General features: G+C 64.7%; 43 protein-coding genes, 1 tRNA gene, 1 other RNA gene, 2 pseudogenes and 2 CRISPR repeat arrays (1 of these 49 running past the window's edge). Of the genes and pseudogenes, 19 read left to right on the top strand and 28 right to left on the bottom strand.

From position 1 onward, the window contains the following. Nucleotides 1-1,256 carry the 5' portion of a deoxyguanosinetriphosphate triphosphohydrolase family protein gene (locus ACYVF5_RS13125; RefSeq protein ID WP_460947109.1) on the bottom strand. Its footprint begins 394 nt before the window's first position, so 1,256 of the gene's 1,650 nt are visible here — the first part of the coding sequence; its start codon is at nt 1,254-1,256; its stop codon lies off the left edge, out of view. 112 nt (nt 1,257-1,368) lie between these two features. Here ACYVF5_RS13125 and ACYVF5_RS13120 point away from each other — a divergent pair, with 112 nt between their 5' ends. After that, entirely contained in the window at nt 1,369-1,791 is a 423-nt protein-coding gene (locus ACYVF5_RS13120; RefSeq protein WP_460947107.1) for a nitroreductase/quinone reductase family protein, read from the top strand. Between the two features lie 154 nt (nt 1,792-1,945). Here ACYVF5_RS13120 and ACYVF5_RS13115 read toward each other — a convergent pair whose 3' ends face one another. Further along, nucleotides 1,946-3,100, bottom strand: coding sequence for a N(5)-(carboxyethyl)ornithine synthase (locus ACYVF5_RS13115; protein ID WP_460947105.1), 1,155 nt, complete (start codon nt 3,098-3,100; stop codon nt 1,946-1,948). A gap of 209 nt (nt 3,101-3,309) precedes the next feature. Between ACYVF5_RS13115 and ACYVF5_RS13110 the strand changes: the two genes are divergently transcribed. Both ACYVF5_RS13110 and ACYVF5_RS13105 read left to right on the top strand, forming a co-directional pair. After that, nucleotides 3,310-4,062 (top strand): alpha/beta fold hydrolase, encoded by a 753-nt coding sequence (locus tag ACYVF5_RS13110; RefSeq protein WP_460947104.1) that lies wholly within the window; start codon nt 3,310-3,312, stop codon nt 4,060-4,062. 110 nt (nt 4,063-4,172) lie between these two features. Next, nucleotides 4,173-4,931 carry an endonuclease/exonuclease/phosphatase family protein gene (locus ACYVF5_RS13105; protein ID WP_460947102.1) on the top strand — a complete coding sequence of 253 codons (759 nt, stop codon included), beginning with the start codon at nt 4,173-4,175 and terminating at the stop codon, nt 4,929-4,931. A 73-nt stretch (nt 4,932-5,004) separates the two neighbouring features. Here ACYVF5_RS13105 and ACYVF5_RS13100 read toward each other — a convergent pair whose 3' ends face one another. From ACYVF5_RS13100 to ACYVF5_RS13065, 8 genes and pseudogenes are all read right to left on the bottom strand, one after another. Further along, nucleotides 5,005-5,910, bottom strand: a complete 906-nt coding sequence (locus ACYVF5_RS13100; RefSeq protein WP_460947100.1) for a MerR family transcriptional regulator — start codon at nt 5,908-5,910, stop codon at nt 5,005-5,007. Between the two features lie 137 nt (nt 5,911-6,047). Further along, on the bottom strand, nt 6,048-7,613 hold the full coding sequence (locus ACYVF5_RS13095; RefSeq protein WP_460947099.1) for a transporter: 1,566 nt from the start codon (nt 7,611-7,613) through the stop codon (nt 6,048-6,050). Then, nucleotides 7,595-8,491, bottom strand: a complete 897-nt coding sequence (locus tag ACYVF5_RS13090; protein WP_460947097.1) for an ABC transporter ATP-binding protein — start codon at nt 8,489-8,491, stop codon at nt 7,595-7,597. Before ACYVF5_RS13090 ends, ACYVF5_RS13095 begins: the two co-directional genes overlap by 19 nt. Nucleotides 8,492-8,722: 231 nt before the next feature. Then, nucleotides 8,723-8,911, bottom strand: a pseudogene (locus tag ACYVF5_RS13085) (hypothetical protein); the annotation flags it as partial. A gap of 69 nt (nt 8,912-8,980) precedes the next feature. Then, nucleotides 8,981-10,453, bottom strand: a complete 1,473-nt coding sequence (locus tag ACYVF5_RS13080) for a DHA2 family efflux MFS transporter permease subunit (RefSeq protein WP_460947155.1) — start codon at nt 10,451-10,453, stop codon at nt 8,981-8,983. 226 nt (nt 10,454-10,679) lie between these two features. Further along, entirely contained in the window at nt 10,680-11,666 is a 987-nt protein-coding gene (locus tag ACYVF5_RS13075) for a hypothetical protein (RefSeq protein ID WP_460947095.1), read from the bottom strand. Nucleotides 11,667-11,671: 5 nt separating this feature from the next. Beyond that, complete coding sequence (locus ACYVF5_RS13070; RefSeq protein ID WP_460947093.1) at nt 11,672-12,352, bottom strand: arsenate reductase/protein-tyrosine-phosphatase family protein; 681 nt, start codon at nt 12,350-12,352, stop codon at nt 11,672-11,674. Nucleotides 12,353-12,356: 4 nt separating this feature from the next. Then, the gene (locus tag ACYVF5_RS13065; RefSeq protein WP_460947153.1) at nt 12,357-13,751 is read right to left on the bottom strand and encodes a tyrosine-protein kinase domain-containing protein; all 1,395 of its coding nucleotides are present in this window, start codon (nt 13,749-13,751) and stop codon (nt 12,357-12,359) included. A gap of 142 nt (nt 13,752-13,893) precedes the next feature. On the opposite strand from ACYVF5_RS13065, the gene ACYVF5_RS13060 reads away from it, so the two are divergent. Then, on the top strand, nt 13,894-14,643 hold the full coding sequence (locus ACYVF5_RS13060) for a lysostaphin resistance A-like protein (protein WP_460947091.1): 750 nt from the start codon (nt 13,894-13,896) through the stop codon (nt 14,641-14,643). A gap of 112 nt (nt 14,644-14,755) precedes the next feature. Here ACYVF5_RS13060 and ACYVF5_RS13055 read toward each other — a convergent pair whose 3' ends face one another. Continuing rightward, complete coding sequence (locus tag ACYVF5_RS13055) at nt 14,756-15,385, bottom strand: thymidine kinase (protein ID WP_460947090.1); 630 nt, start codon at nt 15,383-15,385, stop codon at nt 14,756-14,758. A 108-nt stretch (nt 15,386-15,493) separates the two neighbouring features. Between ACYVF5_RS13055 and ACYVF5_RS13050 the strand changes: the two genes are divergently transcribed. Together ACYVF5_RS13050 and ACYVF5_RS13045 are read left to right on the top strand one after the other, a co-directional pair. Then, nucleotides 15,494-15,847 carry a hypothetical protein gene (locus ACYVF5_RS13050; RefSeq protein ID WP_460947088.1) on the top strand — a complete coding sequence of 118 codons (354 nt, stop codon included), beginning with the start codon at nt 15,494-15,496 and terminating at the stop codon, nt 15,845-15,847. A gap of 184 nt (nt 15,848-16,031) precedes the next feature. Then, entirely contained in the window at nt 16,032-16,988 is a 957-nt protein-coding gene (locus ACYVF5_RS13045) for a sigma-70 family RNA polymerase sigma factor (RefSeq protein ID WP_460947086.1), read from the top strand. Between the two features lie 230 nt (nt 16,989-17,218). Here the strand turns inward: ACYVF5_RS13045 and ACYVF5_RS13040 are convergent, their stop codons facing one another. Next, nucleotides 17,219-18,697: a malate:quinone oxidoreductase gene (locus tag ACYVF5_RS13040; RefSeq protein ID WP_460947084.1), complete on the bottom strand. Its 1,479-nt coding sequence runs from the start codon at nt 18,695-18,697 to the stop codon at nt 17,219-17,221. A gap of 180 nt (nt 18,698-18,877) precedes the next feature. Here ACYVF5_RS13040 and ACYVF5_RS13035 point away from each other — a divergent pair, with 180 nt between their 5' ends. Beyond that, nucleotides 18,878-19,696 carry a response regulator transcription factor gene (locus tag ACYVF5_RS13035; RefSeq protein ID WP_460947082.1) on the top strand — a complete coding sequence of 273 codons (819 nt, stop codon included), beginning with the start codon at nt 18,878-18,880 and terminating at the stop codon, nt 19,694-19,696. A gap of 398 nt (nt 19,697-20,094) precedes the next feature. Here ACYVF5_RS13035 and ACYVF5_RS13030 read toward each other — a convergent pair whose 3' ends face one another. The 4 genes from ACYVF5_RS13030 to ACYVF5_RS13015 form a co-directional block, all read right to left on the bottom strand. Next, on the bottom strand, nt 20,095-21,267 hold the full coding sequence (locus tag ACYVF5_RS13030; RefSeq protein ID WP_460947080.1) for a GGDEF domain-containing protein: 1,173 nt from the start codon (nt 21,265-21,267) through the stop codon (nt 20,095-20,097). Then, complete coding sequence (locus ACYVF5_RS13025) at nt 21,257-23,077, bottom strand: sensor histidine kinase (protein ID WP_460947078.1); 1,821 nt, start codon at nt 23,075-23,077, stop codon at nt 21,257-21,259. Before ACYVF5_RS13025 ends, ACYVF5_RS13030 begins: the two co-directional genes overlap by 11 nt. Before the next feature lie 48 nt (nt 23,078-23,125). After that, the gene (locus ACYVF5_RS13020) at nt 23,126-24,199 is read right to left on the bottom strand and encodes an aspartate-semialdehyde dehydrogenase (RefSeq protein ID WP_460947076.1); all 1,074 of its coding nucleotides are present in this window, start codon (nt 24,197-24,199) and stop codon (nt 23,126-23,128) included. A 92-nt stretch (nt 24,200-24,291) separates the two neighbouring features. After that, the gene (locus ACYVF5_RS13015; RefSeq protein WP_460947074.1) at nt 24,292-25,557 is read right to left on the bottom strand and encodes an aspartate kinase; all 1,266 of its coding nucleotides are present in this window, start codon (nt 25,555-25,557) and stop codon (nt 24,292-24,294) included. A 144-nt stretch (nt 25,558-25,701) separates the two neighbouring features. Between ACYVF5_RS13015 and ACYVF5_RS13010 the strand changes: the two genes are divergently transcribed. Next, the gene (locus tag ACYVF5_RS13010; RefSeq protein WP_460947072.1) at nt 25,702-26,079 is read left to right on the top strand and encodes a hypothetical protein; all 378 of its coding nucleotides are present in this window, start codon (nt 25,702-25,704) and stop codon (nt 26,077-26,079) included. A 94-nt stretch (nt 26,080-26,173) separates the two neighbouring features. Here ACYVF5_RS13010 and recR read toward each other — a convergent pair whose 3' ends face one another. The 6 genes from recR to ACYVF5_RS12980 all read right to left on the bottom strand — a co-directional run bounded on the left by recR (nt 26,174) and on the right by ACYVF5_RS12980 (nt 36,283). After that, the gene (gene recR, locus ACYVF5_RS13005) at nt 26,174-26,770 is read right to left on the bottom strand and encodes a recombination mediator RecR (protein ID WP_460947070.1); all 597 of its coding nucleotides are present in this window, start codon (nt 26,768-26,770) and stop codon (nt 26,174-26,176) included. A gap of 14 nt (nt 26,771-26,784) precedes the next feature. Then, entirely contained in the window at nt 26,785-29,367 is a 2,583-nt protein-coding gene (locus tag ACYVF5_RS13000; RefSeq protein WP_460947068.1) for a DNA polymerase III subunit gamma and tau, read from the bottom strand. A gap of 483 nt (nt 29,368-29,850) precedes the next feature. Then, a complete protein-coding gene (locus tag ACYVF5_RS12995; protein WP_460947066.1) occupies nt 29,851-31,296 on the bottom strand; it encodes a phytoene desaturase family protein in 1,446 nt (481 codons plus the stop codon). A gap of 5 nt (nt 31,297-31,301) precedes the next feature. Further along, complete coding sequence (locus tag ACYVF5_RS12990) at nt 31,302-32,351, bottom strand: HTTM domain-containing protein (protein ID WP_460947064.1); 1,050 nt, start codon at nt 32,349-32,351, stop codon at nt 31,302-31,304. 32 nt (nt 32,352-32,383) lie between these two features. Next, nucleotides 32,384-33,145, bottom strand: coding sequence for a DUF5819 family protein (locus tag ACYVF5_RS12985; protein ID WP_460947062.1), 762 nt, complete (start codon nt 33,143-33,145; stop codon nt 32,384-32,386). A 108-nt stretch (nt 33,146-33,253) separates the two neighbouring features. Beyond that, nucleotides 33,254-36,283, bottom strand: coding sequence for a choice-of-anchor G family protein (locus ACYVF5_RS12980; protein WP_460947060.1), 3,030 nt, complete (start codon nt 36,281-36,283; stop codon nt 33,254-33,256). A gap of 925 nt (nt 36,284-37,208) precedes the next feature. Between ACYVF5_RS12980 and ACYVF5_RS12975 the strand changes: the two are divergent. Together ACYVF5_RS12975 and ACYVF5_RS12970 are read left to right on the top strand one after the other, a co-directional pair. Then, nucleotides 37,209-37,331 (top strand): annotated as a pseudogene (locus ACYVF5_RS12975) (hypothetical protein); the annotation flags it as partial. 222 nt (nt 37,332-37,553) lie between these two features. Beyond that, a complete protein-coding gene (locus ACYVF5_RS12970; protein ID WP_460947159.1) occupies nt 37,554-38,021 on the top strand; it encodes a hypothetical protein in 468 nt (155 codons plus the stop codon). 257 nt (nt 38,022-38,278) lie between these two features. Here the strand turns inward: ACYVF5_RS12970 and ACYVF5_RS12965 are convergent, their stop codons facing one another. The 3 genes from ACYVF5_RS12965 to ACYVF5_RS12955 form a co-directional block, all read right to left on the bottom strand. Next, nucleotides 38,279-39,469: an acetate/propionate family kinase gene (locus tag ACYVF5_RS12965; RefSeq protein WP_460947058.1), complete on the bottom strand. Its 1,191-nt coding sequence runs from the start codon at nt 39,467-39,469 to the stop codon at nt 38,279-38,281. Next, nucleotides 39,466-41,571 (bottom strand): phosphate acetyltransferase, encoded by a 2,106-nt coding sequence (pta, locus tag ACYVF5_RS12960; RefSeq protein ID WP_460947056.1) that lies wholly within the window; start codon nt 41,569-41,571, stop codon nt 39,466-39,468. Before pta ends, ACYVF5_RS12965 begins: the two co-directional genes overlap by 4 nt. Nucleotides 41,572-41,799: 228 nt before the next feature. Continuing rightward, complete coding sequence (locus tag ACYVF5_RS12955; protein ID WP_460947054.1) at nt 41,800-44,295, bottom strand: phosphoketolase family protein; 2,496 nt, start codon at nt 44,293-44,295, stop codon at nt 41,800-41,802. A 100-nt stretch (nt 44,296-44,395) separates the two neighbouring features. Beyond that, nucleotides 44,396-45,095: a CRISPR direct-repeat array (repeat unit 29 nt; unit sequence GGGATCATCCCCGCCTGCGCGGGGAACAC). A 137-nt stretch (nt 45,096-45,232) separates the two neighbouring features. Here ACYVF5_RS12955 and cas3 point away from each other — a divergent pair. Continuing rightward, a complete protein-coding gene (gene cas3, locus ACYVF5_RS12950; protein ID WP_460947052.1) occupies nt 45,233-48,118 on the top strand; it encodes a CRISPR-associated helicase Cas3' in 2,886 nt (961 codons plus the stop codon). A 187-nt stretch (nt 48,119-48,305) separates the two neighbouring features. Beyond that, a CRISPR array of direct repeats spans nt 48,306-49,129; the repeat unit is 29 nt; unit sequence GGGATCATCCCCGCCTGCGCGGGGAACAT. Nucleotides 49,130-49,216: 87 nt separating this feature from the next. Here the strand turns inward: cas3 and ACYVF5_RS12945 are convergent. Next, complete coding sequence (locus tag ACYVF5_RS12945; protein WP_460947050.1) at nt 49,217-50,470, bottom strand: type II toxin-antitoxin system HipA family toxin; 1,254 nt, start codon at nt 50,468-50,470, stop codon at nt 49,217-49,219. After that, on the bottom strand, nt 50,467-50,712 hold the full coding sequence (locus ACYVF5_RS12940) for a helix-turn-helix domain-containing protein (protein WP_460947048.1): 246 nt from the start codon (nt 50,710-50,712) through the stop codon (nt 50,467-50,469). The genes ACYVF5_RS12945 and ACYVF5_RS12940 overlap by 4 nt, the downstream gene beginning before the upstream one ends. A 337-nt stretch (nt 50,713-51,049) precedes the next feature. On the opposite strand from ACYVF5_RS12940, the gene casA reads away from it, so the two are divergent. From casA to cas2e, 7 genes are read left to right on the top strand one after another with little or no spacing between them, the layout of a single operon-like run. Next, the gene (gene casA, locus ACYVF5_RS12935; protein ID WP_460947046.1) at nt 51,050-52,678 is read left to right on the top strand and encodes a type I-E CRISPR-associated protein Cse1/CasA; all 1,629 of its coding nucleotides are present in this window, start codon (nt 51,050-51,052) and stop codon (nt 52,676-52,678) included. Beyond that, complete coding sequence (gene casB, locus ACYVF5_RS12930; RefSeq protein ID WP_460947044.1) at nt 52,675-53,325, top strand: type I-E CRISPR-associated protein Cse2/CasB; 651 nt, start codon at nt 52,675-52,677, stop codon at nt 53,323-53,325. The genes casA and casB overlap by 4 nt, the downstream gene beginning before the upstream one ends. Next, on the top strand, nt 53,322-54,440 hold the full coding sequence (cas7e, locus tag ACYVF5_RS12925; RefSeq protein ID WP_460947042.1) for a type I-E CRISPR-associated protein Cas7/Cse4/CasC: 1,119 nt from the start codon (nt 53,322-53,324) through the stop codon (nt 54,438-54,440). Before casB ends, cas7e begins: the two co-directional genes overlap by 4 nt. Beyond that, on the top strand, nt 54,437-55,180 hold the full coding sequence (gene cas5e, locus ACYVF5_RS12920) for a type I-E CRISPR-associated protein Cas5/CasD (protein WP_460947040.1): 744 nt from the start codon (nt 54,437-54,439) through the stop codon (nt 55,178-55,180). Before cas7e ends, cas5e begins: the two co-directional genes overlap by 4 nt. Continuing rightward, nucleotides 55,180-55,830, top strand: a complete 651-nt coding sequence (gene cas6e / locus ACYVF5_RS12915; protein WP_460947038.1) for a type I-E CRISPR-associated protein Cas6/Cse3/CasE — start codon at nt 55,180-55,182, stop codon at nt 55,828-55,830. The genes cas5e and cas6e overlap by 1 nt, the downstream gene beginning before the upstream one ends. Continuing rightward, nucleotides 55,830-56,795 (top strand): type I-E CRISPR-associated endonuclease Cas1e, encoded by a 966-nt coding sequence (gene cas1e / locus ACYVF5_RS12910; RefSeq protein ID WP_460947036.1) that lies wholly within the window; start codon nt 55,830-55,832, stop codon nt 56,793-56,795. The genes cas6e and cas1e overlap by 1 nt, the downstream gene beginning before the upstream one ends. Further along, entirely contained in the window at nt 56,789-57,148 is a 360-nt protein-coding gene (cas2e, locus tag ACYVF5_RS12905; protein WP_460947034.1) for a type I-E CRISPR-associated endoribonuclease Cas2e, read from the top strand. The genes cas1e and cas2e overlap by 7 nt, the downstream gene beginning before the upstream one ends. 157 nt (nt 57,149-57,305) lie before the next feature. On the opposite strand, the gene ffs is transcribed toward cas2e, so the two are convergent. Continuing rightward, nucleotides 57,306-57,402, bottom strand: an RNA gene (gene ffs / locus ACYVF5_RS12900) — signal recognition particle sRNA small type. 110 nt (nt 57,403-57,512) lie between these two features. Between ffs and ACYVF5_RS12895 the strand changes: the two genes are divergently transcribed. Next, a tRNA-Ser gene (locus tag ACYVF5_RS12895) sits at nt 57,513-57,600 on the top strand. Nucleotides 57,601-57,671 lie beyond the last annotated feature (71 nt).

Below are 57,671 nucleotides of genomic sequence, written 5' to 3'. Positions count from 1 at the left end.
TCCTGGGTGAGGCGCACATGCCCGCTGCGCACGTCGGGTTCGGCTTCAACGACGATGGATGCCTTCAACCGGTCGATCCATCGGCGCGTGAACGCCGCCACAGAGCGCTCGGCGGTGACACCACCGTCGAAGGGAACGACGAGCAGACCCTCGACGAGGTCGTCGTTGACACGAGTGACCGCCTGTCTGAACGCGTCTTCGTCGGTGATCCAGGCATCCTTCGCCTTGGTCTCGCGCCAGGCGAGTTCGAGCGAATGCCCCGGGGTGCGCATGGTGCGCTCGAGCTCGGAGCGGTGTACGGCACCGAGCTCCAGCTGTTTGGCCAGCCAGCTCGTGAGCTCGGCCGACACCGTTGTGTGCTGCAGCACCCCGGCGCGATAGAAGTCGTCGAGGTCGTGCACCGAATAGGCGATGTCGTCTGCGACGTCCATCACCGAGCACTCGAGGGTCTGCTGATATGAGGCGATGGCGGGATACGCCGCCCTCGCGAGCGCCATCTCGGGTCCGTCGATGAGGTATGACGAGAACTTCTGAGCACCCGTCTCGCGGTCGATGCCAACGCCGCGGGGCAGTTCGTGCGCCGGGCGCGGCGGGCGAGAACGCCATTCGGTGCGCGTCCACGGGTACTTGAGCACGCCCGCGCGCACACCTGCGGTGAGATTCAGCCCGTGCGACACGGCGTCTGCGGTGTCGAGCGATGTGAGAATGCGGAACGTCTGCGCGTTGCCCTCGAAGCCGTCGACGAGCCCGAGTTTGCAACGCGCGACGCGGTCGAGCACCTCTTCGCCCAGATGTCCGAAGGGCGGGTGGCCGAGGTCGTGCGCGCTCGCGGCCGCCTGCACAACAACAGGGTCGCATCCGCCGAGACGCTCGAGGGTGGTGTCGCCGGATTCGGCCGCGGCTGTGCGCAGCGTCACCGCGATCGAACGCGCGACGGCGGTCACCTTGAGCGAGTGCGTCAGCCGGTTGTGGATGACGGTGCCAGACCCGGCCTGAGGAATCACCTGGGTCACCGCAGACAACCGCGAGAAATAAGGCGAGAAGCGGATGCGCTCCAGGTCGACGCGGAATTCGCTGTCGACGGAGGGCGGTTCCGGCACGAGGCGGTCGCGGGGGCTCGGCGACGTCGCCGGCGTGGGTTCAGGTGGAGTGTCCATCACCTCGATTCGACCACGTTTCGACGCGAATGCCCAGCCGAAGCGGATGCCGAGCGGTTCTGAGCGGTTCGCCGAGAGACTCGCCCACGGTTTCGCCAAGATCCGCCGACGGCGTCGCCGAGAGACTCGCCCACGGTTTCGCGGAGAGAGCCCGGCAAGATTCCGCGATGCACTCGTGGTCGCCGGGCAGCGATGCTCGTACTGTTGAGGGGTGAACGACAGCCTGCTGAGGGTGATCAACCGGCTGCACCGCTGGGTGCTGCGGATCACGCACGGGCGCGTCGGATGGACGGTGGGCCCGATGCGCGTCGTCGAGCTCCACACCATCGGCCGGTTGAGCGGCGAGCGCCGGTCGACTCTGCTCACGTCACCGGTCTATGACCGGGATCGCATTGTGCTCGTGGCCTCGAAAGGCGGGGACGACAGGCATCCGCAGTGGTACCTGAATCTGCTCGAGCACCCCGACGTCGAGATCACGACAGGTTCGCAAACCAGGCGGATGCGGGCTCGGACGGCGTCCGCGCACGAAAAAGCCGAGCTGTGGCCGCGCATCGTCTCGGCCTATCGGGGATATGCGGCATACCAGCGCAGAACGGACCGCGACATCCCCGTGGTGATCTGCGAGCGTGTGTGATCCGGGCGAGGCCCACAGGCGAGGCCCACAGGCGATGCCCCACGCCTCACGCGCTACACCTTTTGTGGTGCGCTACCCGAGATAGGGGCGCGCACCACAAAAGGTGTAGCGCGCGGCGATGAGATGTCGGGGAGGTCGTCGGCACCGCGGTCGTCTACCCGACCACCGCGTGCGGGTACTCCGCTTCGCGGCTCTGGAACGAGAGGATCGCCTCGTTCCGAATGAACCCGTCGCGGATCTCGATGGCGCGATTGATCGTCTCGTCGCCGGCCCACGCGACAGGGCCCTCCATAACCGTTCTTATGAACGGCAGCAGCGCTTCGCTGATCTCCCAGGTCGCCGAGTTCCACAGGTGCGAGGGACTGTGATCGACGGCGTAGTAGCGGATGCCGTCGCCGACCTCGAACATCGGCTCGGCGAACGAGGTGGGACGCGCCCAGCTGAACCCCATGCCCGCGTCGCACGAGACATCCACGATCAGGCTGCCCGGCTGAAACGTCCGCAGGTCGTCGACGGTGAGATAGTTCAGCGGGGCGTCCGGGTCTTGCAGGGTGCAGTTCACAACGATGTCGCTCTCGGCGAGAAATGGCGCGAGCGGCACCCGTCCGTTCTCAGAGATCACGTTGCTGAAGTACGGTGCGGTCTCGTCGTGGTCGAACTGCACGATCCGCACGGAATGGATAGGCGAACCGACCGCCGCCACACTTCTGTTGGTCAGCACCTGAACGTCGTGGATGCCGTGTGAGTTGAGAGCTGTCACAGCGCCCCTCGCCGTGGCGCCGAAGCCGATGACGACGGCACTCAGGCGACGCCCATACACCCCAGTGGAGCCGGTCAGCTCGAGCGCGTGCAGCACGGAGCAGTAGCCGGCGAGCTCGTTGTTCTTGTGAAAGACGTGCAGCCCGAACCCGCCGCCGCTCGTCCAATGATTCATCGCCTCGAACGCGATCAACGTCAGCTTGCGGTCGATAGCCGCCTGGGTCACCTGGCGATCCTGCACGCAGTGCGGCCAGCCCCAGAGCACCTGTCCGTCACGCAGTTCGGCCAGGTCGGCGGGTTGCGGTTTGGGCAACAGAACGATGTCGGCCTGTGCGATGAGCTGCTCACGCGGCAGAACGGCGCGGACGAGAGGTTCGAGCTGTGCGTCCGTGCAGCCGAAGCTCGCACCGTATCCGCTCTCGAGCAGGATGTGCTCGCGAACCTCAGGCTCGATCCGATCGATGTGCGCCGGATGGATGGCCAGGCGACGCTCGTCCGGTTTGCGCGACGTCGACATCACGCCGAGGGTGAGGAGGGAGGTGGCGTTCATAAGAGCTCTCTGTCGGAGGCCCCGGTGGCTCCGTCTCGCTGACCGTACGCCATGTGGCTGAGAGATCGTCGGTGCGCGGGCCTCGCCCGAGAAAAAGGCGGTCTCAAGCCGAGCACGACCCGCCGGTCGAACCGCACGGCGAGCATTCGGCGAGCCACCCGCGATCGACGGATGCCGCGATGACCGCGACATGCGGCTAACCTGTGCAGGTGCCGACATCAGAGTCCATCCATATAACCGACGATCGGATGGTGCGGGTCAGGCATTCCGCGCCGTCGCCAGGCAGACGGGCAGTTGTTCTGCTGCCCGGCATCGGGATGTCGCATCGCTACAACAGACGGCTGTTCAACGCGCTGTCGACGGTTGCCGATGCGTATTCACTCGATCTGCCCGGCTTCGGCACACCGGCTCCGGCTGAGCGGATGTCTGTGCCGGACTTCGCGGCATCCGTCGCAGACGCCCTCGACGCACGTGGTGTCGCCGACGCCGTTGTGGTCGGGCACTCGATGGGAGCCCAGTTCGCCGTGGCCCTCGCAGTCCGCCGGCCAGACCTCGTCTCGCACACTGTTCTCGTCGGCCCTGTGGCGGCCCCTGCCAGACGCACAGCCGTCGAGCAGGGCATCGCCCTCGTGCGCGACAGCCTGCGCGAGCCTCCGAGCGTCGTCTTCACCACCGTGACCGACTACTTTCGCTGTGGCCCGCGCTGGTATCTCACCGAGCTGCCCGTGATGCTGGAATACCCGATCGAAGACGAGATCGCCCGGCTCGGCTCACCGGTGCTCGTGCTCCGCGGCGAGAACGACCCCATAGCCGATCCCGACTGGTGCACCCGGCTCGTCTCGCGGGCGCGGGTGGCCGAACTCGAGCAGGTGCCGAGGCGCCGCCACGTGGTGCAGCAGTCGGCGCCGACCGAAGTGGCCGCGCGCATCCTTCGCTTCGCCGAACACCATACGAGGGTCTGACGCCCGCCACCGCACCAACCGTTTCCTGACGGTCTCAGATCGTTCCCATTCCGTTCAACAGCTGCAGAACTACAATCAGGAATACGACGGCAACCGGCCAGACAGAATCGATGACAGTGTTACGAATCATCAGCTACAACCTGCGCAAGAATCACGCAAGCGGTGAACTCATCGACCTTGCTGAGAGCCTTGACCTCGACGTTCTGTGCCTGCAAGAGTGCGACACCACCGATCTTCCCGCCGAGCTCGGGCCGCTGCACCTCGCCGACTCGACGAAGCGCAATCGGCTCGGACTCGCGATCTACTACCGGCGCTCGCGCTTCACGGCCGTGACGACGAAAGCCTTCGCGCTCAAGAAGTCGCTGCACGATCACCTGCTCGCACCCGCACACGAAAGACTCGTGGGCACGAGACTCACCGAGAGAGAGCTGGGACGCGATCTGATCGTCGCGTCGTTTCACGCGGCGCCGCTCACCGCGCTCAACTCGCTGAGGCGCAAACAGATCAAGACGGCGCACGTCGAGCTCCACGGGCTCGGCGAGGGCCTGCCGATGCTGATGGCCGGCGACTACAACTACCCGTTCTTCAAAGAGAAGCTCAGCACCCGGATCGCGAAGTTCGGCTATGACCTCGCGCTGAGTGACAGCACGACATACACCCGCTACAAGTTCTTCAGGGGCCACTTCGACTTCGCCACGTCTTCTGGCTTCGACATCAAGAACGTCGAGACGCTGCCCCGCGGCAACTCGGACCACAAGCCGATACTCATCACTGCGGAGTTCAGCGCCACGAAGACCGCAGACACACCCGCCCGCCCGCTCAGCGATGCCGAGGCATCCGCCGGGCCGTTCGCCGACAGCGAGGTCTGATCGACGCCCTGGCCGATGCGGGCAGAGGCCGCAGCGGTCGCGGCGTCACGCGCCGTCCCAGGACAGGCCTTGGTTAAGAGGCGGGTGACTCGTGGGCGGCGATTTCTTCGGTCAATTCCATGCAACGCAGGCGGGCCGGTGAGAAGTCGTAGGGCATCCTTCCAGCGGCTTCGAATGCGCTCACGGACGCTTGCCCCCTGCCAGAGCCTTGGCCGGCCTCGTCCTCACCTTCATCGGCGGCCGCCGGGCGCAAAGCCTCCCAGGAGTCGAAGAGCGCTTCGTCGCTCTGCGCCAGGCCGGAATCCTCGATGACGGCGTGCAGCTCCAGTTCGAAGGCGTGCCGTTCGGCAGCCACCCGTGCCACGCGGGGGTCGTCGACAGCGATCGTGTCATCGAGTGCCTCCTCGGCGGCATCAATGCGGTCGGATTCCTCCCGCAGACCCGGGTGGGTGGCCAAGGCGATGAAACGGGTGGCTTGGACTGCCGCGCCGAGCGGGCCGAAGATCCGCTCGGTGACCAGCAGGCTGTCCAGGTCCGCCTGGCGCAGGGAGCCCTCGGGCAGGCTCTCGAGGCGGCTGGTGACGACGTCGGAGAGCAGACCCATCCTGCTGCCTCGGGTGCGCATGCGCTGCACGGCAGTCCGCTGCCGCTGCAGTTCTGCTTCCTGGGCGACGAGGGTTCTCTCCAGCCGTTCCAGGATGCCCACGACATTGCGGGCGCTGTCGGCACCAGCAGGAGCCGTGTCGGCAAAGGCGTCACGGATGTCGTCCAAGGCGATCCCGGCGTCGGCCATCTTGCGGATCCACAGCAGCCGGATCATCTCTTCGTAGCCGTAGCGGCGGCGGTCGTCGCTGCCCCGCTCGGGCTCGGGGAGCAGGCCGATCTCGTGGTAGTGACGGATCGCCCGCGGTGTGGTGCCGACGAACGACGCCGCGTCACCGATCGTGACCTGACGCGGCGGAACAAAGGACGAATACATGAGCGGTGCCTTCCTCAGCGGGGCGGGACGTGAGTCCACCGAACCACATAACGCTGCGGAAGGTGCAACTCCAAGCACGTCGCCCCGCAGGCGTCATGACCCCAGCGGATTAAGAACACAATTCCCGACTCAGGACACTAGGCGCGCAGCTGGGCCAGCAACTCCGGGCCGCGCCTGTCGACGATGCGCCCGCCGATACGCACCCCGAGCACCAGGAACAGCAGTCCGAGAACGATACCAGCGACAAGCGAGAGCCATCCGAGCAGCTGCGCACCCGTGACGAACCCGACGATCGCAAGCACCAGCTCAGGCAGCACAAGCACGGCGACGACTCCCCAGGTTGCGAAGGTAGCGATGGTGGAGGGGAGCGCAGCCCCCGGCTGCGACTTGAACGGGTTGTCCCCCGCCTCCGGAACCGGAAAGATGACGCGCGCAGACGTCACGCTCGCCACGCCGAAACCGGTGAGCATCAGGCCGAGTGAGATTCCGAGCAGCCCGGGCAGCAGATCGAGGGAGCTCGTGAACCAGGTGCTCAGCGCTGCGACGATCACGATCAGCGGAACAGAGAAGGTCGACACGGCGATCACACGCCCGGCACGGTCGCTGACCCCGCTCAGCCCGCTCGAGAGATGCAGGGCGAACGCCGTTCCGTCATATGAGATGTCTGCATAGATGGTTATCGAGAGGATCAACGCCATCACGGGAGCGGCGATGTTCATCACCCCGATCGAGTCGCCCATGTTGGCGTAGAACACCATAAGCACGGCGATGAGGGGAACCGCGATCAACTGCCTGGCATATCGCGGGTCACGGAACCAGTAGGTGAGGGCACGCGCCGCGACGGCGCCGGTCGGCGAGCCGGGGAACACACCGAAGAAACCGAGCTTTCCCTGTGCCTTCGCCTTCGCCGACGAGCGGGCGGGGCTCACGAGCGCGGCGCGCAGTCCAAATCTCCAGACGAGCACGAGCACGCACAGGGTGGCCAGTGCGATCAGAAGCCGCGCGACTGCTTCGAGCCCGTTGCCGAGGGCGACATCGCCCGGCACCGACCACACCGCGCCGAGCGGAGTCCAGGCGAGGCCGTCTGCGAGTTGCGGCAGGGCATCCGCTGCGTCTCTCAGTCCAGAGGTCAGCGCCGAGATGAGCGGGCCGAGCAGCATGATGGGAATCAAGATGATGATTCCGCTCAGCTCACGAAAGCGGCGCATCGCGCCGAGCCCGGCGCTGAGCGAGGTGACGGCGCGCGACGCGATCACACAGGTCAGCACACCGATCACGGCGCTGAGAACCGCGGCGAGAGCGGCGAGCGGATGCCGCCACCATGCGGCTGCTGCGGCCAACGCGATGAGCAGCGTGACGATGCCGGGGATCCCGAGCACACCGCTGACGGTGAGACCGAGCAGAAGCTGGCGGAACGGGATGGGGAACGTTGCGAGCTTGGCGGGCTCGAGGGTCTGGTCGACCCCTGCCGTGGCGAGCGGAATGACGACCCAGCCGAGAATCAGCACCGAACCGGCGAGAATGACGGCGACGCGCGCGAGCTCAGGTGAACCCATGCTGAGGAACACCAGGCCGACGACCGCGAGCCCGATCACGCCGAGCGCATAGAGCCCGCCGATGACCACACCGACGATCTGCCAGGGGCTGCGCCGCAACGTGTTGACGAGAACAAGCAGCCTGAGCTTTACGAGGACTGCAACCATGCCGGCCCCTCTGCGTGGCGGCGACCGCCGACCAGTTCGACGAAACGATCCTCGAGGGTCGAGCCGGCGCGCACGTCGTCTACGGTTCCCGCCGCCAGCACACGCCCTTCCGCGATGACGGCGACGTGGTCGCACATCCGCTGCACCAGGTCCATCGAGTGGCTCGACACGATGACGGTCCCGCCCGAACGCACGTACCCGGCGAGGATGTCGCGGATGTTCGCCGCAGAAACAGGGTCGACCGACTCGAACGGCTCGTCGAGCACCAGCAGCCTCGGCGCGTGCACAAGGGCGCAGGCGAGCGCGATCTTCTTGGTCATACCGGCGGAGTAGTCCACAACGAGTGTGCCCGCTGCGCTCTCGAGGTCGAGCAGTTTGAGCAGGTCACCCACTCGTTCGACCACAACGGAGCGATCGAGGCCGCAGAGCAGGCCGGAATAGGTCACAAGCTGCTCGCCGGTGAGCCTGTCAAAGAGCTTCACACCGTCTGACAGCACCCCGACCAGCCGTTTGGCAGCGACGAGGTTCGTCCAGACGTCGACGCTGTGGACGCTGATCCGCCCCGCGTCTGGACGCAGGAGCCCGGTCGCCATCGACAACGTCGTCGTTTTTCCAGCGCCGTTCGGACCGACGAGTCCATAGAACGAACCGGCGGGGACGTCGAGGTCGATTCCTGCGACGGCCACCCTGGCGCCGAAGTGCTTCACGAGCCCCCTGATCGAGAGGGCGACCTCCCCCGACGCCGCGGCCTGCGCCGGCTGGGCGGCCGCCGGCTGCGACACATTCGTCGACGACGCGCCCGTCGCATCCACGGCCTCGGGAACAGCTGGCCGGCGGATGCCCTCCGGACGGTCTTCGGGAATCTCGGAGTCAGACATGAACAAACCTGTCATTCGAATCGGCACACATACACGAACATGCGCGGCGGTGAAGCAATGGGCACAGAGTGACCTTGGGGCCCTCCGCGCAGACACTCTACCGGCCTCGGCAAGGCCGCCGAGCCCCCCTGAAGACGGATTTTCGCACGCCGCGAGGCCGCGGACATCCGTCGTGCGACGCAGAAGGCCCCTGCCACTGATGAACTGAGCGGCAGGGGCCTTCTGGCAGCGTCAGACCGAACGTCTGCCTGAGATATAACGCAACAGCCAGGCGATGATCGCGACCACGGCGATGATGATACCGATCCAGATCAGCCATTTGGCCGCTTCGATGAAGATTCCGAACGCCAGCAGAATGATACCGACGATGATCAGAACAACGAACAAGGTAGTCATACGAACGCTCCTTCGGTGTGAGACCGCTTTCGCGGCCTTGTCCCGATGAAACGCCGATTCGGCTCTTCTCTCAAGTGCTGTTCGACACCCGGCTCAGTGCGCGGCCGTCTGAGCAGGCATGTCGGCGGGCCTGCGCACGAAGAACGCGGCGACGACGGCGAAGAGCGACAGGACGGCGCCCGCGAGGAACGCAGCGCGCACTCCCCCTGCGACGGCGCTGATCTCGCCGATGTCCTGTGTGACGAGCACCGCCGTCTGGGTCGACATCACCGTCACGAAGAGAGCCGTTCCCACTCCTCCCGCAACCTGCTGCATGGTGCCGACGATGGCGCTGCCGTGCGAATAGAGCGACGGCCGCACCGAGCCGAGCGCCGATGTCATCAACGGTGTGAAGAGCAGAGCAAGGCCGACGCTCAGCACCATGTGCGCGCCCAGCAGCATAAAAAGCGGTGTGGTCTGACTCACCAGTGTCAGCAACCAGAGCACGCCGCTCACAACGATCGAACCGGGCACCACAAGCACAGTCGGACCGAACCGGTCGAACAGACGGCCGACGAACGGCGCGAGAACACCCATCAGAATGCCGCCGGGCAGGAGTGTCAGACCCGTCTGAAGCGCGTCGAATCCGAGCACCTGCTGCATATAGATCGGCAGCACGATGATGGTTCCGAACAGCGCACCCATGCTGATCACCATCATCACCATGGCGATACTGAAGTTGGCCGACTGGAACGTACGCAGGTCGAGCAGTGCGCGGTCCGTTCGCTGCAGCACCAACTGACGCAACACGAAAACGGTGAGGCTGATCGCCCCGATGACGAGGGCGATCCACATGGACGTGGTTGCGGCGGCGGCGGTCTCGGCCGACGCACCCTCTGCACTGTCCTCGCCGATGCGGCTGAGACCGTAGAGCAGCCCGCCGAACCCGAAGGCGGAGAGGATCACAGAGAGAACGTCGATCGGAACCCGTGTGGGCTCAGTCACATTCTCCACACGCCTGATGCCGATGACCAGCATCACGAGGGCGATCGGGAGAACGATCCAGAACATCCACCGCCACGAGAGCAGGTCGAGGATCACACCGGAGATCGTCGGCCCGATGGCGGGAGCCACCGAGATCACTATCGACACGTTGCCCATCATGCGCCCGCGCTGAGAGGGTGGCACGAGGGTCATCAGGGTGGTCATGAGGAGCGGCATCATGATCGCCGTGCCAGAAGCCTGCACGATGCGGCCGGCGAGCAGCATCTCAAAGCCGGGAGCGAGCGCTGCCGTCAGCGTTCCGAGCGAGAACAGCGACATCGCCGCGATGAAGATCGGGCGGGTGTTGAACCGCTGCAGCAGGAACCCGGTGATCGGGATGACCACGGCCATGGTGAGCATAAAAGCGGTTGTGAGCCACTGGGCTGTGCGTGCGTCGATGTGCAGGTCGGCCATCAGCTCCGGCAGTGCGACGCTCATGATGGTCTCGTTGAGGATCACAACGAATGCCGCGGCGATCAGGAGCATGATCACACGACGTGCCTGCGGGCTCGTGCGTTCGTCGGTCTGGGTGTGGTTGTCCATGGGGACGGCGTTTTCGCTCGTCGGCGCTTCGGTTGCGGGCGCGCGTTCTGTCACTGGTACATCCTGTCAGCGTAAGGAGTGATTTTTCGGGGAAGTAGACAGTGTAAACCTCACCGCAGACACGTGTATTCCCTCGCGAGGATGACCCGTTGTGAACAGCGAGTGAACACCCGGCCGGGCCGTCCGGCCTCCCGCAGATGCGGAAGCGGCCCCGAGTATGCGCCCGCTACCAGCTGACTCCGCCATCTGTCGAGACATAACTGCGATCGCCAGACCAGAGCCATACGGTGCCGTCCGTCTGCGAGATGGTCACTGCCTCTGGCGCCGTCTCGTCTGCCAGGCATCCGATCGGAGTGACACCGGCAGCGGTGACCGACTGGATCTCGACACCGGCGCATCCGGCCGATCCGAAGACGGCTGCCGCGATGCCCGCGGCACTGGCTGAGATCGCGAGCGCACCCGGCACCTCCCTGGGCTGCCAGGCGCCGTTGGTGAAGACGAACACCTGGTTGTCGCACAGCACGGCGGACTCGGCAGCAGACACGACCTGGTGCACCGACTCACACGGTGCGGTCACGGGCCCGCCGGGGGTGCGGATCACCGTCGGGTCAGCCGGGTCGAGATAGCTCGCCGACGCGAGGTCTGCCTCGCTCGGCTCCCAGAATCGGCCGCCGGTGAAGCTGCGGAAGCCGCCGACGGCACACGCGTCGCCGGCCGCGCCGACCAGCGAGACGAGCGTGTCGCTCGACGCGTTCAGCTGCAGCAGCTGCCGCACGTCATCGTCTGTCGTGGTGAACGCCTGCCAGGTGGCCCCGCCGTCTGCGGTGGTCTCGATCGTCGCGAGCTCGGCACCGCAGTCTCCGGGCGTCGCGCGCCAGGCGACCGTCTCGTTCGCGGCCGCGAGCATACGGGGCGCAGCGGCGACTGCCGGCACCGGTTGTGCAGGCTCGGTGGCGTCTGAGGTCTCGGCCGGCGTGGCAGCGGGCAGATCGTAGGTCGGCGGAGCACCGGGGTCGACGTGGCTGCGCGTCGACGAGAGCGCGAGTCCGACCAGCACGGCGTCGAGTGCGAGAAACACAACGACGCCGACGATGGCCCAGGTGCGCCAGTTGCGCCGCCGGAGCGCAGAAGACGAGCGCCGGCCGCCTGGGGCCTGCCGGCGAGACCCGCCATAGCGTGATCGCGAACCGGATGCCGTGAGACGTCTGGCCATCGGGGTCATCTCCCCCGGGCGCCGGCGAAGGCAGAGGCGATCGCCTCGACCGCCTCGGCTATCGCGGCACCCGACGCGTCGTAGACCCCCTGAGGGCGGCCGTACGGGTCGATGACATCGTCGTCGTCGGCGTTCTCCGGAGGGAGCGCGAACCCACGCCGCTCCGCGATGAGCGTCACGACGTCTTGTGCGCTCCGGGCGCCGGAACGATCCGCTGGCCCGAGCTCCCGTGCAATGCGGGCGAACTGATTCAGGGTGAACGTGTTCCGAGACGCGCGTGGCACCTCTGCGACCACCACGGCGCGATGCGCCCTTGTCGCGGTCAGCACCAGGTCACTGCCCTCGATCTGCGCCGCTGTGAGCTGACGCGCGCGGTGCGCCGATGGATCGACTCCAAACCCGGTCGAGAGGCCGGCGGCCTGACTCGTCATCGCCTCGCCGACGAGAGCCGCTGTGCCCGCGCTGTGCACCACCGCGTTCACACCGAGCTGAGCCAGCCGTGCGGCGAGCAGCTGCTGGGCAAGAGGCGACCGGCAGACATTGCCCGTGCACACCACGAGGATCGTGAACGGCCCGTTGTCAGATGCCAGCGCGTGAGCATCGGACCCGGGGCTCTCTCTCGTGAACAGCGACCGCAGACCGCTCTCGGCCCCGGCGCCGAGACGCGGTCTCTCGGAGGCGCTCACAGGGTCAGCCCTTCGCTTGTTCTTCGTCGACGCCGTACCCGTATCCGTACGCATACCCGTAGCGGCCGTAACCATAGGCATCCGGGCCCTTCGTCGGCAGCATCGTGAGAACCAGACCCGAGATCGGGGCGCCGACGTTCTCCAGTGCCGTGACAGCACCGCGCAACTGGTTCTTGTGCGTGCGCCCCGCGGCCACGACCAGGATCGCGCCGCCGACGCTCTTCGACAGGATCGCCGCATCCGTCACCGGCAGCAGCGGAGGAGCATCGAAGATCACAGCGTCGAACTCGCGGTTGAAGATCTCGATCAGACCAGACATCGCCGTCGAGCCGAGCAGCTCGCTCGGGTTGGGCGGAACCTTGCCCGCGGGCAGCACAAAGAGCTTCGCGCGACCCCACGGCTGAACGACGTCGACGAGCTCGACGCGCCCGATGAGGGCATCCGTCAGACCGACAGCGCCCTCGAGGCCCATGTAATCGGCCACCTTCGGGCGCCGCAGGTCGGCGTCGACGAGCAGCACACGCGCACCGCTGTCGGCGAGCGAGATGGCGAGGTTCGCCGCTGTGGTGCTCTTGCCTTCCGACTCGACCGACGATGTGACCACGAACGTGCGGGCACGTTCACCCACGTCGAGGAATGACAGGTTGGTGCGCAGCGTGCGAAACGACTCGGCTCGCGGGCTTCGAGGGTCGGCCTGCACGATGAGGGGTCGCTGCTGCGCTTTGGGATCGAACGCGATCCCGCCGATGATCGGAGCGGACGTGATCAGCTCGACGTCTCGCTCGTTCCTGATCCTGTTGTCGAGCGTCTCGCGCAGCACAGCGACGCCGACGCCGAGTGCCAGCCCGACAAGCGCGCCGAGCGCCAGGTTCAGCGCAACACGAGGACTGACGGGCGATGAGGGGACATCGGCGATCTGCACGAGCGTGAGCTTCACGGGGCTCGTCGCCTCATCGGTGTCCGGGGTCTCGATCGTTTCGACGACAGCCGCCAGGCTCTCGGCGACGGCGTTGGCGATCTCAGAGGCCAGGACCGGATCCTTGTCGGACGCACTGATCTCGATGACTGTCGTGTCGAGCGGCGCCGATGCCGTGACCTTCTCTCCGAGCTTCTCTGCCTGCATGTTCAGATCGAGGTCGGCGATCACCGGCAACAGGACGATCGGTGTGGAGACCAGGTCGGAATACGTCTTCACCCGCTGCACGGTGAAGGTGTTGCCCTGCTGGAGTTCGCTGACGGACTGACCGCCCGAGGTCGATACGAAGACCTTCGAGGTCGCGCTGTACTGCGGCGTCTGCAGCAGCGAGAAGGTCGCGGCAGCCCCGACCCCGACCAGCGTGAGCAGCACAATGAGAATCCAGCTCTTGCGCAGGATCCTGATGTAATCGCGTAACTCCAACTCGCCGGCCTCCCCGTAGAACCGTTCAGGCGCGCCAGGTGCGCCCGCACTCATGTTGCCATAGATATCCGTGCGCAGGCCGCCATTCGTCCATGCCGCATTCCGGTGGGCTGCAGGTCGACGACGCCGCTATGTTTGAGGAATGGACGCGGACAGCGGCACGCCCCACACACGCACAGACCCTGCGAGCGCCCACACGGGCCCGAGCGCGGCTCACCGCTGGGGCATCGTCGATGCCGTGTGCTGGCTCGCACTCGCACTCGCCCTGTCGTGGATGCTCGGTTTTCCGGTTGTTCAGCTCGCGATCGGGTCGCCGATCCTCGTGACCGCGCTCAGCTTCGTCGTCGTCTGGGTCGTCCTCGGCGCCGGTGTTCTCGTGGCGACCTTCGCACGCGGCAACCGCTCGCTGGTTCGCGACTTCGGACTGCGCTTCTCGTGGATCGACCTGCTCTGGGGAGCAGGGCTCGGCCTGGTGCTGCGCGCTGTCGCGACGCTGATCGAGATCACGGTCTATGGGGGAACACCGGGTGGCGCCGCCAGTTTCGGAGCAACCCCGCTTCTCTGGGCGATCGTCTTCGCCGCCGCCGGAGCCGTCGTCTCACCCCTGGTCGAAGAGCTGTTCTTCCGCGGCCTCATGCTGCGCGCCGTGTTGAAGAGCTCAACGGGCTCACCCACGAGCGCATCCGTGATCGCCGTCGGGGTCAGCGCGATCGCCTTTGCGCTTGTGCACGCACTTCAGCTGCAGCCGGGCGGCGGCATGATCGTCGTCGGGCTGTCGACCCTCATCGTCGGCGTCGCCCTCGGCGCCCTCGCGCTGTTCACCGGCAGGCTCGGTGGCGCCATCATCGCCCACATCGTGTTCAACGCGACGGCGCTCATCACGATCGGCTAGTGTTCACAACGTCGGAGAACCTCTTATGAGCCGCTGCCGGCATCGGCGTGTCGGGCCTCATCGGTGGACAATCTCCGAAGATGTGCACGTGCGCGGAACGATCGAGCGACGACTAGCCGCTCGAGACGGACCCACCAGAGCCGAGCCGACCCGCTGATTCCTGCAGATAACAGACACCGCAGAGCGACTCGTAACTCACCTCGACGCCGTCGATGGCCACCTGGTCACCGTCGAAGACGAACTCGTCGGCGAACTTACGGCCGTTGAAAATGGCCTTGCGCCCGCATCGGCAGATGGTCTTGAGCTCTTCGAGGCTGTGAGAGACCTCGAGCAGGCGTGCACTGCCTGGAAAAGCGTGGGTGAGAAAGTCTGTGCGGATGCCGTATGCCAGCACAGGGATCCCCTCGAGCAGCGCGATGCGCAACAGGCCGTCCACCTGGGCAGGCTCGAGGAACTGTGCCTCGTCGACGAGCAGGCAGCTCACGTCGACGCCGTGCTCGGCGACGACCGACCGACGGTGCTCCTGGAACAGGCCATAGGCATCGGACCCTGCGGTGATCAGAAGATCGACAGTCCTCGTCATGCCGAGCCGACTCTCGATATCGCGGTCGCCCTTGGTGTCGACGGCGGGCTTTGCGAGCAGCACACGCTGCCCGCGCTCCTCATAGTTGAAGGCCGCCTGCAGCAGCGCGGTGCTCTTGCCCGAGTTCATCGCGCCGAATCGAAAATACAGTTTGGCCATCGGCCCAGTTTAGTTCGCGAGCAACCGTCGGTCCGGCGACTCTAAACGGTGTTCCAGCCCAAATGCAAGGGGGTACCCGTCAGAGGCATCCGCGTGCACGGTAGCAGTATGAAACGCATCTACTATGCAGGCGATTCGCTCCTCACCGGCGACCGCATCGCCGATGCGGTGCTCAGCTATGCAGCAGCACTCGCCAATGTGATGCGCGCAGACACGGTCGACGTGCCTGAGCGCGATGGGTCGGGCGCCGTCACACGCACCCGACTGCTCATCGGGCCGGCCAGCCAGCTCGTTGCCGTTCCCGAAACCGATTCGCGAGACGAGCTGACAGACGACGGCCTCGTCATCGATATCGAGCGCCGAATCGCCAGCCTCGGGCGACCCCGCGTCACTCCGCTCACCGAAGAAGACATCAGAGAACGCGAGCCAGAGGGCGGGCTGCCAGAGGGTTTCGACCCGTGAACGGGCACGTTCCTCTTCAGCTGTACACGAAAGTGAGACTGCTCGTCAAGGCACTTCACACCCTATTTTTCAACGGCTACGTTGAAAACACCACGTCACTCGAATGGGGGTCAACATGTCACTCGCAGAAGCATGGCCGATCGATTCAGGAGCAACGAAAACGCGGGCAGCTCGTGGGGAGTCAGTGGACGCAGTCCGCGACTACCTGCGCACCATCGCAAAACAGGATCTGCTGACGGCAGATGAAGAAGTCGAGCTCGCCAAGGCCATCGAGGTCGGTGTTCTCGCAGAAGAACGACTCTCACAGGGAACACACTCGAAAGCAGACGAGCGGGATCTTCGCACACTCGTCTCACAGGGCGAACGAGCGAAGAGCAGGTTCATCCAGGCGAACCTCAAGCTTGTCGTCAGCATCGCCAAGCGCTACACCGGTCGATCGCTTGTGCTGCTCGACCTCGTGCAGGAGGGGAACCTGGGGCTCATCCACGCGGTCGAGAAGTACGACTTCAAGGCGGGATTCAAGTTCTCGACCTACGCCACCTGGTGGATCAGGCAGTCCATCACCCGTGCTCTCGCAGACGCGGGCCGAATGATCCGCATTCCCGTCCACACGGCAGAGAAGATCAACGTCATCAACCGCACGAAGCGCGAGATGTTCGTCGAGCTCGGTCGCGAGCCGAGCATCGAAGAAGTCTCAGAGGCCGTGTCGCTTCGCCCCGAGCAGGTCAGGCAACTGCTCGATTACGACAGCCAGCCGGTTTCACTGCACACACCCGTCGGGGTCGAGGACGGCAGCGAGCTCGGCGACCTCATCGAAGACGATGACACTCCGGACCCGAGTGAGATCATCGATGTCACGTTGCGGAATGAAGACGTGCAGATGGCTCTCAAGACCCTCTCGGCCCGCGAGGCGCACATCGTGCGGCATCGTTACGGACTCGACGGCAACGAGCCCATGACGCTCGACCGCGTCGGGGCGATGCTCGGCATCTCTCAAGAGCGCGTACGCCAGCTCGAGAAGCGCGCCCTGCGCAAGTTGCGTATGTGCAAACTCGAGCACTACGCCACCTATAAGGCGGTTGCTGCAATCGCAGAAGCCGACGCTCCTGCAGCCCAGGAGCGACCGGCGGCCATCGCCTGACCGAGCGCGAACACAATGCGGCCCATGCCACCCGGCATGGGCCGCATTGTGTGGGGACGCCCGGGTGCGAAGGCCTTGCGTCTCTGGTCACATCTGTCTCCGGCTCACATACTGGTTCGCAATCCCAGAGCATCCGAAACCTGGAGACGTGCGGTTGTGTGTCGCCCGCGGGCGCCGCACGAACCCGCGACTCACGCGTGGTCACAACCGGTCAACGGCTGCAGCACTCGCTACCGCTCGATGGCCAGTTTCTGTGACGTCACCGTGAGCACGTCCTCTGCGCGTTCGCGCTGACCGTTGAGAGTGGTTCCATAGGTCGGAACCATCTGCCTGATCTTCGGCTCCCATTCAGCGATCCGCTGGGGAAAGCAGCGCTTCAGCACGTCGAGCATGATCGGCACAGCCGTGGATGCGCCTGGCGATGCCCCGAGCAGACCGGCTATCGAACCGTCCGCTGCCGAGATCACCTCTGTGCCGAACTGCAGCACACCGCCCTTCTTCTCGTCTTTTTTCATAACCTGGGCACGTTGCCCGGCGGTGATGAGGTACCAGTCCTCCGGTTTCGCCGTCGGCATGAACTCCTGAAGCGCACGGAACTTCTTCGACCGGCTCGCAAGCACTTCTCTGACGAGATAGCCGATGAGCCCTGGATTGTCTTTGGCGACGGCGAGCATCGGCACGATGTTTCCCGGACGAACCTGGGCGACGATGTCCCAGATCTTGCCGTTCTTGAGGAACTTGGGACTGAATCCGGCATAGGGGCCGAAGAGCAGACTGGCCTCGCCGTCGACGACCCGTGTGTCCAGGTGCGGCACCGACATCGGCGGAGCGCCCACCTTGGCCTGGCTGTAGACCTTTGCGTGGTGCGCTTCGACCACCTTCGGGTTGTCCGTGCGCAGGAACTGCCCCGAGATCGGGAACACTCCGTATCCCTTGATCTCGGGGATCCCCGATTTCTGCAACAGCTTCAGCGCCCAGCCGCCCGCGCCCACGAACACGAATCGCGCCCGTGACTCGCCCGGGGTTCCGCCCACCAGACGACGGTAACGGATGCTCCAGGTTCCGTCACGCAGCTTCTTGAGTCCTCTGACCTCGTGATTGAGATGAAGCGACGCACCGGCATCCGTCGCGGCGGTGAAGAGCTGATGGGTGAGCGAGCCGAAATCGACGTCTGTGCCCGCCGTGATGCGGGTCGCCGCGAAGGGTTCGCCCGCGCGGCGGCGGCGCATCAGGAGCGGGGCCCAGGTGTTGATGACCCGGGAGTCCTCACTGTATTCGATCGTCTCGAACAGCGGCTGCTTGCGGAGCACCTCGTAGCGCTCACGCAGATAGGCGACGTCTTTCTCACCGGTTACAAAAGTCATGTGCGGCGCCGGGTTGATGAAGCTCTGCGGCTCACCGAGAATGCCCTGATCGACGAGGTACGACCAGTACTGCCGGCTCAGCTGGTACTGCTCGTTGATCTGGATGGCCTTCGACGGATCGAGTGATCCGTCTTTCGCCGGCGGCATGTAATTGAGCTCGCACAGCGCTGCATGTCCGGTTCCGGCGTTGTTCCAGGGATTGGAACTCTCTTCGGCCACATCGCCGAGCCGTTCATAGATCTCGATTCTCCAATCCGGCTGAAGCTGTGTGATCAACGAGGCAAGGGTGGCGCTCATGATGCCGCCGCCGATGAGGGCGACGTCCACCGGCTGAGAAGAGGTCATTCCTCCATGTTAAGGCGCGTCTCGTCCTTGAGGATGCTCCGTGCATCTCCCGTTGTGGGGGCACGGCCGAATGCGCCTGCCGTCGTGTGTGCAGAAGGGTGTGGCCTGTTGTGGCCACTACCCTGAAGAAAAGGGCAGCAATCGGGGGTTTCACATGACGAACAATCGGGGGGTTTCCATATGACGGTGGGGAATGAACGTCGCGTCGCTGTCATCATCGAAGACGACAGCGACATCAGGAACCTGCTCGAGACCGTGCTCACCCAGGCCGGTTTCGACACGGTCCCGGTCAGCAACGGCATGGACGGTGTCGCCGCCGTCAGCGAGCACAATCCCGTGGTCACCACTCTCGATGTGAGCATGCCGGGCATCGACGGGTTCGAGACGGCCAAGCGCATCCGCGCTTTCAGTCAGACCTACATCGTGATGCTCACCGCGCGCGACGAAGAGATCGACACTCTGCAGGGGCTGGATGCCGGCGCGGACGACTACGTGACGAAACCGTTTCGTCCGCGCGAGCTTCGCGCCAGGATCGAGGCGATGTTGCGCCGACCGCGCGTCCTTCCGCCCGATGTGGCGCTCTCGGCCGCTGGCGCCGGGCATCCTGCTTCACCGCCCGAACCCGCGGTCGCCACGGTCGCCACGGTGTCGCCTGCGACGGGAGACGAGCTCGAGTGGGTCGAGCACAACGGGTTGCGGATCAACATGGACATGCGCATGGCCGAGCTCGAAGGCGCCGAGCTCGTGCTCACGCGAAGCGAGTTCGAGCTGCTCGCGGCCCTCGTGGAATCGGGCCGACGTGTGCACAGCAAGGCAGAGCTCGCACTGCTGCTTCGCGGTGAGAGTTACGCGACAGGCCCGTATGTGAGCGAGTCGGACAAACGCGCGGTCGAGGTGCACATGGGCAACCTTCGGCGCAAGCTCGGCGACAGCATCAGTTCACCGCGTTGGATCGAGACGGTGCGCGGCGTTGGATACCGGTTGGCCGCTCGGGCCTGACCCCGGTCACGGATGCTCTGCGCCCTGTCGGTCGTGTTCTTCTCGCCTCACGGGCGTGTTGCCCGCTTGTCCCTCGAGAGTCGAGCGGCAGCGGGCAGCACGTCCGTAAGGCTGACAACCGCCACCACGGGAGCGGCATTCGTGCGGGGGACACTCATGCCGGTTCTCCCGTTCGGTGTGCGGTTGAAACCGGGTCGCGCGTTCGGGTCACGCGACTCGGGGCTGTGTGGGAGTTGCGGTGGTCTGCAGCTGCGGGACGTCGAGGGGGTAAGACCCCGACGTACCGGCTGCTGAGAACTACTCTGCCCCGAGCGAAGCAGCATTGCCGCGAGTATGCCGCAGTGTCACCTCAAGAATTGATCAAGATTCGCGTACGGCCCGCCGGCATCCGGAGTCGCCTATGGCCGAGGGGCGGAAGACCCTGCCACGACCACCCTGTTGCCGCCCGCACGTGTCGCCTCATCGCAGGCCTGCTCGGCGGCCTGCAACAGGCTGGTGAAGTCGTGGGGGGTCTCGAAAGAGTCTGCGACCCCGAAGCTCGCACTCAGGCGAAAGCCTCCCCTGCTGTCGATGGGCCGGTCCACGAGGGCACCGAGCACACGCACGGCGTGCTCTTTCGCCTGATCAGCGGTCACCACGTTCATAACGATCACGAACCGGCCCCCGGAACGATGCCCGATGATCGACGTCGGCGGAAGCTCGGCCCTGAGGCTTGCGGCGAAGCCGGCGATCGCCTCGTCTCCGAACTGGCGCCCGAACGCGAGGTTGATCTCAGGAAGGTTGTCGAGGTGTCCGACGATCAGGGCGCTCTCGCCGTGATGAGCGACGACACGATCGACACGGTCGCCCGCCCCCATCACGAACGCCCTCCACTCGAGCACCCCCATGGAGAAGGTCGATACGCCCGACCGACGCCACGTGCTCGCCCCGTGCCCGCGCTCCGCCCGCAGGATGGACATCGCCACCGCGATGACGACGATCAGCACCGTCACAACGACAGCTGTCGCCTGCTCGCCGACATAACGACTGAAAGCATCGCTGTGCGGCCCGGCGACGATGAAGAGCACGAATCGAGCGCCATAGAAGATCGCGGCCGTTGCAAGAACGGCGAGCATCACCCGCCCGTTCACACGTCGGCCGAGCAGACCTCTGCCGCACTCGATCGCGCCGAGCGCCGCGAAGAGCGCGATTGCCCCATAGGTCGCACCGCCCCCGGCCCACTCACCGAGGAGGGGCAGTTCAAACGCCGAGATGACGCCGGCAGCAACCGCTGAGGCGAGCGGAAGCACCAGCATCGACGTTCTCGAGTTGAACGATCGCGCTCCGGCCCAGACGGCCCCGATACTGCCCACGAGGCTGGCGTTCGCGACGGGCAGCACCCACTGAGCATCTGGCTGCAGTGCCCACGACGCGAGCGCGAGCACGGCGAGCATGGCGAGAATGAAGCACATGCTCCACAGACGGCCGGTGAGGTCGTTGTTGCCCAGGAGCGTGTTCATCACGAAGATCAGGCCGATGGTGACGATCACGAGGCCGCTCATCACCATGATGGTGAGTGTGTCAAGCGTCACGATGTGCTCCGTCGTTGTGTGAGATGCGCGGCAGAGTCAGCACCATCGTCGTTCCGTGCGGTCCGCTCGATTCGAGTGACAGCTCACCATCGTGCTGTCTCGCCATGTCCCGGCTGATCGGCAATCCGAGGCCTGTGCCGTGGATGCTCGTTCCCCTGACCTCTTCTGATCGGTAGAACCGCTCGAAGACACGATCCTGCTCCTTCTCGGCCATTCCTCGGCCTGTGTCGCTCACCCGAACCGCTATCTGAGTCTCGTTCGATGTCACGCGCACGCTGACCTCGCCTCCGTCATTGTTGTATTTGATGGCGTTCGAGAGCAGGTTGTCGATGATCTGACGCACACGAAAAGCGTCAGCTCGCACCGTGGTGTCGTCTCGTGCCGCGAAGCCGAGCGTGATGGACCGCTGCTTCGCAAGCGGTTCGAATGACTGCACCGCCTGCCGGGCGATGGCGGCGATATCGCAGTCGGAGAACGACATCTGGAGCTGGCCTCCGTCGCTCTTCGCCGCGAGAAAGTCCGAGACGATGGCGAGCAGGCGATCGGCATTCTTCGATGCGATGTGGACGTGGCGTTTCGTCTGATCAGACAGGGTGACGTCATCGTGCACAAGCTCAAGATAGCCGAGCAGCGAGGTGAGCGGTGTGCGCAACTCGTGTGAGACGCTCGCCACGAGGTCGTCCCTCGCGCGGATGCTCTCGGAGAGCTCCGTGACGTCGCGCGAGATGAGAACGGCGCCCTCCCGGTTTCCGCGCTCGTCGTGCAACTGACGACCCGTCACAGCGAGCGCACGCTGAGGGTACCCCGGCTGCCCGGCCCAGACCAGTTCATCCTCGAACGTCTGCCCGCGCAACAGGCGATTGTATGGACGGTCGTCTTCGTCGATGACCGTCACTCGGTCCTCTGCATAGACCACAGCCGGCACGATCTGCCGAGGTTCAACCGCCACGAGCTGCATCCACTCCCGGTAGGCGCGGTTCACGATGAGCGGACGGTTGAGGGAATCGACGGCCACCACTCCGAAGTTCACCGCATTGAGGATCTCGTCGAGCATTCGCTCCTGGCGTTTTGCGCGGCTGAGAGCCTCTTCGAGCATCACGGCCTGACGGTCGAGCAGCACCCGCTGCGCCCTGGTTCGTCTGACCGTCAGATAGGACGACATCGAGACGAACGCCAGCACGATCGGCACGACCACAAGTCGAGGCAGCGCGTCTCCGGTGATCCCCGTGAACTCGGGAATCGTTGTCGCCCACAGCAGCGCGAACGAAAAGACAGGGCCGACGACGGCACCCCAGATACCGAAGTTGGTGGCGAGCCAGATCACCGGAAACACCATCAGCACGCTCGAACCGAGTTCGTCTCTGCCCTCGCGGGTCAGGATGATCGCCACGAGGTCGAGCAACGGAACACACGCGATCATCCACCGCGGCACTCGTGACCACGGCACAACGGCGGCGATGGTCGTCAGGCCGACGATCGCTGCGACACCGGCGAAATAGAGGGGTTCGGCTGTCTGTCCCGTCACCACGAAGTCGATCACCACGAGCAGCAGCACTCCTGCGCCGAGAAGCAGCTGCGACAGGAACACCGACGACTCGAGACTGAGCCCTCTGCGCACCTCGTCTCGCACCGCTGCGTGCCCGGATGCAACGGTCATGGCAGGGTCGGGCGCGTCGTCGTGGGCAGGCGGGTCGTGGGCAGGCGGGTTGTCGTCGCCAGACGACGCACGCCGAAGATGCGCGGCACCAGCGGACTGCGCGCCCGCTGCCGTCCGCTCCCCCGAGATGCCGGGCGCCCCATCGTGCCTCATCGCTTGATTCTAATGTGGCACGCGGCACGATCCCGCGCCGGCGGCGGGTCAGGCTGGAGCGAGTGAGGAGTTCGCGTGCTTCGTCTGCGCGACAAGCTCCGCGATCTGCACGGCGTTGAGAGCCGCGCCCTTTCTCAGATTGTCATTCGAGATGAAGAGAACAAGCCCTTTGCCCTTCGGCGCGCTCTGATCCACACGGATGCGCCCGACGAACGAGGGGTCTTTGCCTGCCGCTTCGAGAGGTGTCGGCACATCTGCGAGTGCGACACCTGGCGCATCCGCCAGCAGTTCGCGAGCGCGTTCAGGTGTGATCTCGTGTGCGAACTCGGCATTGATCGAGAGGGAGTGACCGGTGAAGACCGGCACACGCACACACGTGCCCGAGATGAGCAGGTCGGGCTTCTCGAGAATCTTGCGGCTTTCGTTGCGCAGCTTCTTCTCTTCGTCTGTCTCGTTGTCTCCGTCGTCGACGATCGAGCCGGCGAGCGGGATGACGTCGAACGCGATGGGACGAACGTACTTCACGGGCTCGGGCATCTGCACAGCTGCCCCATCGTGCACCAGGTCGAGCAGGTGTTCGTCTGCTACAGCCGCCTTCGTCTGTTCGGCGAGTTCTTCGGCGCCGGCGAGGCCCGAGCCCGAGACCGCCTGATATGTGCTCACGATCAGCCTCTCGAGGGTGGCATCGGCGTCGAGCACCTTGAGCACCGGCATCGCCGCCATGGTTGTGCAGTTCGGGTTGGCGATGATGCCCTTGCGGGCTTCGGCGATCGCGTGCGGGTTGACCTCGCTGACGACGAGCGGAACGTCGGGGTCCATGCGCCAGGCGCTGGAGTTGTCGATGACAATCGCTCCCGCGTCTGCAAACCGGGCGGCGTGCGCGCGGGATCCGGTCGCGCCGGCCGAGAAGAGCGCGATGTCGAGACCGCTCGGGTCGGCGGTCTCCACGTCTTCGACCGTGTATTCCGCTCCGGCGAACGTGAGCACGGAGCCCGCGGACCTGGCTGTGGCGAAGAAACGGATCTCAGAGATCGGAAAGGAGCGCTCCTCGAGCAGCGCGCGCATCACCGTGCCCACCTGTCCGGTTGCGCCGACGATTCCGACGCGTACTCCGTTGCCCATGTCCGTTCCCTTCGCGCGCATCGTATGGTGCGCATCACTTCGTTCAGTCAATTGTCCCAGATTCCGGACACGAGTCAGTCCCTGTCGCCGGGTCAGCGGCCGGTGCCCCCGTGCACAGCGGCGTCTTCGTCACCGTCGAGCTCGAAGGCACTGTGCACAACGCGCGCTGCCTCGTTGACGGTGTCTGCACGCGTCACGATCGAGATGCGGATGTCGCTGGTCGAGATCATCTCGATGTTGATGCTTGCCTTGTGCAGCGCCTCGAAGAGTTTCGCCGAGACGCCGGCGTTCGCCTTCATGCCCGCTCCGACCAGCGCGAGCTTGCCGATCTGGTCGTCGTGCTGAAGCGCTTCGAATGCGACGGTCTCCTGCTCGGCCCTCAGCGCCGTGAGCACCGAATGCGCCTGCGACATCGGCAGTGTGAACGAGATGTCGGTGCGACCGGTGGCAGCGGCAGAGACGTTCTGCACGATCATGTCGACGTTCGCGTCGGTCTTCGCGACGATCTTGAAGATCTCGGCTGCCTTGCCCGGAACGTCTGGCACGCCGACGACTGTGATCTTGGCCTCGCTCAGATCGGTGGCGATGCCCGTGACGATGGGTTGTTCCACTTTTTCACCCTCTTTCGGGTTGTAGACGAGGGTTCCCTCGTGGTTGTTGAAGCTGGATCGCACGTGAAGCGTCACACCGTGCCTGCGGGCGTATTCCACAGCCCGGATGTAGAGCACCTTCGCTCCGTTCGCCGCGAGCTCGAGCATCTCTTCGGCGGTGATCTTCTCGATCTTGCGGGCGCGGGGCACCACACGAGGGTCCATGGTGAAGATGCCGTCGACATCCGTGTAGATCTCGCAGATGTCGGCGTCGAGCGCCGCAGCGAGCGCGACGGCGGTGGTGTCGGAACCGCCGCGACCGAGGGTCGTGATGTCTGCGGTGTCTGCGGACAGACCTTGGAAACCGGCGACGATCACGATCGAGCCCTCGTCGAGTGCCTTGCGCAGCCGCACCGGTGTGACGTCGACGATCTGTGCTGACCCATGGCGGTTCGTTGTCATCATCCCGGCCTGCGGCCCTGAGAACGACCGTGCATCCTGACCCATCGTCTTGATCGCCATGGCGAGCAGGGCGACAGAGATCCGCTCGCCGCTCGAGAGCAGCATGTCGAGCTCACGCGGTTCAGGCATCGGAGTCACCTCGTGGGCGAGGTCAAGCAGTTCGTCTGTGGTGTCGCCCATCGCAGACACGGCAACCACCACGTCGTGCCCGGCACGGCGCGTCTCGACGATGCGTTTGGCGACGCGTTTGATGCTCTCGGCATCAGCGACTGAGGATCCGCCGAACTTCTGCACGATCAGGCTCACGTGACCTCCTGACGGGGTGGTGGGGGGTTTGGTACAGCTTCCCATCCTAGAGTGCGAGACATGCCTCACCCGCCATGCGACGGTTCACGCTCGTAAGCGGATCCCGTAAGCGGATCTCGTAAGCGGATCTCGTAAGCTCGGCACATGGCATCCACTCGTTCCGCACGCTCAGCAAACAGCAGGACAACGGCCCTGGTGAGCCTGGTCCTCTCGGTCGTCGCGCTTCCCTGGGGCATCGCCGGTGCCTTCGCCCCGTTCTTCGTGTATTTCGGAACGGGTGTCTACAGTCAGAGCCCACCGCTCACCCTCGCGTCCGTGATCGGCGTCGCGCTTCTCGGCTTCTCGCTGCCGGTTCTCACGATCGTGCTCTCGGCGCGGGTACTGCGCAGGCGGACCACGGACGGTGTGGCGAAGAACATCGCCATCGCTGCTCTCGCCATCGGGATCATCGCGTGCGTCGCCGTGATCTCGGGCAGCCTGCCCATCGTCTTCGAGGCGGCAGCGAGGCTCGGGGGCTCTTGAACCCCCGGCTCACGCGGACTGGTCTGAAAGAGGGCTCCGTCTGACTCTGAAGCCCGGAACGAGACGAACGCAGCACGGGCATGCGGCGGCAGGCCTACGAGACGACAGTGCGTCCTTCGAATGCCCTGCCCAGGGTGACTTCGTCTGCGTACTCGAGGTCTCCGCCGACGGGAAGCCCCGATGCGAGGCGTGTGACCCGCATTCCGAGGGGCGCGAGTATGCGCGACAGATAAGTCGCCGTGGCTTCGCCCTCGAGGTTCGGATCCGTCGCGATGATCACCTCTGTGACGCCTGTGTCGGCCAGGCGCTGCATCAGTTGACGGATGCGCAACTGGTCCGGCCCGATACCGTCGATGGGGCTGATCGCGCCGCCGAGCACGTGGTACAGCCCGCGGAACTCCCTGGTCCGCTCGATCGCGACGACGTCTTTCGCTTCTTCGACGACACAGATCGACGCGGGGTTGCGACGGGGATCGCGGCAGATCGAACAGGTCTCCTGCTCGGCGACGTTGCCACAGATCTCGCAGAAATGCACCTTCGTGCGCACGTCGACGAGCAGCTCGGCCAGCCTCGACACGTCGAAACTCTCGGTCTGCAGAATGTGGAATGCGATGCGCTGGGCCGATTTGGGCCCGATTCCGGGCAGACGCCCGAACTCATCGATCAGCTCTTGGACGATTCCCTCGTACACGTCTCACTCCCCCGTCATCGGTTGAAACCGGCGCGAGGGGTGTGCGGCTGTTCCTCGATGAACGTCGCGCCCAGAAGTTCGCGCACAACTGCTTCGCCATAGCGGCTGGCGCCTGCCGGATGGGCGGGACGCCTGTCGCCCGTTGACGTAGCGGCAGCGGGAGCAGAGGACGGCCCAGGTGTTGACGGCGCAGGCGTTGTCGGCGCAGGCGTTGTCGGCGCAGGCGTTGTCGAGCCCGATGCCTCCGGTGTGTCCGTCGTCAGCGGGGCAGCCGGCGCGACGGGAGCCCGAGGCGGTATGGGCGTCACCGTGCGTGTGGCCATCGGGTCGTCGGCCGGGTCCGGATATGGAGGCTCATCGTCTGGCGGTGGAGCGTCTGCATCGTCTGGCTCGCCGTATGCGCCGGATGACAGGGGTGACGCGCTCGAGGCCCTCAGATCGGACTGCATCTCGGTGACGGCCGAAGCGGCGGTCACGGGCTCACTGGCCGACGAGCCGTGCGCCGACGGCGGGTCGTCGTCTGTCTGCGGAATCGCCACAACGTTCCAGCCGACCGATGGTGCGGACGCGGGGCCTGATTCTCCCGAGGTGGCGCCGGGGGCCCGCGATGCAGAAGGTGTTGCGGGAGCGGCGGCAGGCGCTGGGGCAACCCGTGTTGCGGCGGCCGCCGTCGCGGCAGACGATGTCACGGCAGACGATGTCGCACTCGGCCGCTCCAGGTCGTCGCCGGCCCTCGACGATGCAGCGGGGGCGGGCTGCGCTCGAGCGGCGGGAGCCGGAGCATCGCGCTCCGGTGTCTGAGCATCACGGCCTTCACGAGGCCCTGCGGGCACACCGCCCGGGCTGGGATCACCCGCCGGGTTCGGCCCTGCACCACCGCTGCCGGGCTCGACCTGTGCGATGAACTTCACACTCACGCCGAGCACGTCGCTGATAGCGTGACGAACGATGCTGCTGACGCCCTCGCCCGCGGTGAGCTGTTTGAAGTCCTCAGCGTCTTTGCGGCTGGGGAACGAGAGCCGCAGAACGTGGTCGGCGTTGAAATCGCGAACGGTAGCTGTTGTCGCAACGAGCCACGCTGACCGCTTGACCTTGCTGACACGGTCGAGAATCTGTGGCCAGGCGTCTTTCATCTGCTGCAGGGTCACGGGGCCGACAGCTGCGCTCGTCGGTTCTGCGGCTTTGCCGCCTGCAGAAGGCGCCTGAGCCGACGCAGGGGCGGGTGCCTCTGCGGCAACGGCCGATGCAGCTTCTGACGCGTCTGACGCGGCAGACTGCTTCTGACGCGGGGGGGATGCCGTCGCCGGCGCTGGCGGAGCAGCTGCCGGCTGGCGGGCAGCCGCGGGCACTTCAGGTGCCGCCGATGTCGCCGATGTCGCCGGTGTCGCCGATCGAGCATCTGCGGGGCTCGCACCCGCGGATCCGGCCCCTGCCTCAACGCCGACACGACGTTCAAGGCGTTCCACACGGGCGAGTGCGCCGCGGTGCGTGTCGTCCATGGCGGGAACAAGCACGCGGGCGACCATGAGTTCGAGGTGCAGCCGCGGTGAGGTGGCTCCGGTCATCTCGCTCAGTGCCGTGTTGACGATATCGGCGGTTCGACTGAGCTCGGCTGAGCCGAACGCCGACGCCTGCACGGCCATATGGTCGAGCTCGTCCTGCGGAATACCGCGCAGAACGGCTGCGGCACCGTCACCGGTCGCGCCGACGACTATGAGGTCGCGCAATCGTTCGAGCAGGTCGTCGACGAACCGGCGAGGATCCTGGCCGGTCTGGATGACGCGATCGACGGCAGAGAACGCTGCGCCGGCATCCGTCGCCGACAGAGCGTCGATGACCTCGTCGAGCAGAGACGCGTGGGTGTAGCCGAGCAGTGCCACAGCGCGTTCGTAGTCGACGGAGTCGCCCTCTGATCCGGCCATCAGCTGGTCGAGCAGCGACAGGGTGTCGCGGGCGGAGCCGCCCCCCGCACGCACGACGAGGGGAAGAACGCCCGCCTCGACGGAGACCCCTTCTGCGTCGCACAGCGACTGCACGTATTCGAGCATCTGCGCCGGCGGAATGAGCCGGAACGGGTAGTGGTGCGTGCGTGAGCGGATGGTTCCGATCACCTTGTCCGGCTCGGTTGTCGCAAAGATGAACTTCACGTGCTCCGGCGGCTCTTCGACGATCTTGAGCAGCGCGTTGAAGCCCTGCGGTGTGACCATGTGGGCCTCGTCGAGGATAAAGATCTTGTATCGGTCACGAGCCGGAGCGAAGATGGCGCGCTCGCGCAGGTCTCGTGCGTCGTCGACGCCGTTGTGACTTGCCGCGTCGATCTCGACGACATCGAGTGAGCCGCCGCCCGCGCGCGAGAGCTCTATGCAGCTCGGGCAGGTTCCGCAGGGATTGTCTGTCGGCCCCTCGACGCAGTTCAGGCAGCGCGCCAGAATTCGAGCGGATGTCGTTTTGCCGCACCCCCGCGGACCGCTGAAGAGATAGGCATGGTTGACACGGTCGGAGCGCAGGGCCGTCATCAGGGGATCGGTCACCTGAGACTGGCCGATCATCTCAGCGAAGTTCTCTGGCCGGTAACGGCGATACAGGGCGGTAACCACGTGGTCCATGGTAGTCGTGCCCACTGACAGCCGGCTGGTCTCCACAGCGAAGACACTCGAGTCGCGTCAGCTCTCGTTCGAATGGAACCGTAGACTTATCTCGGTGACAGGTGTCGTGCATCCGGCATCGCCCCATCAGCGTGACCGATGGGGCGCGGATCCAGTCGGTTCGGGTCCGAATGGCTCCGCGCTAATCGACGAACCCTGTTCGTCTGCCGGTCCGCCGAATAACCTCTCGGGTGAGGTGAGCGGGCAGAGCCGGCGGCGCCTCGAGCGCCCCGCGGCACCTGTCACCCTTGCACGACCCACCGACACCACCCCACCGACACCAACCCTCCGACACCGACCCCACTGACACCAACGCGGCGCAGCGCATCCGTATGCCGGGTGTGACGACATCGCCCGCGTCTGCGGCCTCCTTGTGCCCAGCGGCTCCCTGAAGCAGCGCGCCTCCGCAACTCACCGCACTCGGGCCGCCTCAGCTCACTGACCGGGTGACAGCGAGGGCACCGGCAGGTCGAACACGTCTTCCAAGGCGAGCCTGGCCGCGTGAAAACCGCCCATCCCGTGCACACCCGGCCCGGGGGGAGTCGATGCCGAGCACAGATAGAGTCCGCGCGCGGGCGTGCGCCAGGGGTGCGAAGACAAAACCGGGCGAGCGATCAGTTGTCTGATGCTGACCGCGCCGCCCGAGATGTCTCCTCCGACGAAATTCGGGTTCTGTCTCTCCAGATCTGCCGCTGTCATCGATGCGCTTGCCATCACAACGTCGCGGAACCCCGGCGCGAAACGCTCGATCTGCGCGGTGATCGGCTCGGTCATGTCGCGTTCTGACCCGTGAGGAACATGGGTGTATGCCCACAGCGTGTGGCGCCCGATCGGGGCGCGAGAAGAATCGAACAGACTCGGTTGCGCAGCAAGCACGTACGGTGATTCGGCGTGCCCGCCGCGCGCGACTGCCGCCTCTGCCGCAGCGATCTCTGAACGCACGCCGCCCATGTGCACCGTGCCGGCCAGCCGAAGATCGGCGTTGCGCCATGGCACCGGCTCCGACAGAGCGAAATCCACCTTGGCCAGGCCATTGCCGTGTCGAAACCTCATCAGGGCACGCCGGTACCTGTTGCTCAAGCGGTCTCCAGCGATACTGACGAGCTGGCGAGGCGTGGTGTCGAAGATCACAGCCCGTGAGTCGGGCAGGTCTGCGAGCGACGATATCGTGCGACCCGTATGCACACGGCCACCGTGCTCCCGTATGTCGTCGACCATCGAGTTCACGATGGACTGCGAGCCGCCGACCGGGATCGGCCAGCCCACGCTGTGCGCGAGCAGCGCGAGCATCACACCGGGTGCTGCAGTGCCGAGCGAGGGCACTCGCCCCACCGCGTGGGCGAGGACTCCGGCGAGCATTGCGGGTGCGGTCTCACCCCTGAATCGCGCCGAGCCGAGTGCCGTGCCGAGTTCGAGCACACGAGTGGCATATCTGAAGGCCGTCACGGGGTGTCTCGGGATCGGGAGCATCGGGTTCATCACGAACTCGGCCACAGTGCCGCTGCGGTGCACGAGCGGGGCGAGGAGGCGGCGCCACGCTGGTCCGTCCGTTCCGAGACCCTCGACTGTGCGATCGAGGTCATGCCATGCGATTCCTGCGGCACCATCGTCAAAGGCATGACCATACGAGACATCGGGGATGCTGAACTCAACACGTCTGCTCAGTCCGAACTGCGCGAAGAACGGGGATGCATACGCCATCGGCTGCACCGCCGAACCCCAGTCATGCAGGAACCCGGGCTCGGTGAGTTCCAGTGTGCGCGCGCCACCGCCCAGGGTCTGCGCCGCCTCGAAGACGTCGACGGCGAGACCTGCACGCGCGAGGGTGACCGCTGCAGCAAGCCCGTTCGGCCCGCTGCCGACGATCGCGACGTCTGTCACTCGGGTTATCTCGCCTGATCGGCGGTCCGCTCGGCCGCCACGGGTTCCACTCGCCGGGGGCGCATACGATCGACGAGAATCTGACGCAGCACGCGCAGCACCTCTTTCGCCCACGCGATCGCCTGCACCCATGACCCATCGCGGATGAACAGCAGATCAAGAGCGATCATCGCGATGGAGAACGGCCACAGCCCGAGGAACAGCCCGATCCCGAAGTGCATGCCCAGAATCGCCAGGATCGCCGCATAGCGCGTCGGCTTCCAGAGCAACAGCACGGGAAAAAGGACCTGAGCCCAGATCGAGATCCATGAGCCGACGAACACAAACGGCGTGATCTGCCAGGCGAGCTGACTCAACGCGGGGAACGGCAGGAAAACGTCGAGCGAGAGCGCGTAGTACAACGCCGTGCCGTCGACCCATTCCTCACCCATGAGCTTGTAGATGCCCGAGTTCACGTAGACGAGCATGATCTGGTAGCAGCACAGGATCAACGCCGTGTTGTGTGCACCGTTCACCAGCCAGTCCGGCAACCAGCGTGGCCGCTGCCGTGCCGTGAGCCCGGCCGCGTGTCTCCGTGACCGCATCCAGGCATCCACCGACCAGTGCTGCGAGAGATTCGCGAAGACGAGGAACAGCAGCGTGATGCGCATCACGAGATCGCCGCCGTTGGTGAGCACCACGCTGTTCGTGGTCAGCGCCACCGAATACACGAGCAGGATCGGCGTCACGATCCGCGTCTGCCAGCCGATCATAAAGATGAAAGCGAGCACGATGAGGATGCCGTAGTTCAGGTCGAAGAGAAAAGCGTCGCTCTTCGAGAAGACGATCCTGAAGATCGCGGGGTAGTCGCGCTGCTGCACTGCAGGCTCGACCCAGGTGGCCCCGACACCCCAGAGATAGTGACGGTCGGCAGCGCTCGTGAGATAGAACCAGAGCATCGCGAAACCATAGAGAATCCGCAGAAGCGACAGGCTTCGAAGAGAATGCTGGGCTCCAGTGGTCCATGCGGCGAAGGCGTTGAACCACCCGGCCGGCCCAGATCTGAGCAGAGCCATGGGGCGAGAGCGCCGGATCCTGGTTGCGGCCATCATCGATCACCGTACCTGTCGATGACGTCTTTATAGACGTCGAGCACTGTCGGACGAATCACGTCATCGGCTTGGCGCCATCCGAAGGTGACGGTGGTCGGTTCGTGCTGCTCGGTCTCGTCGAAACGCTGATCGAAGTCGTTGGGGCGTTCCCGGTACACCTGCCAGCGCACGCGGATGATCTCTTGGTCGAAGTATGCAGTGGCGAAGTATGTGGCGTATTCCTTGACCATGTAGTCGTAGCGCAACAGATCGACCACACGAGAACGGCTCTCACCGAGCTCTGTGATCTCGTCGACCAGGCCTGCCGAGGGCTTTGCACGGAATCCACCCTCACCGTCACGTTCGATGAAGGTGTCTTTGACGATCGCCTTCTGCTCGTCGTTCAGCTTGTTGTAGCGACTCAGATAGAGAGACTGCAGGTTCCAGGACGATTTCTGTATGCGCGACGGAAGCATGTTGCCCTCAACGGCGTTCAGCTCGATGTCGGTCATGCTGATCCAGTCGCTCTTCACCCGCTCGCCGTTCTCGTCGAGCCACTGTGCCTGAATACGGAGCTCGGGGTTCGAACGCGCGATGTTCGGTGCGAAGACGTTCCATTTCTGCGTGAAATAGGGACTCGCCGCGCTGGTGAGCCCGCTGAGCGCGGACTTGACCGGGTTCGCCGGCAAAACGTACAGCATGGTCAGCAGTATGTAGAAGCCCACCACCGCGATCGTCGCGATGGAAGCATATTTCGCCGGTCGTGTGAGCTTGGTCACCGTTGTGTTTCCCCGTGGTCGTCGAATGCGCGACAACGTGTTTCACGTTGCCGACGCAAGGGGGCCGCGCCGCACAGTAGCGGCGAGGCCCCCCTGATCTTTACGTGCCTAGCTGTCGAGTCGGAACTTGCGAACCGCGAGCAATGCCGCGCCGGCGAACAACAGCAGTGCTGCCGCTCCGCCGATCAGCATGCCGCTGCCGTCAGCACCTGTCGATGGCAGGCTTGCCGGCTTCGCGGTAACCGTGAAGTCGGTCGCCTCAGCCGGTCCGGTCAGTTCACCGGTCTCGCTTCCGACCAGTTCGACCCGGTGGTTGCCGAGTTCGAAGTCAGAACCGACAGCGAACGTCCACGTCGCGGTTCCACTCTCGTTCGCGACCTGCGCGGGCAGGTCGAACGGAGTCGAGTGCACGCTGGCACTGACCGTCTCGCCCGGCTCGAACCCGGCAGCCGTGACGGTCTGGCTTACACCAGTGCCACGGACTATCGACTTGTGCCCGACGGTTGCAGAGCGGTCATCGCTGTCGCCACCGTCTGCGTCGATATCGGCAGCAGCGTCCGCGTCGGTCGCAGCGTCGGTGTCGGTCGCGGCGTCGGTGTCGGTCGCAGCGTCGGTGTCGACGTCGGTCGCGGCGTCGGTGTCGACGTCGGTCGCGGCGTCGGTGTCGACGTCGGTCGCGGCGTCGGTGTCGACGTCGGTCGCAGCATCGGTGTCAACGTCAGTCGCAACGTCCGTGTCCGTCGCAGCATCCGTGTCAACGTCAGTCGCAACGTCCGTGTCCGTGGCAGCGTCAGTGTCGACATCCGTCGCAACATCAACATCCGTCGCGGCGTCAGTATCGACGTCAGTCGCAGCATCCGTGTCAACGTCAGTCGCAACATCCGTGTCCGTGGCAGCGTCAGTGTCAACGTCAGTCGCAACGTCAGTGTCAACATCCGTCGCAACATCAACGTCCGTCGCGGCATCCGTGTCAACGTCAGTCGCGACATCAACGTCCGTCGCAGCATCCGTGTCAACGTCAGTCGCGACATCAACATCGGTCGCAGCATCCGTGTCAACGTCAGTCGCGACATCAACATCGGTCGCAGCATCCGTGTCAACGTCAGTCGCGACATCAACATCGGTCGCAGCATCCGTGTCAACGTCAGTCGCGACATCAACATCCGTCGCAGCATCCGTGTCAACGTCAGTCGCAACGTCCGTGTCAACATCTGCCGCGGCATCGGTGTCGACGTCCGTCGCAACATCAACGTCAGTCGCGGCGTCGGTGTCGACGTCGGTCGCGACATCAACATCCGTCGCGTCCGTGTCGACATCCGTTGCCGTGCCAACTTCGATGGTGATACCCACCGAGTCGGTGGTCACCTCATCAGCCGGAGTGGTCTGCGTCGCGGTGATCTCGTGGCTGCCGACCGGCAGCTCGGGAACAGTGACCGTCCAGGTTCCGTCGTCGGCGACAGTCGTCACCTGGTCAGGAGCTCCGGGAACCGTCACAACGACCTCGGCTCCGGGAGTACCGGTGCCGGTGACGTCGACATCGGATGTGTCGGTGTCTGTCGGAACCGTGATCACGTCGCCGTCTGTCGGGCTGGTGATCACAACAGCTGCCGCGGTCGCCCGGACAGTTGCCGATGCCAGGTTGACCTCGGCGAGCGGGGTTGTCAGAACCGGCAGCAGTGAGATCGACACAGCACGCTGGGTGAACGACGTGTCGTCGTAAGCACCGTCTGTGGTGAAGTCACCCGGGGTCTCTTGCACGTTGGCCGTGATCGAGACGACCTGGTTGAGCACACCCGCGAGCGGCGCAAGCGCTGCTACGGCCAACTCAACAGCCGGACGGAAGGTGGTGTCGAGAATTCCGACATCCGTGATCGCGTCTGTCAGCGGCTGCACGATCGCCGGCAGCAGCGTGCCGGTCACGACCTGAAGGATCGGCTCGAGGAGCGTACCGATCGGGATCGCCCCGAGGGCTGTCGTTCCGCTGGTGTCGATCGTCGGGGGCGTTGAACCCTCAGCCCCGAGGAATCCGCCAACGGTGCCGGTGATGAGCACGTCGATGTTCGCGAGTGGAATATTCGGCAACAGCGGAGGATCGAGGGCCGCGTCTGCCGTCAGGTTCAACTCGAGCGTGGCGTTGTTGAGGGTGTCGGTGGCAGCGGTCACGAGCAGCGCCGGAATCTGGTCGAGGATCGACCCGATCGCGCCGTCGAGGCCGGCCTGGATGAGCCCCGGCTCGAGGATCTCTGTGTTCGGGTCGAGCCCGTTCAGAGTTCCGTCGTAGGTTCCCCCCTGAGAGTCGGCGATGAGCTTCGCGAGATCGATCGACACCTCACCGGTGCTGAAGTCGATCGTGACCGCGCTGTCGGCGCTCGTGATCGGAGCATCCGTCAGAGCAGCCAGTGCCTCTTGAAGGTCGACGGTGAGACCTGCGGTGAGAGCCACATTGTCAACGGCCACAAGACCGCCGCTGACGGCGCCGAGCGCTTCAGCGAGCGGAGCGACCAGGTCATCGGCGATACCGCTGAGCGCTGAACCGAGTGCTCCGTCAGGACCGGTGATGCCGTTGGCCGTCGCGCTCGCCACGCCGAGGGCGTCATCGAGGGCTGCGGTCAGCTGCTGCACAGCGGGGCTGATCAGAGTCGCTGTGCCGTTCGCGATCTGGTAGTCACCGACGGGTTCCTCACCCGCTGTAGCAGTCGCTGCGGCAGACAGCGCTCCGAGTTCGATACGAAGCTCAGAGACGAGGCCGTCGGTCACACCACCGAGGCCCGCGTTGTCAAGCAATTGTGTGAGGTCGAGGAACGCGTTGTCCTGCGCGCCATTCCCGCCTGCGGCGATCAGACCCTCACTGGTGAGAGCACCAGACGAGGCATATGACTCAGTCGGTGTTGCGCTCGCATACTGTCCGAGCGCGCCGGCTCCGATCACACCGTTCGGACCGAACAGCTGGATCCCGTCACCGAGATCGATGTTGAGTGCGTCGAGCACGGCGATGTCGAGAGCACTCGACTCGGTTCCCGGATCACTCGGATCGGCTTTGTATGCGGGCTCGAGGCCGACGACGTCGTTCAGGTTGACCGTTCCGCCGCCGCTGACAACACGCCCTTCGGCCTCGGAGACGTCGGTCTCGAGGGCCATCGCGGATGTCACAGAGCCAAAGGTGAAGAGGCTTGCCGCCCCAACTACAGCTGCGAGTTTCACCCCCGTCCGTCGCGATCTGGTTGAAACTCTTTCCCTGTTGTGCATCCCGATTTTCCCCTTTATTTTCGAGTAGCTATTCAGTTCGTGGCGCAGACGTAGCCTGCCCCTTGACGAGGGCATACAGCATCCGCACCGAATGTGCGGTACCCCGAACCCCGACGACCTGAATCGCATCCCCGAAGGTGCAGACACCGCACCGACGCCCAACCTAGGGGCAAATGGCAACCTGCGCAAGCATTATTGCGATTCTCTTTACGCCGTCCTCCGCCGTCGACGGCGATATGCCGCAAGTACGAGCGACCGGTTCCACCAGGCGAGTGAAGAGCAGCACGATTCTTCGTCTGAACCCCCGATGATGGCGCTTTTATGCCCGATCGTGACCTCTGCGCACGTCGGTTTTCGAGGACCCCGTCAGGAAGGATGTGGCAACGTCCCATACCTGCCGTGTGCTCTGGTAGCGGAAAAGCTGGAGAAGCTAGAGACGCCAGGGAGTCGAACTCGAGATCGGGGTCAGCTACGAACACCAGGGCAGCGCAAACTCGGGCAACACACGTTCTGCTGCTTTCTCGATCATGCTTCTGAGGAACCGGCCTCAGTCACGCTCCTCAGTCCCCGGCTGCCGAGTGCCGTACACAACGTCGGAGATCAGCACGGCTCTGCGCACTGATCCCCCAGAACCAGTCACTGAGACGCCGAAACTCCGAAGTCGTGCACACTGCACCGCGATGTGCCCGGTGTTCCGGTGTTCCGGTGTTCCGGTGTTCCGGTGCTCCGGTGCTCCACAGGCAGGGTGCCAAACCCTTGTTTCCCACAGATCGCGAGAAACCGACACCCCCGCGCTGCCGTACACGACGATTCCGCTATGCCACTTTCGTTGTGTCGCTACGGCCATGTCGTCTCGTTCCGACGGCTTGTTGAAGCTGGTGCCACCAGGCGCTCCATTTCACGAGCGGTGGAGCGTGGAGCGATCACACGGGTCGCCAGGGGCGTCTATGCGTGCCCCCATGTCGACAGTGAGAGAGTCGCGTCTCTTGCCGCAGGCACGCAGATCGACTGCATCAGCGCTCTCGCGCGGCACGGCGTCTGGTCTGGCATTCATCCCCACACGCTGCATCTCAGGGCGGATCCTCATCAGCACACTCGTAGGCTGCCCGCCGATGCACGTGTGCATTGGTCAGTCGGCGCGAAGCCCGTCGAGGGAGGAGAAGTGTCTCCCGTCGACGCACTCCTGCAGGCGGTGACGTGTCTCTCGCCGGCGGACTGGCTCGCCAGCCTCGAGTCGTCGCTCCATCAGCTCTACATCGGCGAAGGGGAACTCGACGAGATCATCTCGCGTGTGCCGGCGCGAATCAAACCGATGATCGACAAGCTGGATCGTGGCGCGCAGTCCGGCTATGAGACTCACACGCGACTGTTGCTCGTCGAGGCGGGCCACCGCGTGCGAACGCAGGTCCATGTTCCCGGCGCCGGTGCTCTCGACCTGCTCGTGGACGAGCGCGTGGGGGTCGAAACCGACGGTGAGCGCTGGCACGGCCCAGACCGGTTTCTGCCGGACCGCACCAAAGACCTGCGTGTCGAACGTTATGGCATCCGTGTGTTGCGCATCGCCCGCCCGCACATCTTCGACCAATGGTCGTTGACTCTCGCGGCCATCGAGCGGATGCTCATCGGTTGAGCTGCTCGTACACAACCGCGGAGATCGTTGCTGCAGAGCACCAAAACCGGGCGTAGCGGCGGCGTTGCGGCTGAGCCTCCGAAGCTGTGCACGATGGCACGCAGAACAGAGCCCGGTGCCAGAAGGGGTGGCGGGCACAACTGCGGAGATCGGCCAGGTTCGAAGGACAATCCGCGCAAAACAGGGATGCTGTGGGAGAAACTCCGAAGTTCTGCACGAGCGCCGAGCGCGGCACGCCTGCACCGCTATCGCACCGCTCACCCCACCGTGGCGAGCGTCTGCCGAGCGATCTCGAGCTCTTCGTCGGTCGGCACGACGAGCACCGTGACCTCTGACGCGTCTGCGGAGATCACCCGCACCCCGCGCGAGCCCGATTCGTTGCGCGAGTCGTCGATCTCGATGCCGAGCCGCCCGAGCCCGGCGAGCGATTCGCGTCGCACCAGTGGGCTGTTCTCTCCGACACCTGCCGTGAACGAGATCACATCGACCCGACCGAGCTGCGCGTAGTAGTTGCCGACGTACCCCTTGAGCCTGTGCACATACACGTCGAGCGCGAGCCGCGCCGCCTGATCGCCCTCGTCGGCCAGGCGCTGCAGATCTCGCATGTCGCCGACACCAGAGAGTCCGAGCAGTCCGCTCCGTCGGTTGACGAGGTCGTCGAGCTGGTCGACGCTCATCCCCGCCCTCCTGTGCAGATGAACGAGCACGGCCGGGTCGATGTCACCCGTGCGCGTGCCCATCACGAGGCCCTCGAGCGGCGTCATGCCCATCGACGTCTCGACCGACTCGCCCCCGGCGACAGCCGTGATCGACGCGCCGTTGCCGAGGTGCAGCACCAGCTGATTGATCTCGTCGAGCGGGCGCCCCAGAAACTGCGCGGCGGCTTCGGAGACATACTTGTGCGACGTGCCGTGAAAGCCGTATCGCCGCACCCTGTACTTCTCGGCCACCCCGGCGTCCAGGGCATAGGTGTATGCCGCCGGCGGAAGCGTCTGGTGAAACGCCGTGTCGAAGACCACAACGTGCGGCACGTCGGCGAACGTCTTCTGGGCGGCCTCGATGCCCTGCAGGTTCGCCGGGTTGTGCAGCGGGGCGAGTTCGGCGAGGTCTTCGATGTTGATCTTGACGAGGTCCGTCACGATGGTGGGCTCGAAGAAGCGCTTGCCTCCGTGCACAACACGGTGCCCGACGGCGACAGGCGGATGCTCGTCGAGCGATGGCCCGTCAGCCCGGAATGCGTCGAGCATGACCTCGAATCCGTGGGTGTGATCCCGGATGTCGAGGTCACGCTCGGTCGTGGCGCCGTCGGCGTTGATGTGGGACGCATGACCGTCTGACGCACCGATGCGCTCCACGAGGCCTGAGGCGAGTGTGCGTTCGTGGTCCATGTCGATCAGCTGGTACTTGAACGACGACGATCCCGAATTGACCACGAGCACACAGCTCATGAGCCGGCCGCCTGGATCGCCGTGATCGCCACGGTGTTCACGATGTCGCTCACGAGGGAGCCGCGGGACAGGTCGTTGATCGGTTTGTTGAGACCCTGCAGCACCGGACCGATGGCGACCGCGCCAGCCGACCGCTGCACGGCCTTATAGGTGTTGTTCCCTGTATTCAGATCGGGGAATATGAAGACGGTTGCGCGTCCAGCCACGGCCGAATCGGGCATTTTCGCCGCGGCCACCGCGACATCCGCTGCAGCGTCGTACTGGATCGGACCCTCGACGGGCAGGTCAGGGCGCCTGGACCGCACCAGCGCCGTCGCCTCACGTACCTTCTCGACATCGGCTCCCGTGCCGGAGCTGCCCGTCGAATACGACAGCATCGCCACCCGGGGCTCTATGCCGAACTGCTCGGCCGTCTCGGTGGACGAGATCGCGATGTCGGCCAACTGTGAGGCATCGGGGTCCGGGATCACCGCGCAGTCGCCATAGACGAGAACACGGTCTGCGAGCGCCATCAGGAACACCGAGGACACCACGTCGACGCCCGGCTTGGTCTTGATGATCTCGAAACCGGGGCGGATGGTGTGCGCCGTCGTGTGGGTCGCGCCAGAGACCATGCCGTCTGCGAGACCCATGTGCACCATCATCGTGCCGAAGTACGACACGTCGGTCACGATGTCGCGCGCCTGTTCGACGGTCATGCCCTTGTGCGCACGCAGGCGGGCATATTCCTCGGCGAACTTCAGCACGAGAACGGGGTCATACGACGACAGCACCTCGGCTTTCGAGATGTCGAGGCCCAGTTCGATCGCCCGTGACCTGACCTCGAAGGTCTCGCCCAGGATGGTGAGATCGGCGACCCCGCGCGCGAGCAGAGTGTGCGCGGCCCGCAGGATGCGGTCGTCTTCGCCCTCGGGAAGCACTATGTGCTTGCGCTTCGACCTGGCACGCTCGAGCAGTGCGTACTCGAACATCAGCGGGGTCACCACACTCGTCTCGGCGACGTTCAGCCGGTCGAGCAGAGCGGATGCGTCCACGTGCTTCTCGAAGAGCGCCAGCGCCGAGTCGTACTTGCGCTGGGAGTCCGCCGCCAGCCGACCGCGGGTGCGGGTGATGCGCACAACGGTGTCGTAGGTTCCGAACTCGGTGCGGATGATCGGCAGCGCCGGGCCGAGGCCGTCGAGCAGGCGCTCGATCGGTTCGGGCAGGTCGAACCCGCCGTTCAGCACGATGCCCGAGATCGAGGGGAAGACCCCGGAGGATTGCGCGAGCATCGCGGCGACGAGCACCTCGGTGCGATCGCCGGCGACGACGAGCACAGCGCCCTCGATGAGGCGGGGAAGCACGTTGACCATGCTCATGCCGGCGACCACGACACCGAGGGCCTCCCTGGCCAGCTGCGCAGGCTCACCCTTCAGCAGTTCGCCGTCGACGGCATCCATGATCGACTGCATGCTCGGGGCGACGAGGTAGGGATCTTCGGGGATCGCCCACACCGGAACCCCCTGGGCGAAGGCCTCGATCTCGCTCACGATCTCGTCGAGGTGGTCTGGATCCGCACGGTTCGCAATGACGGCAAGCAGGCTCGCGTGCGCGTCTGTCAGCTCGGCGATCGACATCTCGGCGATGTTCTGCATGTCGGCCGGTGTGCGCGGATCGGCGAGCCCGAGCCGTTCGCCGGAACCCTGGCCTGCGCGTCCGCCGAGCACCAGAAGCACAGGAGCGCCGAGGTTCGCGGCGATTCTGGCGTTGTAGCCGAGTTCTGTCGGGCTTCCGACGTCTGTGTAATCCGAGCCGAGGATCACCACGGCGTCGCACTGTGCCTCGACCGACTTGTAGCGCTGCACGATCCGCGACAGGGCGGCATCCGTGTCTTCGCGCACGTCGTCGTAGGTGACGCCTATGCAGTCCTCATAGGCGAGGTCGACGCTCTCGTGCTGTCGCAGCAGTTCGACCACATAGTCGGGTTCGTCTGAGGAGCGGGCGACCGGGCGGAACACTCCGACGCGCTGCACGCGGTGCGAGAGCGTGTCGAGGGTGCCGAGAGCGATAGTCGATTTGCCCGTGTGCCCTTCGGCTGACGTGATGTAGATCGAACGGGCCATGAAACCCCCAGTGTGTAAGCGCGTTGCTCCTAATCTACAGTGCGTAGAGGGTGGCGGACCGAGCGATGTGCGGAGCAACGTGCAGCGGCCAGACTGAGTCGCGCGCACGGTATGGGTCTCGACAAGCTCGCCCACCGCTGAGGCCACACCGGTGGTTGTGCAGGCCGGGAGCAACGAGCGCCCGTGTCGAAACCTGCCCTGGTCTCGACAAGCTCGACCAACGAGGGTTCAGTCCATCTGCGGTTGCGGTTCGCCCGTCACCGACGGCTGCCACGACCAGTTCGCCACCACGGGGATGTCCTCACCGTGTTCGCGTGTGTATGCGCGAGCGCGCATACGAGCATCCTGCATGGCCTGCCGCACCATCGTGGCACGCGAGCCGAGTCCGTCTACACGATCGATGACATCCATCACCAGGTGATACCTGTCGAGATCGTTCAGCATGACCATGTCGAAAGGCGTTGTCGTTGTGCCGTTCTCGATGTAGCCGCGCACGTGCAGGTTGTTGTGCCCCGCGCGTTTGTAGGTCAGCCGGTGGATCAGCCAGGGATACCCGTGATACGCGAAGACGACGGGCTTGTCGGTGGTGAAGATGGTGTCGAACTCGCGGTCGGGCAGGCCGTGCGGATGCTCCCGCTCACTCTGCAGTCTCATCAGATCAACGACGTTGACCACACGCACGCGCAGCTCCGGCAGGTGCTGGCGCAGCAGAGAGGCGGCGGCGATCACCTCGAGGGTGGGCACGTCGCCCGCGCACGCCAGCACCACATCCGGCTCGTCGCCGTCGACCTCTGTTCCCGCCCAGTCCCAGACCCCGACCCCGCGCGCGCAGTGCGCGACGGCCTCATCCATGCTCAGCCACTGCGGGCTCGGCTGCTTGCCGGCGACAACGACGTTGACATAGTCCGTGGTGCGCAGGCAGTGGTCGTAGGTCGAGAGAAGGGTGTTCGCGTCAGGCGGCAGGTAGACCCGCACGACGTCGGCCTTCTTGTTGACGACGTGATCGATGAAACCCGGGTCCTGGTGGCTGAACCCGTTGTGGTCCTGCCGCCAGACATGCGAGGTGAGCAGGTAGTTGAAGCTCGGGATCGGCATCCGCCACGGCAGGTCACGGGCGACTTTGAGCCATTTCGCGTGCTGGTTGAACATCGAATCGACGATGTGCACAAAGGCCTCGTAGCAGGTGAAGAGCCCGTGCCGGCCGGTGAGCGTGTAGCCCTCGAGCCAGCCCTGGCACTGGTGTTCGCTCAGCACCTCCATCACGCGTCCGGAGCGCGCGAGGTTGTCGTCTACGGGCAGAACACCGGCCATCCACTGCTTGTCCGTCGTCTTGTAGACGGCTGGCGCGAGCCGGTTGGATGCGGTCTCGTCAGGTCCGAAGATACGAAAGTTCTCGGGGTTCTCGCGGATGACATCGGCCAGCCACTCCCCCAGAACACGAGTCGCTTCTCCATTGACCTCACCGGGGGCCGGCACGTCGACGCCATAGTCGCGAAAATCGGGCAGGCGTAGCTCACGCCTCAGCACTCCTCCGTTCGTGTGCGGGTTCGCGCTCATCCGGCGCTCGGCGAGCGGTGCGTTGCGCTGCACCAGGTCGGCGGGGGCGCCGCTGTCGTCGAACAGCTCATGCGGACGGTAACTCTGCAACCACTCCTCGAGAATCCGTGTGTGCGCCGGGGTGTCCCTGGCGCTCGCGAGCGGCACCTGGTGCGCCCTCCAGGTGTTCTCAACGGGTTTGCCGTCGATCTCGGCCGGGCAGGTCCACCCTTTCGGAGTGCGCAGGATGATCATCGGCCAGCGCGGGGCGATGTCTGCAGTTGGATCCGGGACGTCAGCCGAACCGCCCGCCTCGCCACGGGCATCCGCCTGGATCTCGGCGATGTCGTCGAGCACCTGGTCGAGCACGTCGGCCATGCGTTCGTGCACCCGCATGGGGTCTTCGCCGTCGAAGCCGCCGCTCACGATGTAGGGCTTGTGCCCGTAGCCGCGCATCAGCTCGAGCAGCTCGTCTTCTGGGATGCGCGCGAGCACCGTCGGGTTCGCGATCTTGTAGCCGTTCAGGTGCAGGATCGGCAGCACGGCGCCGTCTGTGGCGGGGTTGAGGAACTTGTTGCCGTGCCAGCCCGTGGCCAGGGGGCCGGTCTCGGCCTCTCCGTCGCCGATCACCGTTGTGACGATGAGGTCTGGATTGTCGAAGGCCGCGCCATACGCGTGACTGAGGGCGTAGCCGAGCTCACCGCCCTCGTGGATCGAGCCGGGCGTCTCTGGCGCGACATGACTCGGGATGCCACCGGGAAACGAGAACTGGCGGAACAGCCTGCGCATACCGTCTTCGTTGCGGTCGATGGCCGAGTACAGCTCGGAATAGGTGCCCTCGAGCCAGGCGTTGGCAACCAGCCCTGGGCCACCGTGACCGGGACCCGTGAGATAGAAGGTGTTGAGGTCGCGCTGCCGGATGACCCGGTTCATATGCGCGTAAATGAAATTGAGCCCCGGTGTTGTGCCCCAGTGACCGAGCAACCGCGGCTTGACGTCTTCGGCTGCGAGCGGTGTGGTGAGCAGCGGGTTGTCGAGCAGGTAGATCTGCCCGATCGACAGGTAGTTCGCCGCCCTCCACCAGGCGTCCACGACCGCGAGCTCGTGATCGGGCCCGTTGTTGTGGCGCACACCATCGATGCGGCTGGATGTGATGCTCGTCTCTGTACTGACACTGTGCTCGGGCATTGTGGGCTCCATCGGCAGGTCGGTGAGGGCCGAGCCAGGCGCGGCGACCTCTGGTGACGCGTACGTCGCCAGCCTAATCAGGAGCTGCCCCCCTGAACAGAGGATCATCCCCGCCTGCGCGGGGAACACGACCCGACATCGTTCTCGTCGACGATGATCGCGGGATCATCCCCGCCTGGGCGGGGAACACCTCGACTTCGACGCGACCTCTTCCGCTTTCGCGGGATCATCCCCGCCTGCGCGGGGAACACGTCACTGGGTCTCCCGAGGGCGAGAGCTACGTGGGATCATCCCCGCCTGCGCGGGGAACACACCAACGCGATAGCGAAGCGGTGGGGACTCAAGGGATCATCCCCGCCTGCGCGGGGAACACTCAGCCTTCGGGATCACGAAGGTCTGCTGCGCGGGATCATCCCCGCCTGCGCGGGGAACACGGGGCGCTTCAGTTGATCATCCCGCCGTTGCAGGGATCATCCCCGCCTGCGCGGGGAACACAGCAACATGGGGTACACGTTCACGCCAGGACTGGGATCATCCCCGCCTGCGCGGGGAACACCGCGGATGCTTCGCCCGCTTGTCCATCTTTTCGGGATCATCCCCGCCTGCGCGGGGAACACCTACCGTTTCCTTCACGGAAAGGGTGCGCCTGGGGATCATCCCCGCCTGCGCGGGGAACACACATCTTCGACAAGAGCCGGCGAATCGCGATCGGGATCATCCCCGCCTGCGCGGGGAACACTCGTAAAGACCCGCCTCAGTGAGCGTGATCGTGGGATCATCCCCGCCTGCGCGGGGAACACACTTGCTGACCAGGAGTGTAGCTGACACACCTTCCGGTTTAGCTTCACTTTGTTAGCTTCGCTTTGACATCGTATTCAACCTGACGGAATGTCGGATGATTAGGGCGATATCGTGAGCACTGACCGAAAGAGCACAGATGTCGCATCGTTCCCTCAGCCCTGCAGCTCACTCCGTATGGGGCAAATATCGCCGAGAAGACAGTCTCTCGCTACCGCTTGCCACGCATATGGGAGACAGCGCCCACGTCGCCGGCAAGCTCTTCGATGAGTGGCTTCCTCCAACTGTGATCTCGCAGATCGCCTTGGACCTCGGGGGTGACATGTCGCACGCACGAGCACTCGTTGCGTGGCTTGCTGGTAGCCATGACCTTGGCAAGGCGAGCCCGGCCTTCGCCGCGCAGGTCGAAAGCTGTGCTTACGAGATGAGAAGAAATGGGCTCGTATTCCCGACTGGGCCCATCGATGAGGCCCGCAAGCACATTCCTCATTCGCTGGCCAGCCAGATCCTTCTGCAACGGTGGCTGGTCGAAGAGAACGGGTGGTCACCGCAGGCCGCAGAGACGTACACGGTAATTGTCGGCGGACACCATGGCGTTCCACCTGAGCGGACGGCTTTCCACGAGGCAACGGGCAGGCGTCCGCAATGGCTGGGGGACAGCCTAGAGTGGCGATCCGTGCAGACCGAGCTCGCGGAGTACGCGGCTTCTCTCGCAGAGGTCGGTCCGTTGCTCGCGACGTGGGCAGAACGCCCCTTGAGCAGAACTGTCCAGGTGCTCGTCACTGCCATCGTGATCGTCGCGGACTGGATCGCCAGCAGCGACCTCTTTCCGTTCGAAGACGCTCGACCCGCTGGTGAACGAGTGGCCGACGCTTGGGAGCAGCTCGACCTGCCGCACCCGTGGCATCCGGCCAAGGTCGACGTCACTGCCGACGGCATCCTGCATGAACGCTTCGCACTGCCCCCGCATGCACGAGCCCGCCCAATACAGATATCGGCCTTAGACGTTGCCCAGACGACAACCGAGGCCGCGCTGATCGTGATCGAAGCACCGATGGGCGTCGGCAAAACGGAAGCAGCCTTGATCGCCGCCGAAGTGCTCGCAGAGAAATTTGGGGCGGGCGGATGCTTCATAGCGCTCCCCACGATGGCAACGAGCGACGCGATGTTCAGCCGAATGCACTCGTGGGTGAGACGATTGCCCGACGAACGGGGCAGTACCGTGCAATCCGCGTTCCTCGCCCATGGGAAAGCACGCCTGAACGAGGAATATCAGCAGCTCGCCCGTGTAGGTGCACTGAACCCGATCGACGATGGTTATGAGAATCACGGAATTGCCAACGAGGCATGGGTCATCGCCCACCAGTGGTTGAGCGGCCGTAAGCGTGGCGTGCTGGCCAACTTCGTTGTCGGCACCATCGACCAGCTGCTCTTCTCAGCGCTCAAATCGAAGCACGTGGCATTGCGGCATCTCGCGCTCGCCGGCAAAGTAGTGGTGATAGACGAGGTGCATGCGAACGATGAGTACATGTCTGTGTACCTGCGGCGCGCATTGCGCTGGTTCGGCGCATATCAGATACCGACAGTGGTGCTGTCGGCAACCCTCACGCCCGAGGTCAGGCACTCGCTGATGGACGCCTATGCCCGGCCGGAGCCTGTAGAGAAAGAGAAGCCCCTGCCGTTCCTCGAACGCACTCGGCGATCACGGACATCCGCCTCGCCGCCGTCCGGGCCGAGGTGGCCGCGCGTTCTCGAGGAGGAGTCCTATCCGCTCATCACCAGCGTGACCGTGAGCGGAGACATCAGGGTCATGCCTGTGCCCTCCGAGGTGCGGAGCACGGTCGTCCAGCTCAAACGGATTCCCGATGAACTCGACGTTCTCGCCGGGCTGCTCGCGACTGAGCTCAGCGGAGGGGGCTCCGTCGCGGTCATCCGCAACACCGTGCAACGAGCACAAGACACGGCGAACTCGTTGCGCGAGAGGATGCCGGATGCCCATGTCGTGCTCCTTCATTCACGGTTCGTTGCGACGGACCGGATGCGTCTCGAGCAAGAACTCCGCGATCTGCTCGGGCCGACCACTGCTTCAGGCCCGGTCGACAGCGTCCGGTTCGGCAGCAGGCCGGTGATCGTTGTCGGCACCCAGGTGCTGGAGCAGAGCTTGGACATCGATGTCGACCTCATGGTCTCCGACCTTGCCCCGATGGATCTGCTGCTGCAACGGATGGGCCGCTTGCACAGGCACAATCGTGCCAATCGGTCGGCGTCGTTGGGAGAACCCCGGTTCGTCATTGCCGGAGTGGAGGATTGGAACGCCGATCTGCCGCGCCCGATCACGGCATCGGCGAAGATCTATGGGGACTTCCCCCTCCTCCGCACACTTCATCTGCTCAATGGAGACGCGAGGCGCACGAACGTCGAGCTTCCCGGTGAGATCGCGCCACTCGTCCGGGCCGCTCACGGCTCCGGATATGCCGCAACGGGCGAGTGGGCGGATGCCCTGCGCGAGGCCGAGCAAGACTGGCGTCGCGAGATCGCGATGCGGGAGCGGCGCGCCGAGACATTCCTGATGGGAGAGCCGGGTGCCTACCCTTCTCTCGTCGGCTGGCTTCACGCCGGAGCGGGCTCGGTCGACGAGGATTCGGTGGAGGGGCAGGCTCAGGTGCGGGACACCGACGAGAGCATCGAGGTGCTCGTCGTTCAACGGGTCGAGGACGAGATTCGCGTGCTCGATTGGCTGGAACGTGGGGGTGCCGTGGTTCCGACCGAGATGCCTCCGCCTGAACATCTTGCGCGCGTCGTGGCAGCCTCGAGTATCCGGCTGCCACCGAAATGGTGCTCACCCTGGATGTTAGGCCGCTCGATCACCGATTTGGAGGACAATGCGTTCGCAGGCTGGCAGCAGTCACCTCTGCTCAAAGGGCAACTGGTCTTGGTGCTCGACGAGAATCTCCGTGCCGAGGTCGCCGGCCGAGGTCTCGAGTACGACCATTTCGCCGGGCTGAGGGAGTCGGTGGCGAGCTGAGGACGGGCGTGAACATTGAGTGTGCCTACGTGCACACTCTCCAATGGTGCGACTTCTCGACGTCGGACAGCGATGGTGCGGAAAACCGTGATCAGCGGCGCCGGTTTGGGGGCCGTAGCGTCTCTTGAGATCGTCCCCAGCTGTGTGGCGAACACCTTGCACCTGCATGCGTGCGGTTACCGACGGAGGGATCATCCCCGCCGCCGCGGGGAACATCGGCTGCGCGCGTAGTCGAGGCCGCGCTGTGTGGGATCATCCCCGCGTGCGCGGGGAACATTGCCTCTCGAAGAGGTCGAGGTCAGCGTCACAGGGATCATCCCCGCCTGCGCGGGGAACATTCACCGGATCGTGCGCTGAGCCTCGGCACTGTGGGATCATCCCCGCCTGCGCGGGGAACATGCCGGTGGTTGTGTCGATGATTCGTACTGCCCAGGATCATCCCCGCCTGCGCGGGGAACATACGCCGCCTGACCGCCAGGTGACGGTTCCATAGGGATCATCCCCGCCTGCGCGGGGAACATACGCCGCCTGACCGCCAGGTGACGGTTCCATAGGGATCATCCCCGCCTGCGCGGGGAACATCTCAACTGGCTCACCGAATTCACGGTGAGTGAGGGATCATCCCCGCCTGCGCGGGGAACATTCTTCAAGGGAGACCTTCTTCGCGTTGGTGTGGGGATCATCCCCGCCTGCGCGGGGAACATGACTGGCTGTACAAGAACGCGATCAAACCAGCGGGATCATCCCCGCCTGCGCGGGGAACATAATCCTTTGCGGAGCCTCAACCATTCGGGGGTGGGATCATCCCCGCCTGCGCGGGGAACATCCCATCCTGCTTCAGCAGCAGCTACGGTTCCCGTGGGATCATCCCCGCCTGCGCGGGGAACATTGTCTATTTCAGCTGGATTGAAGGTGTCGAAGGGGATCATCCCCGCCTGCGCGGGGAACATCGGGTTCTCATCCAGGGCGACGCGTCGGCTGCGGGATCATCCCCGCCTGCGCGGGGAACATACTTCGTGATCAGGAGTTTAGTGGAACAACATCCCGTTTTAGCTTCACTTTCGCATCCGTCAGTACGTTACTTTGACTGCACGAGCGCTATTCTCGGCGCGTGCTAAGCAACCGCTCGATACGCGCCGCCGTTCCATCGGGAAGTTGCGGGGCTGCATCTGGATAACGCTCACCCACGAGCGGAATCGCGTCTCGGAGGCGCGCCAGCGTCTCTGAGACATATCGTTCGGCTGGCCTAGCGCCTACACCCCACGAGCGGGCCTCGGCGATGAGCTTCTCGCCGGTGATCCGGTCGATCCGCAAGGTCGCATCGATCCGGAGGCTCATCTCCAGCATCCGTGGATTGACGACGGTCGCAGGAACGACGTCATACATCGGGCTGAGGCCGATGGTACGAGCGTCTGTGTGCAGTATCCCGTAGTTCTTGGCGTGCGCATCGGTATTGCCGACGGCGACGTTCACGGTCATCTGTTCGACGAGTCTCCGCAGCTCATCCCGAGGGTTGTCCGCATATCGATCGAGAAGAGCTGCGATCCTCTGAAAGGTCGGGTCCGATCGCGAGGCCGTCCCGCTGCCGGCATACTTCCGCTCGGGAGGTATGCCCATCGCCTGCGCACCATCTTCCTGATGCGTACGGACAAGTGTTCCATCGATGGTCTTCCGATCGAACCGTTCAACAACAAGAGTGGCCGGTGCGTCTTCGAGAGGTAATAGCTCGGTGTGAGCGGTTTCTGTGACGTGGGAGGCGAGGGCCATCCCCCATGCCTCTGCCTCGATGATGCCGGGGAACACAGCGGTGGGCTGCGGCTTCAAAATGTGAGTGGAGACCGCTCCTCCGATCGGAAGACCCCAGCCACCCGCGATACGCGTGGTGAGCATCTTCGCCTGGAATCCACCGAGGGAGACACGCAGTGCGGCATCGTCATCGTATGGCCGGGCGGGCAGGGCGACGAGTCTCTCGGCGAGATCCGCGTCGTTCAGTGGTCTGACATCCGCCTTCGTGGGGTTGGCACCCTCCGGGACGATAACCACGGCTCCCGCGCACTCCCACCCGATTTCCCGGAGCACATCGAGGTAGGTATCGCCGAACAGATTGAACCGTCGGCGAACCTCATCGAGTTGCTGTTCCTCCGGCAGCAGGCCCATGAACCAACTACGCGTGCGTTCCGGATCGAACGGCTCCGACTGCACGGGCAATGACGCCGAGAGAAGCGGCTCCCCTCGGTGTTCAGCAGCGATCGCCTCGGAGAACTGGAATGTGGCCCCCCGACGCGTCGGCGTGAGCATGCCGACGAGTTCGTCACGCAGCCACACCTGAGTCGCCTGAGCCTCGATGGTCATTCCAGAGTCTCATTCACGGCAACGGTCGCGCTCTTCGGAGCGATGATGAGGCGGGAGCCCAGCCGGTTGAGCGCGCGGACGAGTAATTGCGCGGAGACCGAACCGCCGTTCTCCAGGGAGGAGAGGGTCGCACGCGCAATGCCGAGCTCCTCCGCGAACTCGGTCTGGGTCATGCCCCGGTCACGACGGAGAGCGGCGATATGGCGACCGATATCTTCGGCGGAGTACGCGTTAGCCCACATAAGCTTCTTCTTCTTCGTTCAAGATAGTAGACATTATCGTCTCCAGCCCGTATGTTCAATATATTGAACACATCTCACGATGGAGTGGCGGACGTGGAAGATAACGCCTAGCTGTGCAATCTTAGAAGGGCGACGACTTTCCTCCTGTCTGGATGATCCAATGTGCCCATAGGCAACGGGATTGACATTCGCGTGTTCCTCGAAATCGGGGATATGACCCCTGTACTGGGGTGTTGCACCGGCGTCCTTCTCGCGATAGCTTCAGTAGCATCTTATAAACATGTGCCCATATGATCTGTCCAAAGAGGCTAGCTCTTCAGATCGGGAGGAGCAAGTCTTGTCGGTTCCGAGTTTCGACCTCACATCCGAACCCTGGCTGATGGTCAGAGAGAATGACGGCACGATCCAAGAACTGTCACTACGGGACACCCTGGCACGGGCCCACGACATCAGGGAGATCAGAGGCGATGTTCCCAGCGAGGTGTTCGCCCTCACCCGGTTGCTGCTCGCCGTGCTGTATCGCGCACTCCCAGAGGTGACCGATCCGATCGCCGACTGGAAGACGCTGTGGCGCGAGCCGGCGCTCCCGATGGCACTCATCGACGACTACCTCGACGACCACCGAGACCGGTTCGACCTGATTCACCCGGAGACACCCTTCTACCAGGTGGCGGATCTGCGGACGGCGAAGGGCGAGACATCCGGTCTTGAGAAGCTCATCGCCGATGTTCCGAACGGCCTCCCCTATCTCACCACGCGTCGCGGAGCAGGCCTGGAGTCCATCGGGCTCGCGGAGGCAGCGAGATGGCTCGTGCACGCCCATGCCTTCGACCCCTCGGGCATCAAGTCAGGCGCGCTGGGCGACGACCGGGTGAAAGGCGGCAAGGGATATCCGATCGGAACAGGATGGGCCGGCGAGCTGGGTGGGCTCGTTGTAGAGGGCCGCACACTTCGGGAGACGCTGCTGCTCAACCTCGTGCTCGGCGACGGTGATGGCAGGCCATTCACCGAAGACGACCTGGCGACCTGGGAACGCGACCCGCAAACCGCCAGCATAAAGGGCGAGGAGGATCGCACGCCAGCCGGCCCGGCGGATCTCTTCACCTGGCAGAGCCGACGCATCCGCCTCGTGCACAACAACGATCGCGTCACGGGCGTTCTCATCGCCAACGGCAATCCGCTCAAGCCGCAGAACCGCTTCCGTGAAGAGACGATGACGGCCTGGCGACGCAGCGAGGCGCAAGAGAAGAAGCTCAAGCAAGGGTCGGTTTTCATGCCACTGACGCACAACCCGGAGAGATCGATGTGGCGTGGCCTCGCAGCGATCCTGCCGAAGAGCATCTCGGTGCAAGAGAAGCAGCTGATGCCGGCGAGCAATCTTGACTGGCTGCGACGTCTCGCCGCTGAGGAGGACGACCCCATCGACGACCGGGCAGTTCGTGTGCACGCTTACGGCATCCGCTACGGGACGCAGAGTTCCACCGTCGACGAAATCATCGACGATGTCCTCACCTTGCAATACCGCCTGATCGCCTCGACAGACACGGCGCTCGCCGCACGGGCGGAAGACGCCGTGCGCGCTACCGAGCGAGCGGTGGATGCCCTCGGCCAGCTTGCTGGGAATCTCGCCTTGGCCGCCGGGGGCGAGGCTCCGGGCCCACGAGATCGTGCACGGGAACAGGCATACTTCGCGCTCGAGTTCGAGTTCCGCCACTGGCTGACCCGGTTTGGAGCAGGCATCGCTGATCCAGACGCCGATGTCGCTGCATGGTTCGAGCGAGCCAAGAGAATCATTCTCGCCCAAGGGGCCGAACTGATAGCGGCCGCCGGCTCCGTCGCCTGGATCGGCAGAGAGGTGAAACCCGTGGGTCTTGTGAACAGCTCGAAGGCGAGCGTGTGGTTCCACGCGGGGGTTCGCAAAGCCCTCGCATCATCCGAACAGCAGACCGAAGGACTGACAGCATGACGACGTCGCCGAGTGACGGGAGCACTTTGACCGGGAGATACGCAGAGCTCGAGAGCCATGTCGCGGACAAGGTTGAACGGATCCAGAAGAAGTATGTCAATCAAGATTGGAACGCCTCTCGTGACGCGGCCGCGTCGCTCGCGAAGCTGCGTCGCGCAGTGAACATGGCCCCGGGCTCTGATCCGTCGGTCTGGCGAGAGACCCTCGAAGGCCTCCCGCAGCAGTTCCAGGGGCCCGAAGACGGACCCTCTGCGGAGGAACGAGCTGTGCACGCGGCGATCACGCTCTTCGCGCTGCACCAACAATCCCAGACCGCGTTCTATGCGCACAAGCGCAGGCAGTCATTCGGGCACGCCGCGTCTGCGCTGGCCAAGCAGGTGGGTGAGGATCCCGTCCTCCGGCGATTCCAGACCCTGGCGACGGCGACGGCCTTCGAGGAGACAGTCCACCACGCTCGGGCGATGATCGGTCAGTTCCGTGCCAAGAAGATCCCGCTCGACTACGGCGGTTTCGCCGTCGACCTCGCCCGCCTGCAGAGCCAGGCCTCCGCCGATGGAGTGCGGCTCAAGTGGGGCCGTGACTACTACTTCCGATCGCCCGCAAGCGCGACCGACTCAGATGCCACCCCGAACGGAGAAGAGAAATGACCAGAACGATCATCGACGTGCACGTCTTGCAGACGGTTCCACCGTCGAACCTCAACCGCGACGACACGGGAAGCCCGAAGACGGCCGTCTACGGGGGAACCCGGCGCTCGAGAGTGTCGAGTCAGTCCTGGAAACGTGCGACACGGACAGCGTTCGCCGATCTGCTCGATCCCTCTCAGCTCGGCGTGCGCACACTGCGGGTCTCCGAGCTGCTCGCTGGTGCGATCACGGAAGCTGACGACGCGATCACCGGTGAGCAGGCATCCGCCCTCGCCGACACAGTTCTCTCGTCCGCGGGGTTCAAAGTCGCGAAGAAGAACAAGGGCGACGAATACTCCGAGAGCGGGTTCCTGCTCTTCCTGAGCCGTCTGCAGATCGAGCATCTCGCTCGCCTCGCGGTCGCGTCGGCGCATTCCGGTGTGGAAATCGACAAGAAGGCAGCGCGTGCGGCGGCCGACAGCCAACACAGCGTCGACCTCGCTCTCTTCGGCCGGATGGTCGCGGATGCGCCCGACCTGAACGTCGACGCCTCAGCCCAGGTCGCACACGCCATCAGCGTCCACGCCGTCAATAACGAATACGACTACTTCACGGCGGTCGACGACAGGAGACTTGAAGACAGTGCTGGCGCAGGGATGATCGGCACCGTCGAGTTCAATTCATCGACGCTCTACCGCTATGCAACGGTGAACGCGGATGCCCTGGCAACGTCGCTGGGCTCGGCCGAGGCCACCTCGGCTGCGGTGTCGGCCTTCCTCACGGCGTTCATCACCAGCATGCCGACGGGCAAACAGAACACCTTCGCAAACCGCACCCTCCCCGAGGCCGTGGTCGTCACCATTCGCAAGAAGCAATCGGTGAACCTGGTGGGCGCCTTTGAAGAAGCCGTTGTGGCAACCGATTCCTCCGGACGACTGAAGACAGCGAGCGAGCGCCTCGCCGAGTACGCGCAAGAGATCGATCGCGCATACTCGACAGAGCCCGTCGCGAGCTATGTGGTCCGTGTCGGTGCGGCCACGAAACCACTGGAGGCGCTCGGACAATCCGTGTCACTCGACGACCTAACCGGTGCCGTCGCATCGGTGGTGAACGAACGGATCGGCGTCCCGGCATGAGCGTCTTGATGCTCCGACTGGCGGCGCCGCTCCAGTCCTGGGGTGCGTCGAGCCGATTCGTGCGCCGCGAGACCAAGCCATATCCGACCAAGAGCGGAGTGCTCGGCCTCATCGCGGCAGCTCAGGGACGCCGTCGCACCGATCCAGTCGAAGATCTGGTGAAGATGACCTTCGGTGTGAGGGTCGAACAGCCGGGGCGGCTAGTCCGGGATTTCCAGACCGCACGCAGTCTCGACGGGGCGAAGCGGATGCCGCTCTCCTACCGGTTCTATCTCAGCGACGCCGTGTTCATCGCGGGAGTCCAGGCCGATCGGACATTGCTCGACGGGATCGCAGACGCGATCGAGCGCCCGGTGTTCCCGCTCTTCTTCGGGCGGCGCTCGTGCCCGCCAGCCAGCCCCCTTGTTCTAGGCATCCGCGACGGCGATCTTGCACCGGTGATGAAGGCCGAGCCATGGCGGGCATCCGTCTGGCATCAGAAGCAGACGCACGCTTCTTCTGTGACCCTCGATTTCTATCGTGATGCGCTTCACCCGGACGAGGATGGCGACCCCGAGCGTGACGAGCCGATCAGCTTCAGCCAGGAACGACGCGAATACGCGTGGCGCACAGTGGTGCGCGACGTGATCGAGGTGGAAAACGCGCATCACCGACGCGTGACTCCGGATGGAGCCGAGCAGACGGGTGCACGTTCCGCGCCGCAGGAGCACGATGTCTTCGCCGCGATCGGGGGCAGCTGATGTTCATCACCCGGATGGCGATCAACGGCGCACGAAGGCAGGCCCAGTTCCTGCTGAGATCGCCGCAGGCGATGCATGCGGCGGTGCTGGCCGCTTTCCCTCCCGATGCGCCGACGGAGACATCAGAGGGCCGTGTGCTCTGGCGAGTCGATCAAGAGACCGAGCGCCACTCGATCTGGTTGTACGTCGTGAGCCCGGAGAAACCCGACTTCACCCACCTCATCGAGCAAGCCGGCTGGCCGACACGCGAAACCTGGGAGACACGGGACTACGCACCCTTCGTCGGAAGGATCGCCGCAGACCAACGATGGGCCTTCCGGCTCTTGGCGAACCCTATCCGCACCGGAGACGACGGCAAACGATACGGGCATGTGACCATCGCCCAGCAGACGGGCTGGCTGGTCGATCGAGCCGAACGGCACGGATTCATCGTCACGTCATCAAGCAGCGGGGAAGACGATGTTCTGGTCACCCAGCGTGACAAGAAGACCTTCCGGCGTGAGAACCGACAGGTCACGATCTCAACCGCTCGGTTCGACGGGCGTCTCCAGGTCACCGACCCGGATCAGTTGCGGCACGCTCTCACTCACGGGATCGGGCGCGCCAAAGGCTACGGCTGCGGCCTTCTCACCCTCGTGCCGGTGGCCTGATGGCCAAGCGACGCGGGACGCCGCCACCCGAACTGCCAGAGCTCGTGCGTGCGCAGGATCGCATCTCGTTCATCTACCTCGAACGAGCGACCATCCATCGTGACCAGAACGCGATCACGGCGACCGATGAGCGAGGCACAATCCATATCCCAGCTGCGTCGCTTGGCGCGCTTCTGCTCGGGCCTGGCACGAGAGTGAGCCATCAAGCCATGGTATTGCTGGCCGAGAGCGGATCGACCGCTGTGTGGGTGGGAGAGCGAGGTGTGCGGTATTACGCGCATGGACGCAGTCTCGCCCGGTCGAGCAGGCTTCTCGAGGCCCAGGCGAGACTTGTGTCGAATCAGTCGTCGCGGCTCGCGGTGGCTCGCGCCATGTATTCGATGAGGTTTCCGGGCGAGACGATTGACGGCCTCACCATGCAGCAGCTCCGTGGCCGCGAAGGCGCGCGAGTGCGCCGCGTCTATCGACAGCACGCTGAGCAGACCGGTGTTTCATGGAAGCGCCGCGACTACCAGGTGGAAGACTTCGAAGCGAGCGACACGGTCAACACGGCGCTCACCTCGGCAAACATGTGCCTCTACGGAATGGTGCACGCCGTCATCGTCGCCCTGGGCTGCGCACCGGGGCTCGGCTTTGTGCACACAGGGCATGCCAGGTCGTTCGTGTTCGATGTCGCTGATCTCTACAAGGCTGAGATCAGCATCCCGATTGCTTTCCAGATCGCGGCATCGCCCGTATCCGATGTCGAGACAGAGACCCGCCACAAGGTCCGAGACGCCGTCGTCGACGGTGCGATCCTCACCCGCTGCGCCCAAGACATCCGTCGCCTGCTTCTGCCCGACGAAGACGACCAGGACTTCTCCGGGCTGGACGCGGATGTCGTCGAGCTATGGGACGGCGGCACGCGTACGGTTGCGGCCGGCACATCGTATGACTCGTTCGAAGGGGATGCGACCGAATGGTAGTTCTCGTTCTCACCGCCTGTCCTGCCGGTCTTCGGGGCCATCTGACCAGATGGCTTTTCGAGGTGAGCGCCGGTGTTTTCATCGGACATGTCACAGCACGCGTCCGCGACCTGCTCTGGGAGCGCGTGATCGAGCTTGCGAAGGATGGCCGGGCCATCATGGTGCACTCGGCCCGAGGCGAACAGAAGCTTGCCTTTCGCGTGCACCGGCACGATTGGGAGCCTGTCGATCTCGACGGGGTGACATTGATTCGTCGCCCGGCCGATCCGGCAGCGAAAGGCACGCCACAGCTCAGGGCCGGCTGGAGCAACGCGAGCAAGTACCGCATGGCCTCCCGTCGTCGCTCGCAGTAGTGACGTTGAACGGCTAATCCAGTTGCGGGTACCCGCCCACGAGACCCGGGTAGAAACAGGCCCTTGCGCACCTCGGCGAACAACATGCCTGGTCACCCTTGCGACCTTGCGGGGACCGAAAGGAATCACACTCTCATCGGAAAGGACCTCCGCGCAGAGAAAAGACCCCTCGCGCACCCGCCAGAGCCCGGTTACCCTTGCTACGTTTCCGTCCTGGGGGAGTTGGCCTGGATGGCGCCACGCGAGGAGCCGTTGCCCATTCTACAAGGCCTGCCGTGCGACTGCGAACTGGGCAGCAGGTGGCGAACCGCATCCACGAGAGCAGGTAGGATGCTTGAGGTCGCAATGCGAATTGCGACTGCCTGGAGGATTCGCCTAGTGGCCTATGGCGCACGCTTGGAAAGCGTGTTGGGTTAACGCCCTCAGGGGTTCGAATCCCCTATCCTCCGCCATGTGATGAGTCGGGACATAGATGACATCTGAGTCGCGACATAGTTGATAGTTATGAGAGAGAGTCCGGCCA

This window comes from Okibacterium endophyticum, from assembly GCF_054780075.1.
Note: the sequence above shows the minus strand (reverse complement) of the source record. Positions and strands in the feature narration are given on the sequence as shown.

Excerpts from the sequence above, each read along its gene's own strand:
- ACYVF5_RS13115 (WP_460947105.1), bottom strand. The coding sequence starts at position 3,100 with ATGAACGCCACCTCCCTCCTCACCCTCGGCGTGATGTCGACGTCGCGC.
- ACYVF5_RS13105 (WP_460947102.1), top strand. The coding sequence starts at position 4,173 with ATGACAGTGTTACGAATCATCAGCTACAACCTGCGCAAGAATCACGCA.
- ACYVF5_RS13100 (WP_460947100.1), bottom strand. The coding sequence starts at position 5,910 with ATGTATTCGTCCTTTGTTCCGCCGCGTCAGGTCACGATCGGTGACGCG.
- ACYVF5_RS13095 (WP_460947099.1), bottom strand. The coding sequence starts at position 7,613 with ATGGTTGCAGTCCTCGTAAAGCTCAGGCTGCTTGTTCTCGTCAACACG.
- ACYVF5_RS13090 (WP_460947097.1), bottom strand. The coding sequence starts at position 8,491 with ATGTCTGACTCCGAGATTCCCGAAGACCGTCCGGAGGGCATCCGCCGG.
- ACYVF5_RS13080 (WP_460947155.1), bottom strand. The coding sequence starts at position 10,453 with ATGGACAACCACACCCAGACCGACGAACGCACGAGCCCGCAGGCACGT.
- ACYVF5_RS13075 (WP_460947095.1), bottom strand. The coding sequence starts at position 11,666 with ATGGCCAGACGTCTCACGGCATCCGGTTCGCGATCACGCTATGGCGGG.
- ACYVF5_RS13060 (WP_460947091.1), top strand. The coding sequence starts at position 13,894 with ATGGACGCGGACAGCGGCACGCCCCACACACGCACAGACCCTGCGAGC.
- ACYVF5_RS13055 (WP_460947090.1), bottom strand. The coding sequence starts at position 15,385 with ATGGCCAAACTGTATTTTCGATTCGGCGCGATGAACTCGGGCAAGAGC.
- ACYVF5_RS13050 (WP_460947088.1), top strand. The coding sequence starts at position 15,494 with ATGAAACGCATCTACTATGCAGGCGATTCGCTCCTCACCGGCGACCGC.
- ACYVF5_RS13040 (WP_460947084.1), bottom strand. The coding sequence starts at position 18,697 with ATGACCTCTTCTCAGCCGGTGGACGTCGCCCTCATCGGCGGCGGCATC.
- ACYVF5_RS13035 (WP_460947082.1), top strand. The coding sequence starts at position 18,878 with ATGACGGTGGGGAATGAACGTCGCGTCGCTGTCATCATCGAAGACGAC.
- ACYVF5_RS13025 (WP_460947078.1), bottom strand. The coding sequence starts at position 23,077 with ATGAGGCACGATGGGGCGCCCGGCATCTCGGGGGAGCGGACGGCAGCG.
- ACYVF5_RS13020 (WP_460947076.1), bottom strand. The coding sequence starts at position 24,199 with ATGGGCAACGGAGTACGCGTCGGAATCGTCGGCGCAACCGGACAGGTG.
- ACYVF5_RS13010 (WP_460947072.1), top strand. The coding sequence starts at position 25,702 with ATGGCATCCACTCGTTCCGCACGCTCAGCAAACAGCAGGACAACGGCC.
- ACYVF5_RS12990 (WP_460947064.1), bottom strand. The coding sequence starts at position 32,351 with ATGGCTCTGCTCAGATCTGGGCCGGCCGGGTGGTTCAACGCCTTCGCC.
- ACYVF5_RS12980 (WP_460947060.1), bottom strand. The coding sequence starts at position 36,283 with ATGGCCCTCGAGACCGACGTCTCCGAGGCCGAAGGGCGTGTTGTCAGC.
- ACYVF5_RS12965 (WP_460947058.1), bottom strand. The coding sequence starts at position 39,469 with ATGAGCTGTGTGCTCGTGGTCAATTCGGGATCGTCGTCGTTCAAGTAC.
- pta (WP_460947056.1), bottom strand. The coding sequence starts at position 41,571 with ATGGCCCGTTCGATCTACATCACGTCAGCCGAAGGGCACACGGGCAAA.
- ACYVF5_RS12955 (WP_460947054.1), bottom strand. The coding sequence starts at position 44,295 with ATGCCCGAGCACAGTGTCAGTACAGAGACGAGCATCACATCCAGCCGC.
- cas3 (WP_460947052.1), top strand. The coding sequence starts at position 45,233 with ATGTCGCATCGTTCCCTCAGCCCTGCAGCTCACTCCGTATGGGGCAAA.
- ACYVF5_RS12945 (WP_460947050.1), bottom strand. The coding sequence starts at position 50,470 with ATGACCATCGAGGCTCAGGCGACTCAGGTGTGGCTGCGTGACGAACTC.
- ACYVF5_RS12940 (WP_460947048.1), bottom strand. The coding sequence starts at position 50,712 with ATGTGGGCTAACGCGTACTCCGCCGAAGATATCGGTCGCCATATCGCC.
- casB (WP_460947044.1), top strand. The coding sequence starts at position 52,675 with ATGACGACGTCGCCGAGTGACGGGAGCACTTTGACCGGGAGATACGCA.
- cas7e (WP_460947042.1), top strand. The coding sequence starts at position 53,322 with ATGACCAGAACGATCATCGACGTGCACGTCTTGCAGACGGTTCCACCG.
- cas5e (WP_460947040.1), top strand. The coding sequence starts at position 54,437 with ATGAGCGTCTTGATGCTCCGACTGGCGGCGCCGCTCCAGTCCTGGGGT.
- cas6e (WP_460947038.1), top strand. The coding sequence starts at position 55,180 with ATGTTCATCACCCGGATGGCGATCAACGGCGCACGAAGGCAGGCCCAG.
- cas1e (WP_460947036.1), top strand. The coding sequence starts at position 55,830 with ATGGCCAAGCGACGCGGGACGCCGCCACCCGAACTGCCAGAGCTCGTG.
- cas2e (WP_460947034.1), top strand. The coding sequence starts at position 56,789 with ATGGTAGTTCTCGTTCTCACCGCCTGTCCTGCCGGTCTTCGGGGCCAT.